General features: G+C 63.0%; 59 protein-coding genes (2 of these 59 cut by a window edge). 24 read left to right on the forward strand and 35 right to left on the reverse strand.

Features of this window, described 5'->3' with window-relative positions; translation table 11 throughout:
- The 3 genes in view from FHS84_RS08330 to FHS84_RS08340 are tightly spaced (at most 21 nt apart) and all read left to right on the forward strand, a layout consistent with a single transcriptional unit that may run on beyond the window.
- A protein-coding gene (locus FHS84_RS08330) for a ribulokinase (protein ID WP_166932916.1) crosses the window boundary here: on the forward strand, window positions 1-260 show its 3' end. 1,408 nt of this gene lie to the left of the window's left edge; only the last 260 of its 1,668 coding nucleotides appear in the window; its start codon lies off the left edge, out of view; its stop codon occupies window positions 258-260.
- Window positions 260-952 carry an L-ribulose-5-phosphate 4-epimerase gene (locus tag FHS84_RS08335; protein WP_166932919.1) on the forward strand — a complete coding sequence of 231 codons (693 nt, stop codon included), beginning with the start codon at window positions 260-262 and terminating at the stop codon, window positions 950-952. The genes FHS84_RS08330 and FHS84_RS08335 overlap by 1 nt, the downstream gene beginning before the upstream one ends.
- Before the next feature lie 21 nt (window positions 953-973).
- Complete coding sequence (locus FHS84_RS08340) at window positions 974-2,737, forward strand: sodium:solute symporter (protein ID WP_166932921.1); 1,764 nt, start codon at window positions 974-976, stop codon at window positions 2,735-2,737.
- Window positions 2,738-2,804: 67 nt separating this feature from the next.
- On the opposite strand, the gene FHS84_RS08345 is transcribed toward FHS84_RS08340, so the two are convergent.
- The 3 genes from FHS84_RS08345 to FHS84_RS08355 are packed head-to-tail and all read right to left on the reverse strand — an operon-like array spanning window position 2,805 to window position 5,255.
- Window positions 2,805-4,100, reverse strand: a complete 1,296-nt coding sequence (locus tag FHS84_RS08345; RefSeq protein ID WP_208393768.1) for an ATP-binding protein — start codon at window positions 4,098-4,100, stop codon at window positions 2,805-2,807.
- Window positions 4,101-4,149: 49 nt separating this feature from the next.
- Window positions 4,150-4,848, reverse strand: coding sequence for a response regulator (locus FHS84_RS08350; protein ID WP_166932925.1), 699 nt, complete (start codon window positions 4,846-4,848; stop codon window positions 4,150-4,152).
- A complete protein-coding gene (locus FHS84_RS08355) occupies window positions 4,845-5,255 on the reverse strand; it encodes a MarR family winged helix-turn-helix transcriptional regulator (protein ID WP_208393769.1) in 411 nt (136 codons plus the stop codon). Before FHS84_RS08355 ends, FHS84_RS08350 begins: the two co-directional genes overlap by 4 nt.
- 143 nt (window positions 5,256-5,398) lie before the next feature.
- Here FHS84_RS08355 and FHS84_RS08360 point away from each other — a divergent pair, with 143 nt between their 5' ends.
- Window positions 5,399-6,295: a branched-chain amino acid aminotransferase gene (locus FHS84_RS08360; protein ID WP_166932929.1), complete on the forward strand. Its 897-nt coding sequence runs from the start codon at window positions 5,399-5,401 to the stop codon at window positions 6,293-6,295.
- A 64-nt stretch (window positions 6,296-6,359) separates the two neighbouring features.
- On the opposite strand, the gene FHS84_RS08365 is transcribed toward FHS84_RS08360, so the two are convergent.
- The 9 genes from FHS84_RS08365 to cutA form a co-directional block, all read right to left on the reverse strand.
- The gene (locus FHS84_RS08365; protein ID WP_166932931.1) at window positions 6,360-6,965 is read right to left on the reverse strand and encodes a CDP-alcohol phosphatidyltransferase family protein; all 606 of its coding nucleotides are present in this window, start codon (window positions 6,963-6,965) and stop codon (window positions 6,360-6,362) included.
- 48 nt (window positions 6,966-7,013) lie between these two features.
- Window positions 7,014-8,888 carry an excinuclease ABC subunit UvrC gene (gene uvrC / locus FHS84_RS08370; RefSeq protein ID WP_166932933.1) on the reverse strand — a complete coding sequence of 625 codons (1,875 nt, stop codon included), beginning with the start codon at window positions 8,886-8,888 and terminating at the stop codon, window positions 7,014-7,016.
- Between the two features lie 34 nt (window positions 8,889-8,922).
- Window positions 8,923-10,299 (reverse strand): sensor histidine kinase, encoded by a 1,377-nt coding sequence (locus FHS84_RS08375; protein WP_166932935.1) that lies wholly within the window; start codon window positions 10,297-10,299, stop codon window positions 8,923-8,925.
- A 143-nt stretch (window positions 10,300-10,442) separates the two neighbouring features.
- Window positions 10,443-10,847 (reverse strand): dihydroneopterin aldolase, encoded by a 405-nt coding sequence (gene folB / locus FHS84_RS08380; RefSeq protein ID WP_166932937.1) that lies wholly within the window; start codon window positions 10,845-10,847, stop codon window positions 10,443-10,445.
- Window positions 10,848-10,904: 57 nt separating this feature from the next.
- Window positions 10,905-11,660 carry an SDR family oxidoreductase gene (locus FHS84_RS08385; protein WP_166932939.1) on the reverse strand — a complete coding sequence of 252 codons (756 nt, stop codon included), beginning with the start codon at window positions 11,658-11,660 and terminating at the stop codon, window positions 10,905-10,907.
- A 9-nt stretch (window positions 11,661-11,669) separates the two neighbouring features.
- On the reverse strand, window positions 11,670-12,506 hold the full coding sequence (locus tag FHS84_RS08390; protein ID WP_166932942.1) for an SDH family Clp fold serine proteinase: 837 nt from the start codon (window positions 12,504-12,506) through the stop codon (window positions 11,670-11,672).
- 299 nt (window positions 12,507-12,805) lie between these two features.
- A complete protein-coding gene (gene trpS, locus FHS84_RS08395; RefSeq protein ID WP_166932944.1) occupies window positions 12,806-13,825 on the reverse strand; it encodes a tryptophan--tRNA ligase in 1,020 nt (339 codons plus the stop codon).
- Between the two features lie 78 nt (window positions 13,826-13,903).
- Window positions 13,904-16,657 carry a [protein-PII] uridylyltransferase gene (locus FHS84_RS08400; protein WP_208393770.1) on the reverse strand — a complete coding sequence of 918 codons (2,754 nt, stop codon included), beginning with the start codon at window positions 16,655-16,657 and terminating at the stop codon, window positions 13,904-13,906.
- 118 nt (window positions 16,658-16,775) lie between these two features.
- Window positions 16,776-17,102, reverse strand: a complete 327-nt coding sequence (cutA, locus tag FHS84_RS08405; protein WP_166932947.1) for a divalent-cation tolerance protein CutA — start codon at window positions 17,100-17,102, stop codon at window positions 16,776-16,778.
- A gap of 40 nt (window positions 17,103-17,142) precedes the next feature.
- On the opposite strand from cutA, the gene FHS84_RS08410 reads away from it, so the two are divergent.
- Window positions 17,143-17,511: a VOC family protein gene (locus FHS84_RS08410; protein ID WP_166932949.1), complete on the forward strand. Its 369-nt coding sequence runs from the start codon at window positions 17,143-17,145 to the stop codon at window positions 17,509-17,511.
- 9 nt (window positions 17,512-17,520) lie between these two features.
- Here the strand turns inward: FHS84_RS08410 and FHS84_RS08415 are convergent, their stop codons facing one another.
- The 5 genes from FHS84_RS08415 to FHS84_RS08435 all read right to left on the reverse strand — a co-directional run bounded on the left by FHS84_RS08415 (window position 17,521) and on the right by FHS84_RS08435 (window position 21,916).
- Window positions 17,521-17,883 (reverse strand): response regulator, encoded by a 363-nt coding sequence (locus FHS84_RS08415; RefSeq protein ID WP_166932951.1) that lies wholly within the window; start codon window positions 17,881-17,883, stop codon window positions 17,521-17,523.
- A gap of 157 nt (window positions 17,884-18,040) precedes the next feature.
- Window positions 18,041-19,720 carry a carboxylesterase/lipase family protein gene (locus FHS84_RS08420; protein WP_166932953.1) on the reverse strand — a complete coding sequence of 560 codons (1,680 nt, stop codon included), beginning with the start codon at window positions 19,718-19,720 and terminating at the stop codon, window positions 18,041-18,043.
- 216 nt (window positions 19,721-19,936) lie between these two features.
- Window positions 19,937-20,140, reverse strand: a complete 204-nt coding sequence (locus tag FHS84_RS08425) for a cold-shock protein (protein WP_166932955.1) — start codon at window positions 20,138-20,140, stop codon at window positions 19,937-19,939.
- A 333-nt stretch (window positions 20,141-20,473) separates the two neighbouring features.
- Window positions 20,474-21,379: a tetratricopeptide repeat protein gene (locus FHS84_RS08430; RefSeq protein ID WP_166932957.1), complete on the reverse strand. Its 906-nt coding sequence runs from the start codon at window positions 21,377-21,379 to the stop codon at window positions 20,474-20,476.
- A gap of 6 nt (window positions 21,380-21,385) precedes the next feature.
- Window positions 21,386-21,916 carry a superoxide dismutase family protein gene (locus FHS84_RS08435; protein WP_166932959.1) on the reverse strand — a complete coding sequence of 177 codons (531 nt, stop codon included), beginning with the start codon at window positions 21,914-21,916 and terminating at the stop codon, window positions 21,386-21,388.
- A gap of 200 nt (window positions 21,917-22,116) precedes the next feature.
- Here FHS84_RS08435 and FHS84_RS08440 point away from each other — a divergent pair, with 200 nt between their 5' ends.
- From FHS84_RS08440 to FHS84_RS08450, 3 genes are all read left to right on the forward strand, one after another.
- On the forward strand, window positions 22,117-22,500 hold the full coding sequence (locus FHS84_RS08440; protein ID WP_166932961.1) for a Rap1a family protein: 384 nt from the start codon (window positions 22,117-22,119) through the stop codon (window positions 22,498-22,500).
- A gap of 139 nt (window positions 22,501-22,639) precedes the next feature.
- Entirely contained in the window at window positions 22,640-23,260 is a 621-nt protein-coding gene (locus FHS84_RS08445; RefSeq protein ID WP_166932963.1) for a thymidine kinase, read from the forward strand.
- Between the two features lie 120 nt (window positions 23,261-23,380).
- Entirely contained in the window at window positions 23,381-23,641 is a 261-nt protein-coding gene (locus FHS84_RS08450) for a hypothetical protein (RefSeq protein ID WP_166932965.1), read from the forward strand.
- Window positions 23,642-23,667: 26 nt separating this feature from the next.
- Here the strand turns inward: FHS84_RS08450 and FHS84_RS08455 are convergent, their stop codons facing one another.
- From FHS84_RS08455 to FHS84_RS08480, 6 genes are all read right to left on the reverse strand, one after another.
- The gene (locus FHS84_RS08455; RefSeq protein WP_166932967.1) at window positions 23,668-24,843 is read right to left on the reverse strand and encodes a hypothetical protein; all 1,176 of its coding nucleotides are present in this window, start codon (window positions 24,841-24,843) and stop codon (window positions 23,668-23,670) included.
- A 108-nt stretch (window positions 24,844-24,951) separates the two neighbouring features.
- Entirely contained in the window at window positions 24,952-25,485 is a 534-nt protein-coding gene (locus FHS84_RS08460; protein ID WP_166932969.1) for a PAS domain-containing protein, read from the reverse strand.
- Window positions 25,486-25,656: 171 nt separating this feature from the next.
- Window positions 25,657-26,496, reverse strand: coding sequence for a MipA/OmpV family protein (locus tag FHS84_RS08465; protein ID WP_166932971.1), 840 nt, complete (start codon window positions 26,494-26,496; stop codon window positions 25,657-25,659).
- Between the two features lie 69 nt (window positions 26,497-26,565).
- A complete protein-coding gene (locus FHS84_RS08470; RefSeq protein ID WP_166932825.1) occupies window positions 26,566-26,835 on the reverse strand; it encodes a DUF1168 domain-containing protein in 270 nt (89 codons plus the stop codon).
- Window positions 26,836-26,908: 73 nt separating this feature from the next.
- Window positions 26,909-27,112, reverse strand: coding sequence for a cold-shock protein (locus FHS84_RS08475; protein WP_166932973.1), 204 nt, complete (start codon window positions 27,110-27,112; stop codon window positions 26,909-26,911).
- Between the two features lie 490 nt (window positions 27,113-27,602).
- Complete coding sequence (locus FHS84_RS08480; RefSeq protein ID WP_166932975.1) at window positions 27,603-28,052, reverse strand: DUF695 domain-containing protein; 450 nt, start codon at window positions 28,050-28,052, stop codon at window positions 27,603-27,605.
- Between the two features lie 384 nt (window positions 28,053-28,436).
- Between FHS84_RS08480 and FHS84_RS08485 the strand changes: the two genes are divergently transcribed.
- A complete protein-coding gene (locus FHS84_RS08485) occupies window positions 28,437-28,997 on the forward strand; it encodes a hypothetical protein (RefSeq protein WP_166932977.1) in 561 nt (186 codons plus the stop codon).
- Between the two features lie 105 nt (window positions 28,998-29,102).
- Window positions 29,103-29,993, forward strand: coding sequence for a Kiwa anti-phage protein KwaB-like domain-containing protein (locus tag FHS84_RS08490; RefSeq protein WP_166932979.1), 891 nt, complete (start codon window positions 29,103-29,105; stop codon window positions 29,991-29,993).
- Between the two features lie 161 nt (window positions 29,994-30,154).
- Here FHS84_RS08490 and FHS84_RS08495 read toward each other — a convergent pair whose 3' ends face one another.
- From FHS84_RS08495 to FHS84_RS08505, 3 genes are all read right to left on the reverse strand, one after another.
- Window positions 30,155-30,370: a hypothetical protein gene (locus FHS84_RS08495; RefSeq protein WP_166932981.1), complete on the reverse strand. Its 216-nt coding sequence runs from the start codon at window positions 30,368-30,370 to the stop codon at window positions 30,155-30,157.
- 119 nt (window positions 30,371-30,489) lie between these two features.
- Window positions 30,490-32,790: an excinuclease ABC subunit UvrB gene (gene uvrB / locus FHS84_RS08500; RefSeq protein ID WP_279589296.1), complete on the reverse strand. Its 2,301-nt coding sequence runs from the start codon at window positions 32,788-32,790 to the stop codon at window positions 30,490-30,492.
- A 126-nt stretch (window positions 32,791-32,916) separates the two neighbouring features.
- Window positions 32,917-33,288 carry a hypothetical protein gene (locus tag FHS84_RS08505; RefSeq protein ID WP_166932985.1) on the reverse strand — a complete coding sequence of 124 codons (372 nt, stop codon included), beginning with the start codon at window positions 33,286-33,288 and terminating at the stop codon, window positions 32,917-32,919.
- Between the two features lie 307 nt (window positions 33,289-33,595).
- Between FHS84_RS08505 and FHS84_RS08510 the strand changes: the two genes are divergently transcribed.
- Entirely contained in the window at window positions 33,596-33,991 is a 396-nt protein-coding gene (locus FHS84_RS08510) for a BlaI/MecI/CopY family transcriptional regulator (protein WP_208393771.1), read from the forward strand.
- Window positions 33,988-35,547: a M56 family metallopeptidase gene (locus FHS84_RS08515; protein ID WP_166932986.1), complete on the forward strand. Its 1,560-nt coding sequence runs from the start codon at window positions 33,988-33,990 to the stop codon at window positions 35,545-35,547. Before FHS84_RS08510 ends, FHS84_RS08515 begins: the two co-directional genes overlap by 4 nt.
- Before the next feature lie 76 nt (window positions 35,548-35,623).
- Here the strand turns inward: FHS84_RS08515 and FHS84_RS08520 are convergent, their stop codons facing one another.
- Window positions 35,624-36,298 carry a lipid-binding SYLF domain-containing protein gene (locus tag FHS84_RS08520; RefSeq protein ID WP_166932988.1) on the reverse strand — a complete coding sequence of 225 codons (675 nt, stop codon included), beginning with the start codon at window positions 36,296-36,298 and terminating at the stop codon, window positions 35,624-35,626.
- Window positions 36,299-36,433: 135 nt separating this feature from the next.
- On the opposite strand from FHS84_RS08520, the gene FHS84_RS08525 reads away from it, so the two are divergent.
- The gene (locus tag FHS84_RS08525) at window positions 36,434-37,453 is read left to right on the forward strand and encodes an endonuclease/exonuclease/phosphatase family protein (protein WP_208393772.1); all 1,020 of its coding nucleotides are present in this window, start codon (window positions 36,434-36,436) and stop codon (window positions 37,451-37,453) included.
- A 3-nt stretch (window positions 37,454-37,456) separates the two neighbouring features.
- Here the strand turns inward: FHS84_RS08525 and FHS84_RS08530 are convergent, their stop codons facing one another.
- On the reverse strand, window positions 37,457-38,176 hold the full coding sequence (locus FHS84_RS08530) for a glutathione S-transferase family protein (RefSeq protein WP_166932990.1): 720 nt from the start codon (window positions 38,174-38,176) through the stop codon (window positions 37,457-37,459).
- Window positions 38,177-38,204: 28 nt separating this feature from the next.
- Window positions 38,205-39,302, reverse strand: coding sequence for an NHL domain-containing protein (locus tag FHS84_RS08535; protein WP_166932992.1), 1,098 nt, complete (start codon window positions 39,300-39,302; stop codon window positions 38,205-38,207).
- 100 nt (window positions 39,303-39,402) lie between these two features.
- Here FHS84_RS08535 and FHS84_RS08540 point away from each other — a divergent pair, with 100 nt between their 5' ends.
- The 3 genes from FHS84_RS08540 to FHS84_RS08550 all read left to right on the forward strand — a co-directional run bounded on the left by FHS84_RS08540 (window position 39,403) and on the right by FHS84_RS08550 (window position 41,879).
- Complete coding sequence (locus FHS84_RS08540; RefSeq protein ID WP_166932994.1) at window positions 39,403-40,116, forward strand: helix-turn-helix transcriptional regulator; 714 nt, start codon at window positions 39,403-39,405, stop codon at window positions 40,114-40,116.
- An 87-nt stretch (window positions 40,117-40,203) separates the two neighbouring features.
- Complete coding sequence (locus FHS84_RS08545; RefSeq protein ID WP_208393773.1) at window positions 40,204-40,596, forward strand: rhodanese-like domain-containing protein; 393 nt, start codon at window positions 40,204-40,206, stop codon at window positions 40,594-40,596.
- A 173-nt stretch (window positions 40,597-40,769) separates the two neighbouring features.
- Window positions 40,770-41,879, forward strand: coding sequence for a hypothetical protein (locus FHS84_RS08550; protein WP_166932996.1), 1,110 nt, complete (start codon window positions 40,770-40,772; stop codon window positions 41,877-41,879).
- 12 nt (window positions 41,880-41,891) lie between these two features.
- On the opposite strand, the gene FHS84_RS08555 is transcribed toward FHS84_RS08550, so the two are convergent.
- The gene (locus FHS84_RS08555) at window positions 41,892-42,086 is read right to left on the reverse strand and encodes a hypothetical protein (protein WP_166932998.1); all 195 of its coding nucleotides are present in this window, start codon (window positions 42,084-42,086) and stop codon (window positions 41,892-41,894) included.
- A gap of 174 nt (window positions 42,087-42,260) precedes the next feature.
- On the opposite strand from FHS84_RS08555, the gene FHS84_RS08560 reads away from it, so the two are divergent.
- Window positions 42,261-42,602, forward strand: coding sequence for a DUF4870 family protein (locus FHS84_RS08560; protein ID WP_166933000.1), 342 nt, complete (start codon window positions 42,261-42,263; stop codon window positions 42,600-42,602).
- Here FHS84_RS08560 and FHS84_RS08565 read toward each other — a convergent pair.
- Both FHS84_RS08565 and FHS84_RS08570 read right to left on the reverse strand, forming a co-directional pair.
- Entirely contained in the window at window positions 42,596-43,183 is a 588-nt protein-coding gene (locus tag FHS84_RS08565; protein WP_166933002.1) for a hypothetical protein, read from the reverse strand. The genes FHS84_RS08560 and FHS84_RS08565 overlap by 7 nt on opposite strands.
- 149 nt (window positions 43,184-43,332) lie before the next feature.
- Window positions 43,333-44,115: a DUF1499 domain-containing protein gene (locus FHS84_RS08570; protein WP_166933004.1), complete on the reverse strand. Its 783-nt coding sequence runs from the start codon at window positions 44,113-44,115 to the stop codon at window positions 43,333-43,335.
- A 545-nt stretch (window positions 44,116-44,660) separates the two neighbouring features.
- On the opposite strand from FHS84_RS08570, the gene FHS84_RS08575 reads away from it, so the two are divergent.
- A complete protein-coding gene (locus FHS84_RS08575; protein WP_166933006.1) occupies window positions 44,661-45,080 on the forward strand; it encodes a MerR family transcriptional regulator in 420 nt (139 codons plus the stop codon).
- Between the two features lie 132 nt (window positions 45,081-45,212).
- The gene (locus FHS84_RS08580) at window positions 45,213-46,199 is read left to right on the forward strand and encodes a DUF4424 family protein (RefSeq protein ID WP_166933008.1); all 987 of its coding nucleotides are present in this window, start codon (window positions 45,213-45,215) and stop codon (window positions 46,197-46,199) included.
- A 3-nt stretch (window positions 46,200-46,202) separates the two neighbouring features.
- On the opposite strand, the gene FHS84_RS08585 is transcribed toward FHS84_RS08580, so the two are convergent.
- Window positions 46,203-46,439, reverse strand: a complete 237-nt coding sequence (locus FHS84_RS08585) for a hypothetical protein (RefSeq protein WP_166933010.1) — start codon at window positions 46,437-46,439, stop codon at window positions 46,203-46,205.
- Between the two features lie 29 nt (window positions 46,440-46,468).
- Window positions 46,469-46,795 carry a hypothetical protein gene (locus tag FHS84_RS08590; protein WP_166933012.1) on the reverse strand — a complete coding sequence of 109 codons (327 nt, stop codon included), beginning with the start codon at window positions 46,793-46,795 and terminating at the stop codon, window positions 46,469-46,471.
- Between the two features lie 477 nt (window positions 46,796-47,272).
- Here FHS84_RS08590 and FHS84_RS08595 point away from each other — a divergent pair, with 477 nt between their 5' ends.
- The 3 genes from FHS84_RS08595 (at window position 47,273) to FHS84_RS08605 (ending at window position 49,294) form a co-directional block, all read left to right on the forward strand.
- On the forward strand, window positions 47,273-47,950 hold the full coding sequence (locus FHS84_RS08595) for a PEP-CTERM sorting domain-containing protein (RefSeq protein ID WP_166933014.1): 678 nt from the start codon (window positions 47,273-47,275) through the stop codon (window positions 47,948-47,950).
- Between the two features lie 287 nt (window positions 47,951-48,237).
- Entirely contained in the window at window positions 48,238-48,594 is a 357-nt protein-coding gene (locus FHS84_RS08600; protein ID WP_166933016.1) for a helix-turn-helix domain-containing protein, read from the forward strand.
- The gene (locus FHS84_RS08605; RefSeq protein WP_166933018.1) at window positions 48,587-49,294 is read left to right on the forward strand and encodes a DUF6456 domain-containing protein; all 708 of its coding nucleotides are present in this window, start codon (window positions 48,587-48,589) and stop codon (window positions 49,292-49,294) included. The genes FHS84_RS08600 and FHS84_RS08605 overlap by 8 nt, the downstream gene beginning before the upstream one ends.
- 620 nt (window positions 49,295-49,914) lie before the next feature.
- Here FHS84_RS08605 and FHS84_RS08610 read toward each other — a convergent pair.
- Window positions 49,915-51,522: a sensor histidine kinase gene (locus tag FHS84_RS08610; RefSeq protein WP_166933020.1), complete on the reverse strand. Its 1,608-nt coding sequence runs from the start codon at window positions 51,520-51,522 to the stop codon at window positions 49,915-49,917.
- A gap of 274 nt (window positions 51,523-51,796) precedes the next feature.
- On the opposite strand from FHS84_RS08610, the gene FHS84_RS08615 reads away from it, so the two are divergent.
- Together FHS84_RS08615 and FHS84_RS08620 are read left to right on the forward strand one after the other, a co-directional pair.
- Window positions 51,797-53,473: a sensor histidine kinase gene (locus tag FHS84_RS08615; protein WP_166933022.1), complete on the forward strand. Its 1,677-nt coding sequence runs from the start codon at window positions 51,797-51,799 to the stop codon at window positions 53,471-53,473.
- Window positions 53,474-53,539: 66 nt separating this feature from the next.
- A protein-coding gene (locus tag FHS84_RS08620; protein ID WP_166933024.1) for a DUF1491 family protein crosses the window boundary here: on the forward strand, window positions 53,540-53,837 show its 5' portion. Its footprint extends 35 nt past the window's final position; only the first 298 of its 333 coding nucleotides appear in the window; the start codon lies at window positions 53,540-53,542; the stop codon falls past the right edge of the window.

Consider the following 53,837-nt stretch of genomic DNA (forward strand, 5'->3'; position numbering starts at 1 on the left):
CCCAGACTCCGGCCCTCGGCTCCGCCGTCGCCGCCGCGGTGGTGGCCGGTGTGTACAAGGACTTTGCCGGCGCCCAGGCCGCCATGACCGGGCTCAAGGACAAGGTGTATCAGCCCGATCCGGCTGCGCATGCGATTTATTCCGAGCTTTATGCCGTCTACCGGACACTGCATGACGCATTTGGCACCGCGGCCTGGCAGGGTAATCTCGCCGACGTCATGAAGCGGCTGATCGACATCCGCGAGCGGACGAGGGCCTGATGCTCGAGGCATTGAAAGAGGAAGTCTGCAAGGCCAATCTCGACCTTGTAACGGAAGGTCTCGTCATCCAGACCTTCGGCAATGTCAGTGGCATCGACCGCGCCAGCGGGCTGGTGGTGATCAAGCCGTCGGGCGTACCGTACGACGGCATGAAGCCGGAACACATGGTCGTGGTGGAACTGGAAACCGGCAAGGTGGTGGAGAGCAATTTGCGTCCCTCGTCGGACACCGCCACCCATCTGGTGCTCTACCGGGCTTTCAAGGACGTGGGCGGCATCGTCCACACCCACAGCCTCTATGCCACCGCCTGGGCCCAGGCCAAGCGTGCGATTCCGGCGATGGGCACCACCCATGCCGATTACTGGCACGGCGAGGTCCCTTGCACCCGGCTGATGACCAACGACGAAATCACGTCCGAATACGAAGCCAATACCGGCGAAGTGATTGTTGAGACCTTCGACGGGATCGATCCGCTGCACAAACCGGCGGTGGTGGTGGCCAGTCACGGCCCGTTCGCGTGGGGTAAGGACGCGCACGATGCCGTGCATAACGCGGTGATCCTGGAATACCTGGCGCATCTGGCCAGCGAAACCTTGAAGATCAATCCGGCCACCGGTTCGATGCAGGGTGTGCTGCTCGACAAGCATTTCCTGCGCAAGCACGGGCCCAAGGCCTATTACGGGCAAAAATAAAACAAGGGGGAGTAAACGTTCATGAGTGCCCAGGTATCAGTATTCAACGCGCTGGACTGGTGGATCGTTGCCGCCTTTGTCTTCGCCATGGCGATCGTGGTCGTCATGTCGATGATGAAGAAGAACGAGTCCGGCAAGGACTACTTCCTGTCCGGCCGCGATTCGAACTGGCTGCAGATCGGTACATCGATCTTCTCGTCCAATATCGGGTCCGAGCATCTCGTCGGTCTCGCCGGCGCCGGTTTTGCCACCGGCATGGCGATGGCCCATTGGGAAATGCACGGCTGGCTCATCCTGATCCTGGGCTGGGTATTCGTACCCCTCTATGACCGGATGAAGGTCTTCACCATGCCGGAGTTCCTCGAACTGCGCTTCAGCCGCGGTTCGCGCAACCTCCTCAGCCTGTTGACGATGGCCTCGCTGGTTCTGACCAAGATCGCCGCCACCATCTATGCCGGCGACGTGGTTGTCCGCACGCTGCTCGGCATCGACAGCGTGAACATCTTCGGTTTCCAGGTCGACGTGTTCTGGGCGATCGCCCTCGGTCTCGCCTTCACCACCGGCCTTTACACGGTGCTCGGCGGCCTGCGCGTGATCATGTACACCGCCGTGCTGCAGACCCCGGTCCTGATTTTCGGTTCGGTGGCCATTCTGTTCATCGGTCTGCAGGAACTCGGCCACGGCAATCTGATCGCCGGCTGGCACCAGATGGTGGTCTCGGCGGGCGACAACATTCACCTCATCCGCGCCCACAACGATCCGGAATGGTCGTGGATGGCAGTGCTGCCGGGCTCGGCGATCATCGGTTTCTGGTACTGGTGTACCGACCAATACATCGTTCAGCGCGTTCTGGCCGGCCGCAATCAGCAGGAATCGCGCCGCGGCACGATTCTCGCCGGCTTCCTGAAGCTCACGCCGGTGTTCATCTTCCTGGTTCCCGGCATGATCGCCTTCGCGCTGGTCAACACCCATGCTCCGAACTTCCACACCCCGAACGGCGATGCCGCCTATACCTCGCTGGTGGCGCAGATCCTGCCGCACGGCGTGCGCGGCTTCGTGGCGTGCGGCATGATCGTGGCGCTGATGGCCTCGCTGGCCTCGAAGTTCAACGCCTCGGCAACGCTGTTCACGATGGACTTCTATCGTGAGTGGCGTCCCAACGCGTCGGGCCGTGAGGAAGTGGCCACGGGCCGTATCGCCACCGGCGTGATCGTGATCCTCGGCATCCTGTGGGTGCTGGTGATCAAGATGCTGTCGTCGAACCTGTACGAATACCTGCAGAACGTGCAGAGCTATCTGTCGCCGGCCATCGTGGTGCTGTTCATCGCCGGTGTGTTCTGGAAGCGCGCCACCGCTCCGGCGGCCTTCTGGTCGTTCCTGGTGGGCATCATTGGCGGCTTCGCCCGCCTGGCGGCCGACATCATCATGAAGGGCCACAAGGCCGATGTGGCGGCCTGGAAGCAGCAGCTGTTCCACAACCAGATCACCCAGGATCAGTACAACGCCCTGATCGCGCCGCTGAAGGCGCAGTACGGCCTGATCTTCGACATCTGGCACATCAACTGGCTGTTCTGGTGTCAGACCCTGCTGGTCACGTCCGCGATTTTGATGGTCGTCATCAGCCTTCTGACCAAGGCGCCGGATGCGGGCAAACTCAAGTATTCCTGGTACGGCGCATCGGCGGAGGAAAAGGCCGTCACCCGCGCCAGCTGGAACGCTTGGGACGTGGTGCTCAGCCTGATCGTCGTTGCGATCATCATCTCGTTCTACGTCACGTTCTTCTGATCGGAACGACCGTTACCGTATCGAACACCCCGGCCCGCAAGGCCGGGGTGTTTCGTTTCGGGGGATACTAGAGCGGCAGGCGGATGCTGGCCCGAAGGCCGCCTTGCGGACTGTCGGACAGGATCAGGTCGCCGCCGTGGGCGCGGGCGATGTCGCGCGCGATGGAAAGGCCGAGGCCGACGCCGCCGACTTGCAGATTGCGGCCTTCGTCGAGGCGGCGGAACGGGCGGAACGCCTCTTCGCGCAGTTCGGGCGCAATGCCGGGGCCGTCGTCGTCGACGTGGATTTGCGCAAAACGTGCTTCGAGGTCCAGCGAGACCGTGGCGCACGTGCCGTGCTTGAGCGCGTTGTCGATCAGGTTGGTGACGCAGCGGCGCAAGCCGTTCTTCTTCACCGACAGAAGGACACCTTCCGGCACCTGCAACGCCAGTTCGCCTTGCCGCGCCCGCCGGGCGGCTTCCGCGGCATCGCGCACCAGGGCGCCGAGATCGGTGAGCTCGCTCTTTTCGCCGCCTTCGCCACGGGCAAAGGCGAGATAGTCGTTGAGCATGCTTTCCATCTCGGCGATGTCGGACGACAGGGCGTCCACGTCGGGCGAGGGCGCCATCATCGCAAGTTGCAGGCGAATGCGCGTCAGCGGCGTTTTGAGGTCGTGGCTGACGCCCGCTAGCATCTCGGTACGCTGCTGGACGTGACGGTTGATGCGCTCGCGCATGGTGAGGAACGCCTGGGCGGCGCGGCGCACTTCGGTCGCGCCATACGGCTTGAAATCGGGCACGTCGCGGCCTTTGCCGAAGGCGTCGGCGGCGCGCGCCAGCCGTTCGATCGGACGTACCTGATTGCGCAGGAACAGGATCGCCACCGTGAGCAGGATCAGCGAGGAGATCAGCATCAAAACGATGAAAAGGTCCGGGCTCGAGACCGTGATGCGGTCGCGCGGTACCACCGCCCTGAGCACGCCGTCGTGGACCTCGACGCTGATGAGGAATTTCTGGCGGCCGTCGAGGGTGGCGGTCGTGAAGTGGCGTTTTTCGCCGATCTGCTGGGCGATGACTTCGTCGAGCGCCTTGTCGATGGTGCGGCTGTGCCGGCGCGCCGGCGGCGGAATATGGACGCCGGGCTCGAACCGCAGTTCGTAGCGCAAGTGCCGCGCCGCCAGGGCCCGCATCTGTTCGCGCAAGGGACTCGCGTAGGTGTCCTCTTGGGCGATCAGAAGGGCGATGTCGGAAGCGGCGGCGCGCGCCATGCGCCGCGTGGTGGTGTCGAGATCGCGTTCGAAGAACACGTAGGACACGATCGCCTGCAGGATCACCATCGGCGCTACGATGATGATAAGCGAGCGCGGGAAGAGGCCTCGCGGCATCACCCGTTTCATCAGGCGGCCGGGTCTCAGTTGCGACCAGGAAAATGGCTTATCCGACGCGATCGGGTACGAGGACATAACCCACGCCTCTCACGGTCTGAAGGTACAGCGGCAGCTTGGGGTCTTCTTCGATCTTCTTCCTGAGCCGCGTCACCTGCACGTCGATCGAACGCTCCAACGCGACGCCGAGACGGGAACAGAGATCGGAGCGGCTGAAGCTGCGTCCGGCATTGGCGGCGAACAGTTGCAGCAGGGCGTTTTCGGAACTGGTCAGCTTGACCGGCTTGCCCTTCCTGCGGAGCTGTTTGCGTTCGGGATCGTAGACGCAGTCGCCCATATGGACTTCGCCGGTGGCGGTTCGGGCGGGCGGCGCGGCGCGGCGGAGCAGCGAGCCGATGCGGAGCAAGAGTTCGCGCGGTTCGAACGGCTTGGTCAGATAGTCGTCGGCACCTTTTTCGAGGCCGGTAATGCGATCCTCGGCTTCGCTCTTGGCGGTCAGCATCAGGATCGGAATGTCCGAGGAGGAGCGCACGCTGGCGGCCAGTTCGAAGCCGGATTCGCCCGGCATCATCACGTCGAGCACCAGAAGATCGAACGCCATCGACTTCATCAGGCTGCGGGCGTCGGCGGCATTGGCGGCGGCGCTGACGCGGAATCCGTTGGTCGAAAGATACTTCTGCAGCAACGCGCGCAAACGCTCGTCGTCGTCGACGACCAGAAGGTGGGGATCTTGAACAGTGCCATTCATGGATTTTTCCTCCATCGCACGGGATCGCCGGCGATGCCGATCAAAACTTTGCGATAACCGCCTACGGCGTCCTGCCCCGCGGCGCGGAACGCGGCGGCAAGGATCGGGCGCTGCGCATTCCAGACCGCCTCGGCAAGCGCCATCCCCGCCGGCGTGAGCTGCAAGGAGCGGGTACGACGATCCTGCATACCTGTCTTGCGTTCCACGAAACCGCCATTCAACAGGTCGCTCATCACCCGATTGAGGCTCTGTTTGGTGATCTTGAGGAAGCCGAGCAATTCGGCGACGGAAAGACCTGGATTGCGCGCAATGAAATGCAAAGCCCTGGCGTGGGCGCGTCCTAAACCTGCTGCCGCAAGGACGCTGGCGCTTTTGCCGGCGACATCGCGCGCGGCGATGAACAGCAAATCGAGTCCTTGCTTTAGCGCCTCATCGCTAAGGTATAATGCGCGAGTATCGGGAGGGGCGCCGCCCCTCGTTACGTCAGACATGCTGACATAAATAGGCCCCGCTTGGCGTCAAGGCAAGGCCGAAGGAAAGGAAACAATAAATGGCCGATGTGATCCCCTTTGACATGCGCGACGGTTCGCTGTGGTTCGACGGCAAGCTGATTCCGTGGAAGGACGCCAAGGTCCACGTGCTGACGCACGGCCTGCACTACGCGTCCTGCGTATTCGAAGGCGAGCGGATGTATTCGGGCCGCATCTACAAGCTCAAGGAGCATACCGAGCGCCTGTTCGAGAGCGCCCGCATCCTCGGCATCAAGATTCCCTACGCCATCGACGAGATCAACAAGGCCTGCATGGAAGCCTGCGAAGTACAAGGCTACACCGATGCGTATGTCCGCCCCGTGGTGTGGCGCGGCTCGGAAATGATGGCCGTCTCGGCGCAGAAGACCAAGACCCACGTCGCGGTCGCCACTTGGTCGTGGCCGTCCTATTTCGATCCCGAGACCAAGATGAAGGGCATCCGCCTCGACATCTCGCAGTGGAAGCGTCCGGCGCCGGATACCGCGCCGACCGCCGCCAAGGCTGCCGGTCTCTACATGATCTGCACCATGTCGAAGCACGCCGCCGAGGACAAAGGCTATACCGACGCGTTGATGCTGGACTATCGCGGCTACGTCGCCGAGGCGACCGGCGCCAATATCGTCTTCGTGCAGGACGGCGTTCTGCACACGCCGAAGCCGGACTGCTTCCTCGATGGCATCACCCGGCGCTCGGTCGAGGCATTGGCGCGCATCCGCCAGCTCAAGGTCGTCGAACGCCATATCAAGCCGGAAGAAATGGCCGGTTTCTCCGAAGCGTTCCTGTGCGGTACGGCAGCCGAAGTCACCCCGGTGGCCGAGATCGGCCCCTACACGTTCAAGCCGGGCGAAATCTCGCGCATGCTGCTGACCGATTATCTCGCCGACGTTCAGCGCGAGAAGTCGGTGGTGGAACTCTAGGTTCGTTTTCGGGCGGCATTATCGAAGGCGCTCTTCCTGTCGGGGGGGGCGCCTTTTCTTATCCTCAGGCGGCGGTTTGGCGCCGGCGGGTATGGGCGAGGCCGGCTCTGAGATAAACGTAGCCGGTTGCCACCGTCAGGCCTGCCGCGATCCACAACGCGGCGTATGCGAACGCCAGCGCGCCATAGATCATCCGGTCGGCGATGGGGCCCAGGATCATGGCGCCGATGGCGATCATCTGCACCACGGTCTTGATCTTGGCGAAGAACGTCACCGGCACGCTGACATCGGCACCAGCCAGAAATTCTCTCAGGCCCGACACCAGGAATTCGCGGCTCAGGATCACCAACGCGGGGACCAGCTTCAGAAGACCCTTGAGCCCTTCTTCGTCGCTAAGGTTGAACTGATGGGTGTTGCCTTCGGCCACCAGCATCATCAGCGCCACCCCGACCAGGATCTTGTCGGCGATCGGGTCCAGCATGCGGCCGAAGTCGCTACCGGCATTCAGCTTGCGGGCGGCGAAACCGTCGAGAGCGTCGGAAATGCCGGCAATGCAGAACACGGCGAAGGCGACGAGGCGGGCGGTATCACCGGGCATCACGAAGGCCACCGCAAACACGGGAACCAGGATGATGCGCAGGAGCGTCAGGATATTGGGCAGCCGTAACATGACGCGCAGCTTAGACCATTTTCGGAGCCGATGGGACAAGCCCCTGCGTCAGCCGGCGCCCCCGCCGGGGTGGAAGAAATCGTAGATTTTCTTGGCCAACGTCGCCGAAACCCCGGAAACGCTCTCGATGTCGGCCAAACTGGCCGCCGAAATCGCCTTGGCCGAGCCAAAATGCTGCAGTAGCGCCCGCTTGCGGCCGGCGCCGACACCGGCAATTTCGTCCAGCGGGTTGGCTCCGATCGCCTTGGAGCGCTTTTTCCGGTGGGTGCCGATGGCAAAGCGGTGAGCTTCATCGCGCAGACGTTGCAGGTAATAGAGGACCGGGCTCTTCTGATCGAGCCGGAAGGGCGGCCGGCCCGGCAGGTGGAAATGCTCGTAGCCGGCGTCGCGCTCGGCGCCTTTGGAGATTGCCGCCAAAGTGACCCCCTCGACCCCGAGATCGGCAAAGACCTGGCAGGCGATGGCCAGCTGGCCCGGTCCGCCGTCGATCAGGGCAAGGTCGGGGCGCCTGGATTTGGCGTCCTCGTCCTCCTTCACCAGGCGGGCGAAGCGGCGCGTCAGCACCTCGCGCATCATGGCGTAGTCGTCGCCGGGCGTGAGATCCTGGGTTTTGATGTTGTATTTGCGGTATTCGCCTTTTTCGAAGCCTTCGGGTCCGGCCACGATCATGCCGCCGACCGCGTTGGTGCCCGAGATGTGCGAGTTGTCGTAGACCTCGATGCGCCGCACGGTTTCGAGCCCGAACAGGTCGGCGACGCCTTCCAGAAGCTCCCGCTGCGCCGAATTTTCCGCCATGCGCCGGGCCAGCTGCTCGCGGGCGTTGGTGCGGGCCATCACAACGAGGTCGTGCTTCTCGCCGCGCTCGGGTGTGGTGATCTGCACCTTGCGTTCGCTGCGCATGGACAGCGCCTCGGCCAGAAGCGTGCGATTGGGAATATCGTCCGAGAGCAGAATGAGCGCCGGGGCCGGCCGCTCGTCGTAGAACTGGCCGATGAAGGTTTCGAGGATTTCGCCGGGCGAAAGATCGGCGGTCTGACGCGGGAAGTAGGGTTTGTTGCCCCAGTTCTGACCGGCGCGGAAGAAGAAGACCTGGATGCAGACGTCGCCGCCCTCGCAATGGATGGCGAACAGATCGGCTTCCGCAAACGTCGACGGATTGACCCCTTGCGTCTGCTGGACATGGCTCATGGCGCGGATGCGGTCGCGCAGGCGCGCCGCGCGCTCGAAGTCGAGGGTCTCGGCGGCGCCTTCCATTTCCTTGGCCAGCTTTTCCTGAACGGCGCGGCTCTTGCCTTCGAGAAAGCGCATCGCTTCGCCGAGCAGTTCGCCATAGGCCGCCGCATCGATGCGCTCGACGCACGGCGCGCTGCAGCGCTTGATCTGGAACAACAGGCAAGGACGCGAGCGTGTCTCGAACACCGAATCCGAGCAGGAGCGCAGCAGGAAGGCCCGCTGCAGGGTGTTCAGGGTGCGGTTGACGGCGCCGGCACTGGCGAACGGGCCGAAATAGAGCCCCTTGGTGGTGTGGGCGCCGCGATGCTTCAAGAGCTGTGCAAAGGCGTGGTCCTGGCGCAGCAGGATGAAGGGGAACGATTTGTCGTCGCGGTAGGAAACGTTGTAGCGCGGCTTGAGCCGCTTGATGAGATTGGACTCGAGAAGAAGCGCCTCGGTCTCTGACGCCGTGGTGACGAACAGCATCTCGCAGGTTTCCGAGATCATCCGCGCGATGCGCTCGGTGTGCCCGCCCGATTTGGCGTAGTTCGAGACCCGCTTCTTGAGCGACTTGGCTTTGCCGACATAGAGGACCGTGCCGTCCGCGCCCAGCATGCGGTAGACGCCGGGAGCATCGGGCAGCGTTTTCAGATAGGCCTCGATACGGGCCACACCCTTCAGGGGCGCGTCGGGAGTCGGCGTGTCGCTCATTGCCGCCAGATATAAGCTGCCGGCGGCGCCGGTGTCACGCCGCTGCTGCGGCGGATCGGGAGACGGTTCGCACGGGCGGGAAGGTGATGGTGACGCTCGTGCCCCGGCCGGGCGCAGTCTCGATGGCGAGTGCCGCTTCGTGCAATTCGGCCAGGCGTTTGCAAATCGGAAGGCCGAGGCCGGCTCCGGCGGTGTTGTTGGTGAGTGCGTTGGCAATCCGGCCGAACGGTTCCAAGGCTATGGCGACCTGTTCGCGGTCCATGCCGATGCCGGTGTCGCTCACCTTGAGAACGATGCTGCCATCGCGGACTGCCGCCGTCACACTGACCTCGCCGCCCGACGGCGTGAACTTGATGGCGTTGTCGATCAGGTTGAGCAGCATTTGCCGGAGCTTGGCGGTGTCGGCCTTCAAGAGTGGCAGATCGCTGGCGATATAGGCCTGCAGTTCGAGCCCAGCCCGGCCGGCCGTCGCAGCCTTGAGGTCGATCAACGACCGGATGACCTCGCCGGCATCGATTTCGGTTTCCTTCAGTGACAGGGTTCCGGATTCACCTTGGCTGAGCAGCAGCAGTTCTTCCGTGAGAGTCAGCAGATCGCGGCCGCTGGTGAGGACATGCTCGGCGTATTCCTTGTAGCGGGTGTGGCCGAGCTTGCCGAAGATTTCGCCGTGCATGGCTTCCGAGAAGCCGAGTATGGCGTTCAGCGGCGTACGGAGTTCGTGGCTCAGTTGCGCCAGCGTCGACCATTTGTCGGTGCGGGCGGCATCGCGTTCGCCGTGCGCCTTGTCGAGCGAGGTCTTGAGAAGCTGGTTGTCGACGCTGAGTTCGGCCGTCGCCGCGATGAATCGGTTGGTGCGCCAGGCCGTCAGCGAGATGGCGGCATAGTAGATCACCATCATCGCACCGGCACCGGCGATATCGACATCGCGATGAAGGATCGAAACCGTGGTCAGGGGAATGGCGAAGCTCAGGCTGTAGCAAAGATAGGACGGGAAATAGACGGAGATCGTCGACACCGCACCGGCGACCATGCCGGCGGCGGTGACGGCCAGCACGATGTAGTCCATGGCGTCGCCCCAGACCGGCAAGCCGAGGCAGATCGCGCCCCATAACATCCCCGAAGCGAGCGCTCCGAGCGTGAACCGCCGGGCGGCGCACGGCGAGCATCGTGTTTCCGGCGATGTGCGATGGAAGCGCCATAGCAGCATGAGGCGCGCGGCACAGACGGCGCCGACCGCCGCCAGCCACCATGCGAGAACCCAATGCGGATAGAAGTCGGAGAGGAGCCACGCCACCACGCAGGAAATCACGAAGTTGGTGAGAATGGCCGCCGAGGTCCGGTAGAGCAGTTCCAGCTTTTCCGCCAGGATGCGCTCCGATCGCGTCTTTCCGTTCGCAGACGGACCGTGCATCGCGAGGCTCCAGCGGGTTTCGTTTTCAGGCTAGGCGTGCGCTTTTAAGACGAGGTGAACGTGCACCCCGGCGAAGCTGCCGGAACTTAACCATGCCGGATTGGAAACAGAGGCGCCAAAAGGCTTTACGCGAATGTACGTAATTACCGCAATCGCCGCTTGCGCTCGATCTCGACGCCGGCGCTTTCGGCGTTCTTGAGCGCTTCCAGCTTCTCCACCCGCACGCGCACCGTGCGCACGCGCGCATCCTCGAAGCAGATTTCGGCGACGCGTTCGGCCAGCGTTTCGGCCAGGGCGACGTGACCGCCGGCAACAAGCTTGCGCACCTTGCGGGTGATGTCGGCGTAATCGACAACCGACTCGAGACGGTCTTCCGTCACCGGTGCATCCTCCACCGCCATGTCGACGTTGAGGCGCACCTTCTGCGTCTTGCCGTGCTCATGGCTGTAGATGCCGATCTCGACATCGAGTTCGAGATTGCGAATGAACACATGCCGGATGCCGGCTTCGACATCGGCGATCCTGAGCGGATCGGTGGGAGAGGTCATGACTCTAGTTCCTCGCGCGACTTGACCGAAAACCGGCGGCCACTTTTCCGGTCGCGCTCACTCCTTCACCGCGACATCCGCCGTTTGCCAGACAAGGTGCTGGCCGCCGTCCACGGCGATCATCTGGCCGGTGACCGCGTTTGCGCCCAACAGATAGCGCACCGCATCGCAGACGTCCTGAGGCTCGGCGCCGCGGCCGAGGACGGTTGCTTCGCGCTGGCGGGCGAAATCGGTCTGGGACTGACGGGCGTTGATGATGGTCGGGCCGGGACCTACCGCATTGACGCGCACGCGCGGGGCGAGCGCCTGGGCCAGCGTGGTGGTCAGCCATTTCAGGCCGGCCTTGGAAAGGCTGTAGGAGAGGAACTGCGGCGTCGGCTTGAAGACGCGCTGGTCGATGATGTTAACGATGGCGCCTTCGCGGTCGCGGGGAATCTGCTTGGCGAACGCTTGCGACAGCACGAAGGGCGCGCGCAGATTGGTCTCGAGATGGTGGTCCCAGCTTTCACGCGTGACGCTGTACCAGGAATCGTCTTCGAACACCGAGGCCGAGTTGATGAGCCCGGTCAGCGGGCCCAGTTCGGCAACGGCGCGCGCGACCAGCGTTGCGGTTTCGCCTTCGCGCGAAAGATCGGCTTTCAGCAGCGCCACCTTCACGCCCGCGGTCATGGCATCGGCGCAGGTGGCGCGCGCTTCCTTTTCCGAGCTGTTGTAGTGCAGCGCGACGTCGAAGCCGTGGCGCGCCAGATCGAGCACGATGGTGCGGCCCAGCCGTTTGGCGCCGCCGGTGACAAGAATGGTTCCCGCAGTCATGGGACTAGATTAGGCCGTCCCGAGGGCCGCTTCCAGATGGGGTTCGGGCTCGCGGCGGTGGATGAACTTGATCTGGGATTCCAGTTCGCGAAGCTGCCGGAGCTGCGCCCGCCTGGTGCCGATGAAGCGGTAAAGGGCGGCCGGAACGCCCCGCGAGACGTTGATCCCCAGCTCCTTGGCGGCGGCGAAACGGATCAGCTCGGCGTGATAGGAGCGCCCGTTGGTCAGCCGCCGGGCAAGGGAGATCCGCGCCTTGGCCTTTTTGTGGTTGGGATGGATCAGGCTATCGATCGTCTGGGCTTCGTCTTTCAGCGCCCGTTCGGCGACTTTGGCGGCAAGGCGCAGGGTCTCGCTGGCGCGCGGACCGGCTTTGCGGGCCAGTTCCACCAAATCGCGGGCCGGCGTGCCTTCGATGTGAATGTCGATCGGCGTCAGGTTGGCGTCGTTGCCGAGGTGGATTTCCTCGCAGGCGAGCGCCACTTCGGTGCCGGCGGATTCGGCGTAGAACGGTACGAACGCGGCGGTGTTGCGCCGTCCGATCAAGGCTGCAGCGATGCGGTTGGCGGCGGTGGCGCTGCCGCCATGGGTGTGCAGGATGACGTCGACCGGATCGTCGGGATTGAGCTGCGCCAGCACGGTGAGAAGGTCGGTCGCGTCCTCGGCATCGAGGCCTTCATCGCCTTCATGAATCAGGGCCAGCACGGTCCGCCCTGGGCGCGGCCAGAGGGCTTGCAGTTCGCGCTGGGTATGGATCCAGTCGTTTTCGATGGAATTTCGGCGGGCGCTGGCTGCCGCCAGAAATCGTACCGCACCGTCACTGTAGAAACGCACGTCTCTCGTGGCCATGGTCATCCCTTGCAACATGGCGCGTACCGTCGATGGCAAGACAGGGAAAGAGAAGACCTAAGGTAATGTAAGCGAATGCTGAAAGCCCCAATTCCCAACGACACCAGTTTCCGGAACTCCGTCTCAGTATCAACCAAACGGGTTCCTTGTCTGGAATTCAGAATTGCAACGTTTCCAACCCGGTGCAATCTCGATGATCGCAACTAATAAGTAGTCGCAGTACTCGAATGGGTATTTGCACGTAAGTCTTGTCGGGCGCGACGGAAGCCGTCCCAACAATGTCACAAGACGTGCGTGGTTTAGTGGCTGAAGCCGACGATCTTCTTGGCTTCCGCGATGACCGGAGCGGCGATTGCCGCGGCCTTCTCTGCGCCGTCCTTCAGGATGCGGTCGAGTTCGACCGGATCGGTCAGGAGTTCGCGCATCCGCGTGGCGATCGGTGCGATCTTGGCGACCGCCAGATCCGCGAGCTCGTTCTTGAAGCCCGAGAACTGCTGGCCGGCAAAGCGGGCGACGACCTCCGCCTTTGACGTGTCGGAAAGAGCCGCAAAGATGTTGATCAGGTTGTCCGCTTCGGGGCGGCCTTCGAGACCTTTCTCGTCCTCCGGCAGCGGATTGGGATCGGTGCGGGCCTTGCGGATCTTCTGCGCCACCGCGTCGGCATCGTCGGTGAGATTGATGCGGCTCATGTCGCTGTCGTCCGACTTCGACATTTTCTTGGAACCGTCGCGCAGGCTCATGACGCGGGTGCCCGCACCCATGATCACCGGTTCGGTGAGCGGGAAGAAGTCCGGCACGTTGAAGTCGTTGTTGAACTTCTGGGCGACGTCGCGAGTCAGTTCGAGGTGCTGCTTCTGGTCTTCGCCGACCGGCACATGGGTCGCCTTGTAGACCAGGATGTCGGCCGCCATCAGCATCGGATAGGTGTAGAGCCCGACCGAGGCGCGTTCCTTGTGCTTGCCGGCCTTTTCCTTGAACTGGGTCATGCGGTCGGCCCAGCCGAGGCGGGCGACGCAATTGAAGATCCACGCCAGTTCCGCGTGTGCCGGCACCGCCGACTGCGCGAACAGGACGGACCGCGAGGGATCGACGCCGGCCGCGATATACGCTGCCGCGACTTCGCGCACCGCGGTGCGCAGCTCCTCGGGTTTGCCATAGCCCACGGCGGTGATGGCGTGCATGTCGACGACGCAATAGATGCACGGCATCTTGTCCTGCAGCTTCACCCAGTTCTTCAGCGCGCCCAGATAGTTGCCGAGGTGCAGCGTGTTGGTCGGCTGCATGCCGGAAAAGACGAGGGGCTGGTGGGTGCTGGACATGGTAAAAATTCCCGATTTCTTAGGCGCGGTTATGGCGCGAACGGGCCTGCGTTACAAGGCGCGCTGCGACACAGGCCTTTACTCGTTCAGCTTGCCTTCCACCGCGCGTAGCAGGATTTCCTCGATCGCCTTCAGCCGGTCCGGATGGATGATTTTGTGGCCGTAGCCGTCGCGCACATAGAACACGTCGACCACGCGCTCGCCATAGGTGGCGATCATCGCCGAGGAGATGCTGAGGCCGCTTTCGAACAAGGCCGTCGAGACGTCATAAAGGAAGCCGACGCGGTCGCGGCCGCGGACTTCCACCACGGTCGCCGCGTTGGACGCCTCGTTGTCGAAATTCACCCGGCTCGGCACGTTGAAGGCGCTGGCTCTGGTTTTCGCCGGGCGCTTGGCGAACAGGGCGCGCGGTACGGTTTCGCCGCGTACGATCTTCAGGATGGTCTGCTTCAGGCGTTCGACCCGCGTGGCATCGCCGAACGGTCCGCCGTCGGCGTCCTGCACCGAGAAAATATCGAGCGCGAAGCCGTCCGAGGTCGTGAACACCTTGGCGTCGACGATGGAGCCGCCTGCGGCCGCCATGGCACCGGTGACCTGCGCGAACAGGCCGGGATGGTCGGGCGTATAGACGGTGATCTCGGTCACCGCGCGGAAGGCATTCGAGACGGCATCGAGCGCCAAGAGTTCGCCCTTGGCGTCGGCTTCGGTCATCATCCGCGCATGGCGGACATGGGCCTCGGTGTCGATCGTCAGCCAATAGGTATCGTAATGACGGCTGATCTGGCGCTCGCGCTCTTCCTGCGGCATGTCGCCGAGTTGCTGCTCCAGCGCCGCTTTGGCGTCTTCGACGCGGGCCGAATGCGAGCGCGTCTGGTCGCCGCCCGAGATCAACGATTCCGCTTCATAGAAAAGCTCGCGCAGGAGTTGGCCCTTCCAGCCGTTCCACACGCCCGGCCCGACGGCGCGGATGTCGGCGACCGTCAGTACCAAGAGCATGCGCAGGTATTCCGGCGACTGCACCATCTCGACGAAATCGCGCACCGTCTTGGGATCGGCGATGTCGCGGCGCTGGGCGGTGTCGCTCATGACGAGATGATGCTCGACCAGCCAGCACACCGTGGCGGTGTCGTCTTCGGAGAGCCCCCATCTGAGGCAGCAATGACGGGCGATCTCGGCGCCGATCTTGGAATGATCGCCGGGCAGGCCCTTGGCGATGTCGTGCAGCAGCAAGGCGCAATAGAGCACCTGGCGCTTGGCGATGCGCTTCATGATGTCGTGGGCGATCGGATGATCGTCCTGCATGCCGCCGTGCTCGATCTTGGCGACGTTGCCGACGGCGCGGATGAGATGCTCGTCGACCGTATAGTGGTGATACATGTTGAATTGCATCAGCGCCACGATGCGTCCGAACTCCGGCACGAAGCGTCCGAGCACGCCGGATTCGTTCATCCGCTTCAGCGCTTTTTCCGGATCGTTCTTGGACGACAGGCATTCGAGAAACAGCTTGTTGGCCTCGGGATCGGCGCGCAGCTTGTCGTCGATGAGGTCGAGCGACCGGGTAATGGTCCGAAGCGCATCGGGATGGACCGGAATGCCCTTGGTGTCGGCCATGTGATAGATGCGCAGGAGATTGACCGGGTCCTTCTTGAAGATGTCGGGACGCGCATTGATGCGGCCGGATTCGACGAAGAAATCGTCGTCATTGGTCCTCAGCCGCATAAATCCCGGCATGATGCGCGCAAGCGAGTGGCGGGTCTTCTTGCGGTTCTGGACTTCGAGCGCCTTGCAGAAGATGCGCGTCAGTCCGCCGACATCCTTGGCGACCAGGAAGTAGGCGCGCATGAAGTTCTCGACCGCCTCGCGCGGGTTCTCGCTCGTATAGCCCATCGCGCTGGCGACGCCCGGCTGGGCATCGAACGACAGCCGTTCTTCGGCGCGGCCCATCAGATAGTGCAGCCGCACGCGCACGTCCCACAGGAAGGCTTCCGCCTTGCGGAAGGTCTCGAATTCGTCCTTGGTGAAGACGTTGTATTTGACGAGTTCGGCGGCGTCGTAGACGTGGTAGAGGTACTTGCCGATCCAGAACAGCGTCTGCAGATCGCGAAGCCCGCCTTTGCCTTCCTTGATGTTGGGTTCGACCAGGAAGCGGCTTTCGCCTTGCAGACGGTGGCGCTCCTCGCGTTCGGCGAGCTTGGCTTCGACGAATTCCTGACCCGAGCCGGTGGCGACTTCACTCCAGAATACCTTGCGCAACTGGTCGTAGAGCCCGAGATCGCCCCACAGATAGCGCGCCTCGAGAATGGCGGTGCAGATGGTGACGTCTTGCTTGGCCAGCCGCACGCACTCCGGCAGCGAGCGCGTGGCGTGGCCGACCTTCAGCCCGAGATCCCACAGCATGTAGAGAATGAATTCGATGACGCGCTCGTCCCACTCGGTCGGTTTGTTGGGGCGGATGAAGAGCAGATCGACATCGGAGCCGGGCGCCAGTTCGCCGCGGCCGTAACCGCCGGTGGCCACCACGGTGAGATGCTCGGATGCATTCTTCTTCGACCGGGGAAAGAACGCCTTGACGGCGAAGTCATACAGCACCTGGATGACGGCATCCTGGATCGCCGAAAGCTGCCGTGCCGCTTCCTGTCCGTGCAGCCGGCCGGTAACGACCTGGTCCTTGACCCGTGCGCGGGCGTTCTGGAATGCGCCTTTGATGACCAGCAGGGCCTCTTTGCGCAGCTCGTCTTTGGCGGCGATGCGCTGACCGAGCGCGAACAGGTCCTGGCGCAGTACCTCGCCGTCGAGCGGCACGATACGCGGCGTTTTCTTGGCTGCACTCACCGGCGGGTAATCCTTCGATCCGAAGGCCATCAAAAAGCGGGTTGCGCCCAAAGGCAAGGCGCTAAAGCGCTTCACCGAAAGGTGGATTCCGGCCTCGGGCAGGAACGTGCGGGAATGCCTACGGGCCGCCTAAAGTTTGGGCACGAACCCAGGCGAGATAATCCGGAGAGCCGCTTTCGATGGGCAAAACCAGAAAGCAGGGCACTTCATAGGGGTGGAGCTGCCGGGCCGCGGCGATGACCTGCTCCGCCAGGGCACGGCGGGTCTTGAACAAGGCCGCGATTTCCGTCGCCGTCTCGCGCTTGCCTTGCCAGGCGTAAACGGATGTGATCGGCGCCGACAGGTTGGCGCACGCCGCCAGTTTGGCGTCGACGAGATGCTCCGCAACCGTCAGGGCCGAAGCCTGATCGGGAAAGGTCGAATAGACGAAGACGTAATCGCTCATCCCGTGCACTATAGCGGTCTCGTTCGATGGAGAGAATGGCATGGCAAAGATCACCGGCCTGGGCGGAATATTCTTCAAGTCGCCCGATCCGAAAACGCTGGCGGCTTGGTATCGCGATGTTCTCGGTCTGGAGCTGGCCGAACACGGCGTCGCGATGCTGTCCTACGACGCGCCGGGACATCCGCCGTTTGTGGTGTGGACTCCGTTTGCCGCCGACACCAACTATTTCGCGCCGTCCAGCCGCGAACTGATGGTCAATTTCGCCGTCGACGATCTCGACGGCTTCGTTGCGATGCTGACGGAAAAAAGCATCGCGGTGCTCGGCCGCGAGGATTACGACTACGGCCGCTTCGCCTGGATCATGGATCCGGACGGCACCAAGATCGAGTTGTGGGAACCGAAGGAGTAGGCCCGCGCCTCAGGCGAGAACCTTATCGACCACCCGGCGCAATTGGTCGGCGGAGAACGGTTTCACGATCCAGCCCGTGGCGCCGGCTTTTTTGGCCTGCTGCATCACGCCGGGACTCGACTCCGTCGTGATGAACACGATCGGCACGCCGTTGTGATCGGCGCGCTGGCGGATGTTTTGGATGAAAGCGAGGCCGTCCATTTCCGGCATGTTGAGATCGGTCAGTATCAGATCGAATTTCGACCGTCCGGCAAGGGCGAGTCCTTGCACGCCGTTGGCGGCTTCTCTGACGACGTGACCTAGTCCCGTCAATGCCAGCCTGATCGCGTCCCGCACACTCGCAGAATCATCCAGCACAAGAATCGACGCCATCGCACGCCCCTTCGAAATTCGTCGGCGGGAAAATTCGCATATGGGGAGAGCGGCGCAACCGGCGGCCTGATACGACCTTTACGACAAGTTAGGAGAAACTATAACGATCCCGGAAACGAAACGGCGCGGAATTGCTCCCGCGCCGCTCGCCGAATTCTCAAGCCAGTAGAATTTTCCGCACCGCGCCTTCGGGATCGTCGATCATGCCGCAGTGGTTGTCGAACACCATGGTCTGGCAGCGGACCGGATCGCTCGGCGTCCAGGCCAGACCCGGCTGGCTGGGATTGCCGGTGCGGGCGAAATTGGCCCATGCCGTCGCCATTTTCTTGGCCAGTGCCTGCGCTTCCGGCGTATTGCCGGTCCCCTGTTCGCAGCGCTTGGTGTTGTCGAAGCAGAAGGCCAGTTCGGCCGTGTGCCAAGCCCCCATGAAGCCGTCGAGCATCGGCGACTGCCACGAGAACCAGTAGGTGTAGACCGGCGCGCCGCCTTGGTCGTGCTTCAGTTTGGCCATGCGCTGCACATTGTTGCGGATGGCTAGGCCGGCGACGCCATAGGACAGCGTGCGGATCTGCTTTTCGGGATGGGCTTTCTTCATGGCGGCGATGAGGGCATCGGCTTTGGCGGCGCCATAGCCTTGCGTGAGCTGCTCGCGCCATTGCGCTTCGGTCGGATTGTTGCGGTAGATGCCGGCTTCTTCGCTGACCGAGCCGATCAGCATCGGCACCCGCTTGGAAACCTCGGGCGCCACATCCTGGAAGGAGCGCACGTTGATGATCTTGCCGTCCAGTGTCGGGCTCCAGCCCACGCGCGGCGTGGTGGGCATCGGTCCCGGCACGAAAAATCCGCGCCACGGCGGATTCATCTTGGCGGCCACGGCATTGCCGGTGGCGAACAGCTTCGCCCATTCCACTTTCTGCAACGCCGCGATGTCGCCGACGCCGAGTTCCTTGAAGATCTGGCGGGCGTATTCCTTGGATTGTTCCGCGGTGGGAATGAGACCGCCGCCGCCCGATTGCACCGAGGCGCGATGGATGAGCCCCGCCGCCGACGGCATGCCGAGCAAGGTGGTCACCTTGGAGCCGCCGCCCGACTGGCCGTAGATCATGACGCGATCGGGATCGCCGCCAAAATTGGCGATATTCTCGTGTACCCAGCGCAACGCCGCGACGAGATCCGTCATGCCGACATTGGCCGAGCCTTCGTAAGCGGCGCCGCCGAGTTCGGAGACATCGAGGAAGCCGAGCGCATTGAGGCGGTGGTTGACCGAAACCTGGACGACGTCGTGGTGGCGCGCCATCTGGGCGCCTTCATGGCTGGGAAGTTCGTACGACGATCCGAACGAGAATCCGCCGCCATGGAAATAGACCATCACGGCGCGCTTGCCGGTGAGGCTCGGTGTCCAGATGTTGAGCTTGAGCATGTCCTCGCTCATCGGGCCGTCGTCCCAGTCCTGCAGGAACGATTGCTCGATGGATGTGAAGTCGTGCAGGTTTTGCGGGCAATTGTCCCCGTAAATCAGCGCCGGATATTCGTCGTCCCAGGGCTTGGGCGGCTTGGCCGGCAGCCAACGGTTTTCGCCGGCGGTTGTTGCGCCGTAGGGAATTCCTTTGAAGGTGAAAACCCCGCCGTCGACGAAGCCGCGTACCTTGCCGTACTGCGTTTTGGCGATCGCGCTGCGTGGCGTCGTACAGTTCCCCGGCGCCTGATGCGCGGCGGTCTTGATGCTGCCGACGGCGCCCGCTTCGTGCGGCAGGGCAATGCCGGCGCCCGCGACGGCCGAAAGCAACATCGCACTCCGGCGATTGATGCCATTCTCTTCTTTTGTGTTCCTGGTCATGGACAATCCCTCCTGGTTCTTGTCTGACAATAGGTCAGACCTTTATCAAAAGGTTGTCCAGCGCTGCTGCCGGTGCATTTGGTCGGTGGTGCGATTGTGACCGCCGGCGCACAAAAACGAAACGGCGTGGGATTGCTCCCACGCCGCTCGCTTGTTTGATGGTCACACCGCCTATCGCGAAACCGCTAGGGCGATGCTCCCGTCAAGTCCTTCAGCTCAGACGAGCTTGAGGTTGACCGCCTTGGGGCCGCGCTTGTCGGCTTCGACGTCGAAGCTGACCTTCTGGCCTTCATTGAGCCCGCGGAGACCCGCAGCCTGCACGGCGGTCATATGGACGAACACGTCCTTTCCGCCGCCTTCCGGCGCGATGAATCCGAAGCCCTTGGTGGTGTTGAAGAACTTGACTTGACCGATGGTCATGACGGCTTTCTCCTGAAAGCATTGGTAGTGTCTGCCCCGAACACCATGTTCGTTGCAGTCGTCAAAGTCGCGTCAGTGTTTTCAGGAAAAGCGTCGTAGTCGTCACTCCAGGCCAGTCCCCTCGCGGGCTACTACGTCCCGAAAGGAGAGGTTGGGCGCGCTTGAAACTTGTCTCTGTGGCTTGCGCGGCCTCGACGGCGGAATCCTTAGCTGACGCTCCGCATTTAGGCAAGACGGGGGCAAAACCGCCTACTTTAGCGGTATTCTAATCTGTGTCATGCCAGCCTTTACCGGCCCGGTTAGGCCGGAAAAGGCGCCGGGCTCGGTCCGGGATCAGTCCTCGGCGACCACTTGCATCGGCTCGGCCATCTGCTGCTTCAGCTTGCCTTGCCATAACAGGATGCGGTCGCGGTGGGCCTGGAACTCCTTGTCGTCGGCCGGGATCAGCTCGAGATAAGCCTTCATGTGATAGACCGCGTTCTCGTAATCGCCGGTCTGCGCATAGACCATCGCGGCGTTGTAATGGCCGTTGGGCCACAAGGGCTCCAATGCCAGACCGCTTTCGAACTGGTTCAGCGCGTCATCGAAATTTTTGGCGTTGACCGCATCGACGCCGAGCATGCCGTACTGGCGCACCTCGTCGGACAGCGCAGGTTTGTCCTTGGCATCGCGGAAAGCGTTGGCCTTGGCTTTGAACGCGTCCCAGCCGGCGGCGCGTTTGGCGGCTTCGCACGGCTTGGGCCAGGGGGCGCGCTGCGACTTGTATGCGAGCGATATATGCTCGGTGCGGTGCAAGGTCCCGTTCGGGTTGACCTCCGCGACAAGGGTTTCGCCGCTGATCTCGATCGTGTTGCCGCCGTTGGTGAGTTTGTAGTTGCGGTCGATCTTCGGTCGCCGCGCCGCAATTTCGGCCACCGCCACGGGGCCGACTACCGTGCCCTGAAACATCAGGGTCAGATCGTCCTGGCCGAGCACGCTGCGATAGTTCATTTCGGCGGCGCCGCCCCGGTAATAGCCGCGCGGCACCGCCTTGGCGCCGAAATCGTAGATGGTGGTGATGTAATAGCCTTCGCCTTGGCGGCGCAGGAGGAAGCCGGTCACCTGGTTCGGCCGCCCTTTGATGTTGCTCGAGGCATCGTCGATCCAGCGCCCCTCCAGGGTCAGCGGACAAGTATCTTGCGCCAATGCGGACGGGATGAGGGCGAAAGCGGCTGCTGCGGCGAGGAGAATGCGTTTCATGGAACCTCACTTGTGCTTCTTGGGAGCGCGAATGATCGTGCCGCAGGCGAGGCGGGCGCCGGCGCGGCCGTCGGGCTGGCTCAGATAGTCGTCGCTGGCGGCGTGGACGATGATCGAGACGCCGTTACGCCCGAAGATCGAGCGTTTGCCGTCGCCGAGCGAAATCGCGGTGGAATAGAGGCTGGCATGCAGGGTCCCGTCGGCGGCGGCAAACTGCAACGGCAGGTCGCCCGGTTTGGGGCCGCCTTTGGCGAAATAGCCGTGCGCGCGGCCGAGCTCGAAATCGAGTACCGGTCCGGCCGAGGCAAAGCCCGTCTTGGGATCGCACGTTCCACTGTCATGGATCAGGACGGCGTGCGGGCCGGGCTGCAGCCCGGTCACCCGGATCTCGATCAGGACGCCGTGGGGGGCCGCCTTGAAATGGGCCTCGCCGGCGGGACGTCCGTTGATGTCGATTATCCGGGCGGAAGCTGTCGGTCCCGCCGCAGCCGCCATGCTCAACGCCGTCGCTACGCCGATACCGAGGAGTGCGCGCATGACCGCCCCCGATCCGCCATTCCACTTTCCATTGTGGCCCTGCTCGGGCCGGTGCGGACGCGGACAGAAGGTCGCGTCCCGGTCCGTCCGGGCGGATTCGGGGCGCTGACGGATCGCGACGTTGTGGTACACTTGTCGGTGTGCCCGGAAGGCCGTCCGCTGGCAATGAGACGGCTCGTGTTCGAACCAAGGGGGTAACGATGAAGAAGGTGTTGTGGGCTTGCGCTGCCGCCGCCGTCCTGGCCGCTGCGGCGCCCGCCGAGGAATTGCCCAGGCTCTCCGATTTCCTGTCGAGCTGCTATCGTGATAACGGCGCCTGCCAGCAGAAGATCAAGAATTATATCGAGGCGTCCAAAACCCAGCACATTATCTGCCTGCCGGAAGACGTCTCGGTGCGCGAAGCGGCCAGCGCGACGCTGAGCTGGCTGCGCAAGGAAGAGAATTACCCGGCCTCGCTCAAGGAGCAGCCGTTCGACGACGGGCTGTTCGAAGCCTCCACCAAGCTTTATCCCTGCAAGACCGAGGAACCGCCGCCGCCTCCGGTGCCGCCGCCGGCCGATGCGCCGTCGGGGTCGCCGTCCTAGCCGACTCTGTCGCAGGCGGGACAGAACGTCCTAAGTGGTTCTGATCCCCCTGTTTTCCACAGACTGTTGACCTCACGGTTCGGACGAACGCGGTTCGAATCGTGTTTAAGTCCGCTCGCATCAGAGCCGGGACCCGTTCATGACATCGCGTTTGGAAGTCATCGTCGGGCCGATGTTCTCGGGCAAGACCGAGCGGCTGATCGCCAAGCTTCATCGTGCCCAGTACGCCAAGAAGCGGGTGCGCATCCTGAAGCCGGCCCACGACACCCGGACCCAGGGCTACATCGCATCCCGCGCGGTGATGCCCGACGGGACCACCCAGATCACCGACCAGCTCTCCGCCGTGATGGTCCACGACGAGGAAAGCTTCTGGAAGATCGTGAACCTCAACAAGTTCGACGTGCTGGCGATCGACGAGGCGCAGTTCTTCCCGCTCGACACCCCGATGCGGGATTCGCTCGGCTGGTTCGGCCGCGCCATCCGCAGATTGCTGCGCGAGCGCCGCAACACCGATCTTCGCATCATCGTTGCCGGCCTCGATATGGATTTCGCCGAGGAGCCGTTCGGGCCGATCCCTGGTCTTCTGGCTATTGCCGACAATGTCGAGAAGCTGACCGGCGTATGCATGATCTGCGGCTCGGATGCCGGCTACATCTCCTACCGCATGATCTCCGACGACAAACAGCTCGTGGTCGGCGATATCGGCGAGTACCAGGTACGCTGCCGCAGCTGTTACGAGCCGCCGCGCAAGAAACCCTGAGCCCTCGCATTGTCACAAGCTTTGCCATCGGGGTGCCGTCATCCCGCCGGAATCCGCACGTTTTCCCTGTGATTGATCCGGCTGCCCTCAGCGGGCGGCGGCAACACGGGAGACGAGCAGATGCTGAATGCCCAACCGAACACAGTCGCTATTCTGAAAAAGCTTGTGCTGGCGAGCGCCGTGGTGAGCCTGACGACGTTCGCGGCGGGGTGCGCCAGCCGTTACGACGATGACGGCTATAGTTATACGGACAACGGCTATCGCCACCGCGACTATAACGGCAGCACCCGCTGGCACGACCGGCATGACAGCGACAGCAAGCGGGTCCGCGTCTGCGACGAGGACGGTGACGACTGCCACTGGGAATACCGCGAACGCTAAGCCTATTCGAACCGGGGCGCGCGTCTCTATTTGGCGTTGAATCGCAGCGTCGGGCGGGCCCCGTCCCCTGGCGCTTGGCTGGAGGCGAAGCTGAAATTCAACGCCCCCTGGCCGTAGAGCGCGATGCCTTTCGAGGTTCCGTCGATCAGCCGCTGCATGACGGCGGGATTGATCTCGATGACGGTTTTGCCGTTGCGCTGAAGCGCCGGCTGCACATCGAAGAAGAGCTGTCCGTTGAGGACGTCCAATACCGGTCGGCCGGCGAAGAAGCTGTCCCAGGTGACGCTGTCGCGCCGGATATCGGGCGCCGTGTTCTTGATCTCGACGGCGCGCAGATAGCCGAATTCTTCCAGATTGGTGGGAGCCCAGGCGGCGGTGGTGGTGGTCAGTTCCAGCGTGCCCCAGCCGTCGGCTTTCTTGCCGCGGAATGTGGAAAAATCGAATTTGAGAAGGGTGATCTGGCTGCCGCTGATGGCATTGACATGCACGCCCAGAGTGCCTTCGTCGGGATTGAGTTCGGTCCAATCCTTCAGGTTCGCCCAGGGATAGGCGGAATCGATGATGGCGTCCTCGGCGACCGTGAGCGTGTTGTCGAAATGCGCCGGCAGGGCGGGGCGGTAAGGCAGCGGATTGCCGAGATCGTTGGGCGTCTCGACCACGCTGGCTTTCACATACGCGATCTCGGCGGTGTAGAGAGCGCGGCCCATGTCGGTCATGCCGAGGGTGATGAAAACGTCGTCGCCCGGCTTCACGTCGAGCCCGGTATTGGTCCAGGCGATGGTGTGCCAATCGGTGTCGCCGATATCGAACTCGCGCAGGTTGGCGTGAAAATCGGTGGTGCGGTTGGTGTTGATCTGGAAGTGCACCCGCCGTGGCGCGTCCGACAATCGCAGTTTCATTTCCATCCGCAAGGCGTGCCCCGGCCGGGTGAGGGCCGCCATGTCGATGTCCTTGGTGACGGCGCGCTTGATCAGGGCCCAATAGATGTTGCGCCGGTCTTTGCGCGCATCCACGGTCATGAAGCCGTGACGGTTCTTCTGGGTGAAGCTGACGGTCGCCTCGCCCGAGCCGGTGAGCGTGCCCCAGCCGGTCTTGAACGACGGATCGACGGCAAGCGTTTTACCCTGAAAATCCTCGACGAACGCGGCCCCGGCGGAATGGCAAACGAGCACCGCCGCCAGGGCGGCGAATAGAAGCTTCATGGCTGTTCCCTCTCCCAGCGATCGTGCCGGCGATTTTTGTTAACGCAACCGTAAGCGAGCCGCGGCCTGACGGCAATGCGGGGAGAGGAAACCGAGTTCCGGATGCCTTCAGCTTGCGACAAGCATGAGATCGTCTTCGCTGATCAGTCTCGCCGGTCCGTGGCCGGCGTACATTTCGATATCGACGTCGGCGACTTCCGGGATGGATATGCCGCAGATGGCGTTCAGTTGGCCGTCGTCGTCGGCCATCGGAATCAAGAGCCGTTCGATGAAGATGGACTTTTTTTCCGGCCAGGCGTAACGCGCGCGCATGAACGAGGGATTATGCGTTTCCACCACACGATCGTAGGTTCGGCGCAATGCCATGCCCAACTCGGGATCGGGAAATTCGCTCAGCCGCACGCCCTTGAACTCGTAACCGAACAAAACCGCCATCCGCTTTCCTGAGAAGCTGCAATAGTAATCGTTGCCGTTGTCGATGACGTCGAGCAGATAGATGTAGTCGCAGATCGCCCAGACGCGATGCGGATCGAACGCGCTGTAGCGCGGCAGATCGCTGTCTCCGGCCAGTTCCATGGCGTAGTGCGCCAAGCCGGCAATCTCCGGACGGATATTGCGTGCGAACAGATTTCCGAAGTTCATCGCGGAACTCCTGCATCCGACACTTCGCACCCCATACAATTATCGCAGGGAGCACCTACCCCGTACAACATTTTGGCGAAGCGGCGTTGGACGGCTGTTTCGAAAGTCGTTCGAATTCTATCGAACCGCCGCGGGATTGCTGACTTTTCGCGCGTGGAGTTTCGTAACAGGCTAAAGTACGTAGCCCGCCACGATGCCGGCGAAGTACTGATTGGGGTCGCTGGTCACCGGGCTGTCGGCGGCCGGGCCCATCATACGGGCGTAATATCCGCGAATGCCGACGCTGAAATGGCGCGACAGGAACTGGTCGACGGAGAGAGCGACGCCGGCCCGGTTGAAACCGTCGCCGGGGGTGAAGACCGGCAGACCGCTGGCCGCGGAATCGGCGGGCGATACCCCGAAATACTTGCGCATGTAAGGCCGCGAAACCCACGAAAGATCGCCCGTCAGCGAGACGATGAAGCCGGGGTTCACGTATTCGATCGGCCGGCGGATCGTGGCGCGGGTGACGATGGTCCAGCCGCCTTTCTCGCCGTAGACCGCATTGTCGGCGGCAACCGTGACGGTCTCGCCCGAGCGCGGATCTTCTGCGACATGCTCCCATTCGATGAAGCCGCCGGCGGTCTCGGTATCGTCGAGGTGTTTGAAATAACGCACCGGCGAATTGACGTTGCCGCGCCCGCGCCGGAAACCGATCAGCGGTCCGGCATGCCATTGTTCGCTGTCGATCAGATTGAAGCGCAGCGATCCGCCTTCGAAACGGGCGTAGTAGTTTTTGTAGTTCAGCCGGCCCTCGATGTAGGGCAGCAGAACGTACGAACTCGAGCCTTCGTATTCCGGCAGGAGACTGAGCCCGAGCGAGCCGTAGCCGGCCCAGTTGGATTGGCCTTCCGCCGGGACCTCGGAGGCCACCGCGGTATTGCCGGTATTTGCCGTGTTGTTGTTTTGCGCCCACGCCGGCCCCGCCAAGACGGTTGCCGCCACGGCCACCGCCGCCCGCCACACTCGCATCGATGATTCCTCTGTCACATCAGAGGGAACAACGAGGGGCAGCACGGCCGGTTCCGCGCCGACGGTGCGTTAGCGCGCGCGGGGCTTGCTGGCTTTACGGGTCTTGGGTGCCGGTGCCGGAGCGTTGGCGGCGGCGATGCGATCGGCTTCTTCCTTGGCCAGGCGCAGGGCGCGCAACTTGGCGGTCTTGGCCGCATCGGCGGCCTGCTGGCGCTCGATTTCCTTGCGCACTTCCGTATCGCGGCGCTCGGAAGCAGCGAAATGATCCATGGCGTTGCGGCGTGCCGTTTCGCGTTTGGCGGCGGACGGCGCAACGGTCTTGGTATTGTCGTCGGACATAATCAGCCTTTCAGGCCCCCTTACAGGATACAAAAACGCTGGCGGCAGAGAATCCTCCGCCGCCAGCGATGTTTCAGACCGCCTTAAGATTGGCAGCCTTGGCGCCGCGCGCATCCGGCTGGATGTCGAACGACACTTTCTGGCCTTCCGCGAGGCTACGCATGCCGGCCGCTTCGACAGCGGTCATGTGGACGAATACGTCCTTGCCGCCGCCTTCCGGAGCGATAAAACCGAAGCCTTTGGCGGTATTGAAGAATTTCACAGTTCCGATGACCATTTGTTTTCCCTTTGACATCGAAGTTCCGCACCGCGCGACAGGCGCGGCCGGGCGTGGAAAACGAGAGCATCAGCTTTGTAGAGAAGGGTTCGTTCGGTCGTCGCGCGCAGTGGCGGTCGGTATCCGTTGGAGCGCTTCGCCTGACGACGACGTAACAACCACGTGCGACAGACTGTATAGGATGTCGAGCCAATAGACAAATCCCGCCGCGAACCGCCTTTTCTCCCGCTTACAGCGGCCGCAGGAGGCCGTCCGGGCGCGCTTTCGGCAACATAATTGTTATGCGGGTTTTGGAAGCAGGAGGGGGTGTTCCCCCCGCGGGCAAATGGGAAAAGCCGAATTCAATTCCCGAAAAACGGACCTAACCTCTTGTTCGCGTGCACCAATCGCCTTGCAAAACCGGACGTGGCACGGCGACCGGCGCAGGTCTGCTACCGCTTCCAAGCGGCCGCGTGCGCCTCCACCAGATATGGGGCGCTGCGGGGCGCTTTCAAGCCCGTTTGGCGCGCGCTTCGATGGCGGCCAGTTCGTTGGGGCCGGGGCGGAGGAATTTGCGATAGACGGTCCAGTCCGCATCGCGCCCCGAGGCGGTGTGATAGTAATAGCCATAGCTGCGAAGCTGCTCGAAGGCGCGCTCGAAGCGGTGGCGCAGAATCGTGAACACCGACGCGTAGCAGACGAACACGCGCGCCATCGCCGTGGTCGAGCGCCCGACATAAACGGCCTCGTAGCGCGCGGCCAGGAGTTCGACGTGCGCCTCGATGGCGTCGAGCAGATCGGCTTCCTCTTCGGGGCTGAGATCGCAAGGTTCTTCCGGATCGCGACCGACGCGCAGGTACACAATCATCGGCCGCTCGGCCTGCGGCGCTTCGACATCGAGATCGACCGCATTGACGGCGGCCTCGCCGTCCACCTCACAGAAGTAACCGACCCAGCCCATGCCGCCCCCGCTTGCGAGGGAGCATAGCGGATTCGGGGGTGACGGCGAATGGGTGCTTACTCTCTCTCTTTCTCGGTATGGCTGGCCTCGCGCTGATTACGTGGCTGGCGGCCTCCGCTGGTGCGTCGATTGCGGTAGAGCCGTTTTCCGGATTGCCGCGTACATGATGTCGGTACTCGTGCAATTCTCCACTTCGCAGACACGGTGCATTCAAATTCCACTGATTACGTGACCTACTCTGTACGTATCTAGAGGCTGTGGGCCCAGGTAAGTTGCCGAATATGCAATTCTTTCAATTGGGTGGTCCGGCACTAAACGCAATACCTTGCAACATAGAGCAATGTTCGCTATTTGTTCTTGTTAGGTCGAACTCCAGGTGACGAGATGAAAGGACTTTATCGCTTCGCGTTCCTCGTTTCTTCGTTCGGTCCGCTGTTTCTCATTTTGGAGGTCAAGACTCTGCTAGATGCGAGTTCACCTCTTATTGCGAGATGGGGTATGGCATTGGCCTTTGTTGCAAGCCTTCTATTTACCCGTCTCATTCTCGCGGGCATTACCCGTTCTGCCCCGCAGACACACGATGTGGTGGAGCTTAAGGCGAAAGATACTGACATATTCCCGTATCTGATGACTTACATACCATCCTTAATTTTTCGCGATCTGTACAAGCCAGAGGTGGGCGTTCCTCTTGCCCTGCTCTACCTAACAGTATTCGTCTTGTATTTTCGCATAGATAGCCCCTACGTGAATCCATACTTGGCTCTACTAGGATTCCGAGTCCATGAGGGGCGAATGAAGGAGAGCCGCTCCCAGTTTATTTTGATTTCACACGGTCGCGCTCTGGATGGAGTCGAAACATTGCAGCTACACGAGGTCGCGGGTGGGCAGACTACTGTTTACTACTACGAGTATACTAACCGCGTGGAATCAGAGCCGGCGAGGTAATTGTCGCCAATGCCGCCTAAAATAATTAGCGCCAAAAGTGCAATTGAATCTCTGCACTCTAGCTTGGAATCGGGAAGTCTTTCGCAAGCGTCATCGACTGTCTTCATGCTTTCGAAGGCAGGCAAAGAGCCTCATGAAAAATGGAAACGAGTTCGCTGGGCTAGGGATCTTGAGCGCGATTATCGAAAACTATTGGCAGGTAGTTTGCTCGAGACAACTCGAACAGAAATGGTGCGTCCGTATTCGTTTGAAGGAATGGTTGAAGGTGGGTTAGGGTACTGGTCGCTCGACAAATTGCAGGCTGAAAAACCCTGGCCGTACTATCCTCCCGAATTGGACTGGCGGCATGTATTTGATGGGTCCGAACCACATTTTTCAAAAATCGAACTGCTGGTTTCGGTAGTTAAGTTTGCTACCGGAAGGGAATTGATCTGTTACCGTCGACAGTCGTCAAATGCGTTAGCAAAGCGGCCAAGTCGTCTGACGGCCGTTCTGGACCCAACGGAACACATTTTCAGAAAGCCTTCTGGCTCAATCTTTCAATTGGACTATAGAACAGATTTCTTCCTCTGGGACGGACATATATTCATTCTGCGGCAGAGTGTTTTTGAATCGCTAACGCACATTATTGAAGCTACTGAAGCTAAAGCCACGGCGGCACTGGGTAACATCGCGAGCAGCGCATCGGTGTCTATCGATAGGTTCGATGAATTTCGAAAAGCTGTATTGGCCCGTGGTAGATCGCGAAAGAGATTGGCGAGCGCGGAGCAGAACGGAATCCTTTCTGAAATAAACGCAGATCAAATTGAGGCTTGCATAGCTGAAGTAGGGCTTTCTATTAGGCGGCATCGAGAGGGAGAAAAGCTCGTGTTGTCTCCCAATTTGGAGTCCGGATCCGAACTTGATGATTTGGTAAAGGTATTAGTTGACTACTTTACGAGGGGGCTTTCTTCTAAAGCTATATACGCCACAGATGTAAAACACCGATTGCGTTGAAGTGCATGCGTTCTCTGTCACATCACCGCAATTGCGAGTGATCCTGAGTGCGCGAGTATGGAGCGGAATTGAATCCCCTAGACCTATCACTAGCTTGATTTCGCCCAGATATTCATCGTTTTTAGCGTTTCTCACTGCAACGGCGCTCTGCGATGTACCCATCAGAACTGCCGCGAAGGCGGCTGCGCAACACGCATCTTCTTTGACTTGGTCGTGGACAAGCCTGATGACGGCAGTTTGCGTTTGGCTTTGATCTTCTTTGCGGCGCGCGCGAATTCTTCGCCGAGGGCGTTGTAGACGGCACGGACTTTGATGTCTCTGAGCTTCTCGCGCTTCCAGTCGTCGACCAACAGCGTCGATTTTGGTTTGAGACGCATCGCAAGTCCCCCCTTCGTCTCGGCGCTGACGCGCCGATCGCGGGCCTACGCTGTCGCTACCCGCTCCCCCGTGAACGACGGGGGCAGAAAACGGAGCGGCAATGTACACCAAAAAGGCCTTACTTGCTCCTGCTGCCAAACGTCTTCGGCACGTTCGGCCGCGACTGGCGTTTGAGGCGTGAGCGCGAGCCTTTGGTGCCGGGTTTGTCCGGTTTCTTCGGCGCCGTCTCCCGCACGCCGTCGCGGACGGCGTTGAGAAATGCCTGATCGACGGCGTCTTCCACCGCGCTCTGGCGCGCGAAGGGATCGTCGGCGACCGCCAGTTCCACCGTGGTCAGGCGCTTGATTTCGTCGCGCAGCCGCGCGGCTTCTTCGAATTCGAGATCGGCGGCGGCTTCCTTCATCTTCTTTTCGAGATCGGCGATGTGGGCCTTGATGTTGTGGCCGATGAATTCCTTGCCGTCCTCAGCGAAGCCCAGTTCGCCCTGACCGACCACCACGTGATCGCGCTCGTACATCGAGCCCATGATGTCGGCGATGTTCTTCTTGATCGATTGCGGCGTGATGTTGTGGGCGGCGTTGTAGGCCTTTTGCTTCTCGCGGCGGCGCGTGGTCTCGGCCATCGCCCGTTCCATCGAGCCGGTGATGTGGTCGGCATAGAGAATGACGTTCGCATCGACGTTGCGCGCGGCGCGGCCGATGGTCTGGATCAGCGAGGTTTCGCTGCGCAGGAACCCTTCCTTATCGGCGTCGAGGATCGCCACCAGCGCGCATTCGGGAATGTCGAGGCCTTCGCGCAAGAGGTTGATGCCGATCAAGACGTCGAAGGCGCCGAGCCTGAGATCGCGGATGATCTCGATGCGCTCGATGGTATCGACGTCCGAATGCATGTAGCGCACCCGGATGCCTTGCTCGTGCATATACTCCGTCAGGTCTTCCGCCATTTTCTTGGTCAGGGTCGTGACCAAGGCGCGATAGCCGCGCTTGGCGATCAGGCGGCATTCGGCGATCAGGTCGTCGACCTGGCTTTCGACCGGGCGGATTTCCACCGGCGGATCGATCAGGCCGGTGGGGCGGATGACCTGCTCGGTGAAGACGCCGCCGGTGCGTTCCATTTCCCAATCGCCGGGCGTCGCCGAGACGTAGACGGTTTGCGGCCGCATCGCGTCCCATTCCTCGAACTTCAGCGGCCGGTTGTCGATGCAACTCGGCAGGCGGAAGCCGTATTCGGAAAGCGTCGATTTGCGCCGGTAGTCGCCTTTATACATGGCGCCGATCTGCGGCACCGTCACGTGGCTTTCGTCGGCGAACACCAGCGCGTCGTCGGGCAGGTATTCGAACAGGGTCGGCGGCGGCTCGCCGGGTTTGCGGCCCGTCAGCCAGCGCGAATAGTTCTCGATGCCGGCGCACGAGCCGGTCGCTTCGATCATCTCCATGTCGAAATTGGTGCGCTGCTCCAGCCGCTGCGCTTCCAGCAGCTTGCCTTCCTTGCGGAACTGCTCCAGCCGCACGATCAGCTCCGCCTTGATGCCTTTGATCGCCTGGGCCAGCGTCGGACGCGGCGTCACATAGTGCGAATTGGCGTAGACTTTGATCGAGTCGAGCGTGCCGGCGCTGCGCCCGGTCAACGGATCGAATTCGGAAATCTGATCGACTTCGTCGCCGAACAGTTCGACGCGCCAGGCGCGGTCTTCGTAGTGCGCCGGGAAGATGTCGATGACATCGCCGCGCACGCGGAAGGCGCCGCGGACGAAATTGTCGTCATTGCGCCGGTATTGCAGGGCGGAAAGTTCGCGCATCAGGTCGGTGCGGTCGATGCGGCCGCCTTTCTTCAGCGTCAGCGCCGTGCCCGAATAAGTCTCCACTGCGCCGATGCCGTAGATGCACGACACGCTGGCGACGATGATGACGTCGTCGCGTTCGAGGATCGCACGCGTCGCCGAGTGGCGCATGCGGTCGATCTCTTCGTTGATCGAGGAATCCTTCTCGATATAGGTGTCGGTGCGCGGAATGTAGGCTTCCGGCTGGTAGTAGTCGTAATAGGAGACGAAGTACTCGACCGCGTTGTGCGGGAAGAAGCCTTTCATCTCGGCGTAAAGCTGCGCCGCCAGCGTCTTGTTGGGCGCCAGGATCAAGGCCGGCCGCTGCACCGTCTCGATCACCTTGGCCATGGTGAAGGTCTTGCCCGAGCCGGTAACGCCCAAAAGGACCTGATCGCGCTCGTTGGCATTGGCGCCGCGCACGAGATCGGCGATCGCGGTCGGCTGGTCGCCCGCCGGTTCGTATTCCGACACCAGGACGAAGCGCTTGCCGCCTTCGGATTTCTCCGGCCGCGAGGGGCGATGCGGGACGAATCCCGCAATCTCCGCCCCGGTCATCTCGCCGAAGCCGCGCAATTCCCCCGGCCCGCGGGGCACCATGCCGTTGTTATGCATGGGGAGGAATATAGGGGCTCGTTCCCGCTTTGTGCAGTCCCCAGATGCAGGGCAGGGTTGCCGGCGGTCACACGCGAGGTGCACCGCGTCCGGCGCACCTCGCGGGGAAGGCTATTTCTTGCAGAACGCCTTGGGATAGGCGGCGACGCCGTTCGGCTTCACCGTCACATGGATCGGCGCGGTGGCGCCTTTCAGCGGCGAGAACTGCAGCACGGCATCGCCGGCCTTGTCGGCGCAGGCGTTGATTTTCGCGGTGAATCCGGCCGGAACTTCGCCGCTCTGAACCGTGCGCACGAAGCTGGCGGTGCCGATCGCGACGGCGCAGGTCTTGTCGGCCACATTGGCGGCGGCCGGTCCGGCGCACTCGTTCTTGAGCGTCAGCCACAGGCCGGGCGGATCGCTGACGGCCGGGGCGTCGGCAGCGAAGGCGGGCGCGATCAGAACGGCGGCGGCAAACGCAACGGGTCTGGCAAGCGATGTCATGGGTCTCTCCCGTGTTGAAGGTTGAGGAATACGAACCAGACAGGGGCGCGGGTTTAGGGGCGGGGTAAGGCCAAGTCAAGCAGTCGCGCGGGCTATTACTTGCAGTGTTTTCGATACGTCTGTCGTGTGCAGTCGAGTTGGCGCGATATTGCAATAAATCCGAATAATCGCACCCGATGTATACAACCTCGTCTTGGCGTCCAGGTTGTCCCGCCGCCTTACGCCGATTTCACAAGGGCGTGAATTGACGGCCGCGCCGGATGGTGCCAAAAATTTAGCACCAAAAATTTGGCACCCGGAGAGCAGTGTGACGGCCAGACCCGACAAGACTGACGGTTTTTCGCGACGCGAACGCGAGATCATGGATGCGCTCTACAAGCTCGGCAAAGCGACGGCGCAGCAGATTGCCGATGCGCTTCCCGATCCGCCGTCGAACACGGCGGTGCGCACGCTGCTCACCATTCTCGAGAAGAAAGGCCATGTCCGCCACAGCCTCGACGGCGTGCGCTACGTCTACGAGCCCAAGGTGGCGCGCGAGAAGATGGCGCAAAAGGCGGTCAAATCGGTGCTCGCCACCTTCTTCGACAATTCGGTCGAAGGCGTGGTGGCGGCGCTGCTCAATCAGGACGATCTGAAACTGTCGCAAGGCGAACTCGACCGCCTGGCGGTGCTGATCGAAAAGGCCAAGGAGGAGGGACGATGAGCATTCTCAACGCGCTTCTGTTTGCGCTCGTCGCGTTTGCCGGATCGTTCGTCGTGCTCGGTGCCGCCTGGGTGGCGGGCCGCGGCCGAGCCGCCGCCGTGCGCCATCTGATCTGGACCGGCGCGTTTGCGGTGCTGCTGGCCTTGCCGCTGGCGGCGCTGCTGCTGCCGTCGCAGATGACCTTCCTGTTGCCCGCCGCGCCGGTAGCGGCCGACGGTCCGGTGGTCGCGACGGCGCCGGCCGCGACGGGCATCGATGCCGCCGATGTGGTGCTGGCCCTCGTCGCGCTGTGGTTTGCCGGCGTGCTGTTCCATCTCGGCCGTCTCGTCGTCGGCGGCATCGGTCTCATCCGTCTTCACCGCCGCTCCGTCGCGCATATTCCGCACGGCATTGGCGAAGCGCCGTTCCGCGGCCTGTCGTGGCAGCTGCGCCTCCGCACTTCGCCGTCGTCGGAAGCGGGGCCGCTCACCTGGGGCGTGTTGCGGCCGGTGGTGCTGCTGCCCAAAGCCTCGGTGACGTGGCCGCGCGAACGCCTGACCAGCGTTCTGTTGCACGAAGCCGCGCATGTCCGCCGCAAGGATTGCCTTTGCCGTCTGATCGCGATGGCCGCCTCGGCGCTCTACTGGCCCAATCCCTTGGTGTGGCTCGCCGCCCGCGCCATGCGCGCCGATGCCGAACGCGCCGCCGACGATGCCGTGCTGACGGCCGGAGTCAAACCCACCCGCTATGCCGAACATCTGGTCGGCCTGGCGCGCGAATTTTCCGGCGTCTCGTTTGCCATGAGCCTGTCGATGGCCGAACGCCGGATGCTGAACACCCGCGTCGAAGCCATTCTCGATCCCGCCCAACCCCGCTCCGGAGTGACCAAAATGGATGTGTTGAAACTCGGCGTCGCCGCTGTGGCCCTGACCGCCGGTCTGGCCCTGGTGCGTCCTTCGCTCGCCGAAGAGCCGGCCCCTGCACAAAAGCCTGCCGCCGCCGCGCCGCATCAAACGCCGCCGACCCACAAGACCATCAAACACACCGGACACATCGTCCATCGCGGCGTGGTGGTTGCCGATGTCGACGATGTGCAGGATCCGCCGGACCCGCCCGAGCCGCCGGATGTGAATGTTCCGCCAGAGCCTCCGGCTCCGCCCGCGCCGCATATGTCGGCCGTACCCCCGGTTCCGCCAGTCCCGCCGGTGCACGCTCTTAGCGCCGCCCAACGCGCCGCGGGCCAGGCCCAGGCTCATGCCGAAGCGCGCCGCGCCATCGCCGAAGCCCGCCGTGCGCTCGCCGAGGTCGACATCCATCAAACCGTGCAGCAGGCGATGAAACAGGCCGAACAGTCGATGCGCGAAGCCAAGATCGGCGAAGCCGAAGCCAGGAAGGCGCTCGCCCGCATGGACATCGACCGTGTCGTCGGCGAAGCGATGAGAAAAGCCGAGATCGCCATGCAGAAGGCCGAAGCGGCGCAAGCCCGCGCCGAACGCAAGCGGCTCATCATCGAACACCGCGTCACCAAAGACGGCGACACCGTCATCGAAGATTCGTCGCGAACCGACGAAGAGTAAGACTGCGATAGAGAAATTGGCGGCCCCGCATTCCCTGCGAGGCCGCTTTTCTTTTGTCCGCCGTCGAAGCTTCCGCTCACGGCGCGCCGGCGCGGCGCGTCGCCGCCAGTTCGGTTCTCAGTTCCGCCGTTTCCGGACGCTCGCCGAGGTCGGACAGGATGTGGCCGACATGGGTGCGCTTGCCGTAGAAATCGTCGTTCCAGTCAGTCTTGGGATCGACGATCGAGCCTTCCAGCGTCAAGCCGCCATATGCGCCTTGGGTTGCCGACCAAATGATGATGTCGCCCGACAAATTGGGCGCGGTGGCGCCTTGCGCATTGGCACCGACTGTGACGACGGTGAGACCGGCACCGGCGCCGACCTTGAACTTGTTGCGTTCGATGCCTTCGAGTGCCCGCTGGCTCATGATGAACATCACCACTTCCGCCTTTTCGAGCCCGATCTGCAGGCCGAACGACCCCGAGGCGAGGGTGTAGAAGGCCGGATTGCTCCAGCGCTCGCCTTCACGGCGCAACAGCACGCCGTTGCCGCCTTCGGCGCCGAACATGAAACCGCCTTTGACCAGGCCAGGCACGATCAGAACGGCGCGGGCGCGGTGCAGAAGATCGGCGGACGGACCGAAACTCTGGTCCTCACGCATATGGCGCACGGTGGCGGCGGCGTTGGCGATAAGCGCGGTCTGATCGCTCGCCAGAGCCGCCCCGAACGAAAGGGCGAGAGCGAGGGTCGCAGCAGCGGCGAAACGTTTCATGGAATCTCCCGGATTTCTGTCGCGGGCAAAACGTACAGTCCCGAGACTCAGTTCCGGACGTCGTCGGGAACCGCGGTTCCCTGAGGCGTGGAATCGTCCGATAATCGGGTTGCAAATTCGTCACGGGGACTGGCTATGGTGCAATATTCCTCCATGCGGTTCTGGCCCGAAAAGGGCGTGCGCGACCGCAGCATCGAACGGCTTTTGGCTTTGCGGGCCGGATTGGCCAAGGATGTCACGCCGTCGTCGAAAGCGACGTCGTTTCATCTGGCGACCTGGAACATCCGCGACTTCGGCGGCCACAAACTCAATCCATGTCCGCGCTCCGATGAGGCGCTCGTTTATATCGCCGAGATCGTGTCGGCATTCGATCTGGTGGCGATCCAGGAGGTCAACGACGATCTTGCCGCGTTCGAAAAGCTGATGCGCCTTTTGGGTCCGCATTGGGACTACATGGTCACCGACACCAGCGGCAATCAGGAACGGCTCGCCTTCGTGTTCGACCGGCGCAAGATTTCGTTCCGCCACATCGCCGGCGAGATCGTTCTGCCCGAGGTCAAAGGCAAGCCGGTGGCGCAGTTCAACCGCACGCCCTATTGCGTGTCGTTCCAGGCGGGCTGGTTCAAGTTCAATCTCTGCACGGTGCACATCTATTACGGCTCGGCCACCGACACCGCCAAGCGCATCGCCGAGATCGACGCCATCGCCCAGTTCTTCGCCAAGCGCCAGAAGCAGACCGGCGAGACCTATATCCTGCTCGGCGACTTCAACATCCTCAATCCCGACGATGCCACCATGAAACCGCTGCTCGGCGGGGGCTTCGAGATTCCGAAGGAACTGCGCAATCCGACCGCGCTGGCCACGGTCAATTATTACGACCAGATCGCGCTGAAGCCCGCCAAGCGGCAGGTGGAAATCGCCAAGGCCGGCGTGTTCGACTGGCAGAATTATGTCTTCCGCGCGCCGGAGGATTACGAGGCCTACAAGCCGTCGATCACCGGCAAGAACGATCTCGCGACCTACCAGAAATGGCGCACCTGGCAGATATCGGATCACAAGCCGCTGTGGGCCGAAATCCGCATGGACTTCACCGACGACTACCTCAAGAGCCTGAAATCGGACGCGGCGCCGCTCGCCGATTTCAAGCCGAAATGAGGCTCACGCGGCGCGGCGGGCGGCGTACGACGGATAGTAGTCCGCCATCAGCCGGTCGCGGTAGCGCATCAGGTTGCACTGGTCCTCGGTGAAGTCGCGCAGGACCGAGACAAACGCCGGCGCGGTGGCCGCAGCGATCATGGCGAAGGCGGTGGCGTCGATGGCCGAGGGCGCCGGTCCCATCAGATAGGCTTTGTTGCCGAGCAGCGTCGCCAGCGCCTTCACGCTGCGGCAGCCGAGGTCGGCCACCTCTGCCGGCGAATGGCGGCCGAGGCCTTGGCCGTAGAGGGTCGCCGCCACCTGCGTCCGCGCGGCGGTGCGCGCCTGTTCGCGCGCTTCCGAGGGCAGGGTGTCGAAGAAGTGCGCCGGACCGGCATCAAAGTTCTCGTCGATCATCCAGCGCTGGTAGACGACGGCCCAGTAGAGATGGTCCTCGAGCATGCGCTCGATCGCCCAGCTGCGCGCCCGCATGTCGGGGGTAAGGCCGCGGTCGAGATCGATGCCGTAACCCTTCTCGATATGGTCGCGGATGAAGGTGGAATCGCCAAGGCAGTTCTCGGCCTCGACGATGTAGGGAATCTTGCCCTTCGGGCCGTTTTCACGACTGCCGCGTTCGAGGCGATAGGGAATCTCGGCCATCTTGAGCTGCACTTCCGTCTTCATCACGAAAGGACTCGCCTGCGGCAGGCCGAATGCGGGAAACGAACCATAGAGTGTGATCATCGGGGCAGCTCCATTTCAGGCTCACATCCTACTGCCACCCTGCTGACAGCCTGCTGTCAGCAGTGCGATAGACGATGTTGTTGCGGTAGTCGTTGAACACGACATTTCCGCCGCCAATGACGCGGACGCCGTGAATTTCGATGTCGGCGTCGCGCGCCGGCGTGCCGTCGGGCACCGGCAGACCGGGGCGGCCGCTGCCGGCAACAATCTGGCGCTCTCCCTTGCGGACGACGATCAGCCGGCGTGCCGCGGTGTCGGCGACGAAGACGTCACCATCCCCATTCACGTCGACGCCGTGCGGAACCTTGGCGCCGATGGTGCCCTTGGGATGCGGCGTGCCGCTCAAGCCGCGCACCACCGTCTCGATGCGGCCGTCCGCGACTCGGCGGATCGCAAAATTGAGGCTGTCGCAGAGATAAAGGGTTCCGTGCGGATCGAGTCCGATGCCGTAGACGTCATTGAGCAGCGCCGCGCGCGCGTCGCCGCCGTCGCCGCCATAGCCGGGTTTGCCGGTTCCCGCGATACGGCGAATGCGGCCGTCCGGCGTGACGGCGCAGATAATGTCGTGACCGTAGTCGTTGAAATAAACCGTTCCCGCCGCATCGACCGCCACGCCGGCAGGATGATTGAGGCGAACGGCGGTCGCTGCGCCGTCGAAGGTGCGCGGATCTTCGCCGCCGCCGCCTGCTACGGTCGTAATGGTTCCGTCAACGGCAACGCGCCGGATGCGGTCGTTGCCGGAATCGGCGATGTAGAGATTTCCCAAGCGATCCGCGGCGACGCCTTCCGGCCGGTTGAGCGCAGCGTGCGTCGCCGCGCCGCCGTCACCCGAAAATCCGGTGGTGCCGTTTCCGGCCACGGTGGAGATGATGGCGCTCCCGGCGTCCACCCGCCGGATGGCGCTGCGTTTCAGTTCGGCGATCAGGACATTGCCGTCGCCGTCCACCGCCAATCCCGCCGGTCCGTCGAGCGCCGCTGCGGCGGCCGGGCCGCCATCGCCGCGAGGACCAGCCGCGCCCGTTCCGGCCAGCCGGTAAAGGCGCAGATCGGCGGTCGCGGCAGCGGCGCCTGGGGCTACGACAAGCCCGCTCAACAATCCGCTCGCTTGGCGGCGTGTCAGTATCATGGTGTTCCCCTCCGAACCGGGTTCCATCCTATTGACGCCCTGCTGACAGCATGCTGTCAGTAGCGTGGCAGTAGGGTGGCAGCATAACCAAGGGGCGCCGATGCGAAGGGCCGACCGCCTGTTCCGGATCATCCAGGTCTTGCGCCGGCGGCGCCGTCCGGTGACCGCGAACGAGATTGCCGAAGAACTCGAAGCCAGCCCGCGCACGATCTATCGCGACATCGCGCAACTGATGGCCGATCGCGTGCCTATCCGCGGCGAAGCCGGCATCGGCTATGTGCTCGACGGCGGTTTCGACATGCCGCCGCTGATGCTGACCGCCGACGAGATCGAAGCAGTGATGCTCGGCGCGCAATGGGTAATGGGGCGCGGCGATCCGGCGCTCAAGCGCGCGGCCTCCGATCTCGTCGCCAAGATCGGCGCGGTGATCCCGGAGCATCTACGCCCCGTTCTGATGGAACCGGCCGGTGCAGCTCCGCCGGCGCTGTCCGATATCCGCGAAGACGTGATCGACATGGCGCGCGTGCGCACCGCGATCCGCGCTCAGGGCAAGATCCGGCTCGTCTACCGCGACGAGAAAGGCGCCGAGACCGCCCGCGTCATCTGGCCGATCGCCGTCAGCTATTGGGAACGCGTGCGCCTGATCGTCGCCTGGTGCGAACTGCGCCGCGGCTTTCGCCATTTCCGCACCGACCGCATCGCGTCCTACGAATTCCTCGAAACCCGCTATGCGCCGCCGCGCGCGCGCCTCAAGGCGCAGTGGCATAAGGAATTGTTGGCACAGCAAACAAGGCGTCCCGACGCGCCGACATAATAAGTAGACCTGCTTAGCGACCGGACGCCCTATTGACCCGGCGATGCGCTCTTCTCACCGTGGCGGGGAAGTGCAGTGGGGAAGTCCATGTCGTTCAATTTCGGGGCCGCGTTGGCGGTCTTCCTGGCAGGCGCCACGCCGGGAACCGATGGTTCCGCGACGCCGCAAGCCGTCGAGCAGATGGCGCCGGTGATCGCGCCGGTGGCGCTCAAGGCGCTGCTGGCGTCGTCGGCCAAGATCGTGCTGGTCGATGTCCGCGAGCCTGACGAGTACGCCGCCGGTCATATCGACGGCGCGCGGCTGATGCCGCTTGGCACCGTCGAGACCGCCTATCGCGATCTGCCCAAAGACGTGAAGCTGGTGGTCTATTGCCGGTCGGGCAAACGCAGCGCCAAGGCGGTGTCGTTCCTCGCCGCGCACGGCTACACCAATGCCGTCAGTCTCGATGGCGGTTTTCTCGCCTGGACCGCCGCGAAATAAATCTCGCGAAGATTCACCATCTTTCGGCGCGTCGTGACGCCGCCGCTGCGAATTGGTGCAGCTAACCCTCTCGCGTTTCGTCGGCATGCCCAATAATCGTGCACGAACGATGTTTGTGCGAAATCGCGATTTGTGATCTCCTGTCATCATGGGTTGGCTCGGGGGAGCGTATCGTGGTGACGATCGATGTGCGGCATGACGGCTTGGGCCGTTTCGAGCGCGTGCGTGCGCCGACGCAAATTCTGGCAGAGCAACGGGCGGCGGCGCTGAAGGCGCGCTGGGATGACGATTTCAAACGCCGTCCCGCTATCCGCGAAGCCGATGCCAAACAGTATGCCGAGGATTGCACGCGCGATGCCGAACGCGCCGTCGCGGCCTTGACCTCGATCCTGATCGAGGCGCTGCGCGTTGCGCCCGCCACCGACTGGTCGCCGCTTTACGATCACACGCCCTACGGCGAAGCCGCCCCGGTCGCACCGCTGCCGCCGCAGCAGGAGCGCGAGCCGCAACCGAGCGATTTTCCGCGCGCGCCGCTGACGCTGATGACGCTGGTCAATCCGCGCGCCCTGCGCCGGCGCCGCGAGACCGCCGATGCCAAATTCGACACCGCCCATAACGGCTGGCTGTATTTGAAGCGCTGGCGCGACAGCGAACATGCCAAGGCACAAGCCGCGCACTGCGAGGCGATGGAGCAATGGCGCGCGCGCGAGGCCGCGTTCCTCGATCGCCAGGCCAAAGCCAATGCCCGGTTCGAAGCCTTGCAGCAAGGCTACCGCGCCGGCGAGCCCGATGCGGTGACGGGCCATTGCGATCTCAATCTGTTGTCGCTGGAGCGGCCGCAGGGTTTCCCGGTGTACTGGACCATGTCCTATGCCGACGGCGTGGTTGCGCTCGATTACGACCTGCCCAACATGGATGTGGTGCCGCTGGTGAAGGCGGTGAAATACGTTCCCTCGCGCGGCGGGTTCGATGCCGTGGTGCTGCCCGATGCCGAGCGCGAACGGATCTACGGCGAAGCGGTGTTCCAGACCGCGCTGGCGGTGCTGCACACGCTGTTTGCCGGCGATGCCGCCGATGTCGTCCGCGCCGTCGCGTTCAACGGCTGGACCAACTACGTCGACAGCGCGGCGCTGCGGCCGGGACGGGCCTGCATCCTGTCGGTCACGGTCGACAAGGCGCTGTTCACGGGCATCGATCTTGCCGGCGTCGATCCGCAAGCCTGCTTCCGCGCCCTCAACGGCACCATGAGTGCGAAGCTCGCGGCTCTGGTGGCGCGTTGCTAGTGCGGAAATAAACTAGCCGGCGTGCTGGCAGCGCTCGGGACGTTCGTAGACCAGGGTCGGACCGTCCCACACTTCGATGCGCTTGGAACCGGCGGTCTTCATGGCATGGGCCAGGACTTTGGCCTGCATGTCGTTGGCGCACTCGGTGGCGATCTTGGCTTTCACGCTGCCGTCTTCGGCGAGATAGCGGATATCGTAATTCGGCATGGGTCCATCCTAGTGGCTCCCCCCTCCTGATATGGGCCGCCAAAGCGTCAGAACAAGGACGAAGTCATTCGATTTCCATGACATTTTCGAAGGGAAGGTCACGGGATATGACGGCATGTTGAAAAATCGCCCGAACATTCCCATCTCTTACACAACGGTAAGGAGGGAACACCCGTGAACGACACCTGCCAGCCTGCTGCACGCGAACAAGACTCGCTGCGTACCATGGCGATCGTAGGACATATCTGTTTGTTGCTCGGTTTTGCGACCGGCGTGGCGGCGATCGGCGCCGTCATCATCGCCTATATCCAGCGCAATGAAGCGCGCGGAACCATGTGGGAGTCGCATTACGAAGCGATCATCTCCACCTTCTGGGTGGCAGTGGTCGGTCTCGTGGTCGGCGTGCCGCTGTGCTTCATCCTGATCGGTATCCCGATCCTGGCGGTGCTGGCGATCTGGTACCTCTACCGCTCGATCCGCGGTCTGGTCCACGCCCTGGACGTCAAACTCTACTGATCGAGATCGTCGCCGAGATTGTGCCGCATCTGAGCCATCGGATGCGGCGCCGGCGCCGCCTTGGGGCGGGCGAAGAAGAAGCCGAGAATGCCCAGCATCACCGCCAGCGCAAACGTGTAGGGCACGATGCTGTAGACGACATCGCGGGCAATGGCGGCGTTATGGAAGCTCATGCCCATGCCGGCGCCCCACAACTGGCAGCTGCCGAGCGCATCGGTCGATACCGCACAGCCGTCATAACGCGAGACCAGGACCGCCACGATCGGCAGCATCGGGGTCAGGATCGGCAGCGCCAGCAGCGACAGGGTCCCCAGCAAGGGACGGCAGGCCCGGAAGGCCAACAGCGTCGCCGCCAGCGCCAGTCCCATCAGCAGGAGCGGACTGGTCGAAATCGCCCAGGCAAGCCCCAGCGCATCGCGGAAACCGGCGCCCAGCGCCATGCCGTGACAGCGGCCCGGACCGGGCGTGCAGCCGGCAAACAGTGCCGTCAGCCGCACCGTCCAGACCAGAATGGACGGCCCAAGCAGCACCGCGACGACGAGCGCCCACGGCCGCAAACTGGCACGACGGTTTTCTTCCATGCGGTCAGTTTAGGCGCGTTGCCGCGGATGCGTAGTGAAATCCTCAACGAATGCTTAACGACGATGTCGCGGCAGCGCCTTCAGAAGCCGGTAGCGGCAGCGTCATCGGCGGACCCCGGTTTTCCGTCCGAACGCGCGACCCGATAAAGTCAACCGCCTTCGCGCTTGAGGAAATCGCGCACCAACACGGCGTTGCGGCCGGCGTCGGAGTTGCCGGTGCGGCTCTTGGAGCGGATGTCGATCCGCACCCCGATTTTGCCGGCCGGCTTCACCCGGATGACGATGTCGGACACGGTGCCGAACCACGGGGTTTCCGAGGTCGCTTCGATCCGCCCGCTTTTGACGTCGAAGGCGGCGACCTTCCAGCCCAGCCCGTTGACCGCATTGAGCGCGCGCCAGAAGAACTTGCCGACGAATTCGTGCTGCGGCGTGGTCCCGGCCAGCCGTTCGAGCGGCTTGATGTCCTGCCAGGCGTTCTTCTGCGCCAGCGCCGTGGTCATTTTCTCGCCCTGGTAGGTGACCACCACCGGACCGTCATAGGTCGGCGGATTGGGGGCGCCTTTGCGCAGCGAGAGCAGGGCGACGAACTGCGGCGCATCGCCGATATCGGTGGAGACGTCGTGGATCGGCGGCAGGGTATAGACGCGCCAGACGTGGCTCGCGGGAATGCCCACCAGAAAGGCCGATCCGATCAGGCCGATGGTGCCGATGCGCCAGCCGAGACTGTTGTTGAGGGCCAGCGCCCGCCAGATCCACGCGGCGCCCGAGATCAGTCCGACGATGCCGATCGCCACGCCGGGCACCAGCACCTTGAGGGCGTCATCGAGGCTCAGGACGTGCAGCCGTGCACCGGCACAGGCGGCCAGTGCAATCAGCCCACCGACAAGGAAGGCAATGAAGGTCAGTTTGGCGAGCAGCGGCTGCGTGCGCATGAATCAGCCTTCCCGCCAATGGGCGGGCTGACGGTCCGGATTCGAACCAACGCGACCACGAAAATTCCTGCGTCCGGCGTCCACCACGGGGCCATTTTCTCCGAAAGAACAGCAAGTATAGCCCGTTTGCCGGGTTGTTGACCGGCTTCCGGGCCGCGCGCGGCAGCGGCCGTTCGTCCCATTTCCGGTAGAGCAGGCTGTTGCGCCAACGCCGCGCTGCCCCCGGCTTCACGCGGGACGAGAGACGGAAATCCGCCCCAACCTGAATGAGTTTAGGGGTCATTCTAAAGGGCGTAAGTACCGGTAAGATATAATAGATTGCTTCTAAACTGCGACAAATACCATAGTCCTGTAGTTGGGATATAAGCAAAAAAGCCCTTTTTTATTCGAAAAAAAATACACACTACGCCGTATGGAATCACCTTGACGCTAGCGATGGGGCATCCGTACAATTCCCTATCTGATGAAATGTCAGGGCGTCGGAATCAGAGAGCCGCAAGGCCGAACGCAGCCGGCCCCGCCAAAGTGGAGCGATGGGAACCACAATGAACAGGACCTTTACGATACGACAGCTCACCAAGGAGTTTTCGGTTACAGCGCGTACTTTGCGATTCTACGAGGATGAAGGATTGATCGGGCCCGAGCGGCGCGGTCAGACCCGCATCTATTCGGTGAAGGATCGCGCGAGAATTATTCTCATTCTGCGTGGCCGCCGACTGGGATTCTCGCTCGCCGAGATCCGGGAATATCTCGAGATGTACAGCCCGGAAGACAATGCGCGCCAGCTCGAGCATGCCCGCAAGAAGTTCGAAGAGCGCATCACCCTTTTCGAGAAGCAGAAGGTCGATATCGATGTGGCGATCAGCGAATTGAAGCGCTCGATCGTCGAAGTCGATGAGCATCTGGCTGACGCCGCGGCTGGGACCGCGCCGTCGGAAGCTGCTGAGGCCGTGGCTGCCGCCTGATTTCGCTGATCTAGCGTTCTGAACCGGGCTGGCGCTGTTCGCCGGCCCGTTTTTTTTATGGCCGTAGCGGCGGCGGCCTTTTTCCCGCCCCGCGAGCGTGGATACACTCCCTCCGCTCGGGGGAGGACATCCATGCGGATTGCGGGTTGGGTTGCGGCGCTTGCCGTGATGGGGGCGGCGAACGCCGATGACAGTTCCGCCATGCTCAAGGCGGGCTCCATCGTTTTCACCAAGAACACGCCGGTGCGGATGGCGGCCGAAGACCTGTACGTCAGCCCGACGGCGGTGCGCATCCGCTTCGAATTCGAGAATCCGACCGGGCGCGATGTCGAAACCCTGGTCGCCTTCCCGCTGCCCGACATTTCCACCTGGGACTTCGCCGAAAGTCCGATCGGGACCATCACCGACGATGCCAAGAACTTCATCGGCTTCAAGGCCGTGGTCGACGGCAAGCCGGTGGCGGTGACGGTCGAGCAGCGCGCCTTCCTCAAGACCAAGGACGTCACGGCCCAGCTTCTGGCGGCCGGGGCGGTCCTCAATCCGGTCGCCGACGGCGGCTATGAAAAGCTCGCCAAGCTGCCGAAGGAAAAGAAGAAGGCGTTGATTGCGGCCGGGCTCGCCGAAGGCGACGGCGCCGACGAATTTTATCCGCAGTGGACGGTGAAGACGAAGTTCTATTGGACCCAGAAATTCCCGGCCAAGAAGAAGGTGGTGATCGAGCATTCCTACCAGCCGGTGACGGGCCAGTCGTTCTTCACCACCGCCTACCACAAGCGCGGCGACAAGGCCTTGTTCGGCAACCTCGATTACTGCATCGACGATCGCACCTGGGCGACGCTGGCGGCACGCACCGGCGGCAGCGGCGAGCCGTCGGACGGCACCCGCCTGATGACCACCTACGAGACGAGCTACATCCTGTCGACCGCCGGCAACTGGCAGGGTCCGATCGGCAAGTTCCATCTGACGCTCGACAAGCTGAAGTCCGACAACGTTCTGTCGCTGTGCTGGGACGGCGATCTCAAGAAGACCGGCGCCACGACGTTCGAGTTCAGCAGGGACAATTTCGCGCCCAAGCGCGACATCGTCATGGCCGTGTTCGAGAACGCGGGACCGCAATAGCCGTTAATCGGCGATCCGCGCGCGCCAGGATGCGATCAGCGAGCGGCTGCAGGAAAGCCGGTCGCGGCGTTCGGTCGTGATCGTGGTCCAAACCTCGGCAACTCCGGTCGGCAGCGCGGCGCGACGCGCTTTTTCCACCGCCAGGGCGCGGCAGGGATCGAATTCGTCGTAAGCGACGTAGAGGCCGACGAAGAAGCCGCCGAACACCAGGAGCAGGAACACGAGGACGGTGCGGATCATGTTCCCTCACATACGTTGGCGGACGCCGGTCAGTAAGGATGGCCGCCGGGCTGGTTGTCGGGGATCGGGCCGGATGCCGGATTGCTCATCGAATGGGTGCGGTTGGTGCGGCAGTTGTAGAAACCGCTGGCCCAGCCGGAGCGATAGTGCTTGTCGGTCTTGTAGAGGTTCTCGTCGCGCACCTGGTCGGCCCTGTAATTGGTGTCCTGGATGGTGGCCGAGGCGCAGCCGTCGGAATACCCCGCCTTGAAGCCGGGCGTGTTCTTGGCGGCGCGGTCGCGCGCCGAGGGCATGAGAATGCCGCAGCCGGCGAGGCTGACGGCGACGGCAACGACGATAAGGCTGCGAAGGTTCATGACGGGGAGTCTATCAGGGCGCCGGAGTTAGCAAAAGTTACAGATGGAAGCATGGGCGGGCGCCGGGAGCGCGTCCCTCCGGGCCCTGTAAAGCGGGGTTACAGCGGAAAAGCCCTTGTTCCGCCGGAAACGGTCGTTCTTAGCAATTGTTGTCGTGTTCTTTGACAATGGCGGACCGACGACGACGTGATCGTCAGTACACGTCGTATCGTCGAAAACGGCCCTGTGGCGCGGCTTTCCCGAGCGTACCGTCGGTTACATCGCAGCGTTTTCCACCGCGACGCGTCTTGCCGCCGGCAACCGCCGCACGCGCCGGCGCGCCCACACCGCGTTCCCGCTGCGCGGTCTATCAAATGATCGAAAACGGCATCGCAATAGGGCGGTTTATAGCCGTTTACGTGCATGGCACGACCGTTGCTACCGTTGGATTCAGGTACGCAAGCGCCCAATCACGGGCAGAACCAGCGGGAGTTCGAAATGGCATTTCAGGTCAGGCTGTGGGCAGCAGCAGCGATGCTGGCGGCAATCGGGGCGGCCGAAGCGGCGCCGACCTGCTCCACCACCACCGACATCGGGCCGTCGGGTGTGGTTTCGTGGTCGAGTCTGTCGTCGGGCGAGTGCATTCGCTCGGCCGACAAGATCTACGGCAACTTCGTCGCCGGCAATCTACCCGCCGACACCGTGCTCATCTTCAACACCAATGTGGTCGGCTCGATCGTGCATCAGCAGTTGTCGTTCGACGGCACCTACGTGTCCGGCACGACCTACAACTGGGGTTACGAAGTCGCGGTGAACTTCTCGGTGGCGCCGCCGAAGACCGTCATCACCTCGGTCGATTCCGATTTCACCCAGACCGTTTCCGACGGCCCGTCGACGCTCGACAAGAACTTCGATCCGGCCGGCAGCAACCCCATCCACGAAGTCAAGATCGGACCGGTGGTGCAGCCGGGCAGCGTGTTGTCGGCCGACTTCGGCGCCGGCATCACCGATCTCGTGGTCTCGGAATCGCTGATCGACAACGGCACGATTTCGTCGGTGACCAACACCATCACCGAGTTCTCGCCCGGCAACAACATTCCGGAGCCGCTGACCTTGGCTCTGATGGGCACGGGTCTTCTCGGCGTGCGTTTGATCCGCCGCCGCCGCAAGGCCTGACGGCAGCACCGGTGAGGGGGAAAGCGGCGGCCGCGAGGCCGCCGTTTTCGTCTCGAAACTAAGACGATAGTCATACAACTTGTAATATGTTTCGGCGTGTCCTTACGCGCCCCGTATTTCCTCTATCCCACACCTTGCAATAATATTTTTCGCACACTAACACGCGGCGCCGGCTCGGATTTTTCGCGCCGCTTACCATTATAAGTTGTTTATCTATCCCCCTTCGCTGAAAATGTAGGATAATGTTCCTCGTTACGGCCGCGTCGCGGCCGGGTGCGAGGAAGGGGATGACCATGTGCAAAGGCGTACCGGCGGGTGCTTTGCCGGACGGGTCGGAAGCGGGCCAGCAAGTGCTGCTGGTGCAAATCGCAGTCTCCCAGGTGACGGGGGTGGCGCTGGCGGCGCTGGTGCAGCCCGACCGCGGCGGGGTGCGGGAGGCGTTCGCCCGCCAGATGGCGATGTATCTCTGCCGTCTGCTCTACACGATGTCGCTGCGGGATATCGCGCTGGCGTTCGGGCGCGACCGCTCGACCGCGATGCACGCGATCCGCCGGGTCGAAGACGCGCGCGAGGATCCCGAGATCGATCGCCGCCTCGCCTGGATCGAAACCGTGCTCCAACGCATGGAGGCCTGCCATGACTGACCGCACGGCATCGATGCGCCGGCTGCTCGTCCGGCTGGCGAAAGGGGCGCAGTTGCACCGCGCCGGCGGCGCCTTCCTTCTGTCGGGGCGGCGCGGTCCCAAGGCTGCCATTCCGGCCGAACTGGTGGAGCTTCTCGTCACCGAACGCCTTGTTGCCGAAACCGCGGACGGCATCGCGATCACCGCCGACGGCGAACACTGGCTGGCGGGCGATGCCTCGCTGGCGCTGGAGGCGCGCCTCGTCACCGACGAAGGCGGGCGCGAGCACTATGTGGTGGTGAACACGGCGGAGTCGCCGCTGTCGTTACTCAGGCGGCACGGCGTGATCAGCGCGACGGCCTACGACGCCGGTGAAAAGCTGCGCCGCGATTACACCATCGGCCAGCTCACACCGCGCATGGGCGTCGATTATTCGGCGCCGGTCGGCAGTCATGCCTTCCGGCCCGATCTCACTGAAACCGTGGTGGCGGCCCGCCAGCGCTTCAATCACGCCCTGCGGGCGGCGGGGCCGGGGCTTTCCGACGTCCTGTTCGATGTCTGCTGCTATTTGATGCGCCTTGAGGAATGCGAGCAAAACCACAACTGGCCGCGCGGCAGCGCGCGCGTCGTGCTCGGTCTCGCGCTCGAACGGCTGGCGGAGCATTACGGCATGACGGCGCCGTCGCAGGCGCGCACGCGAAGCTGGCGTCGGGAGGATTAAGCGGTCCCCGCTCTCTCTCCGGGGGAGAAGAAAGAGCGGGGACGTAGGCTAGAACGACGGACGCGCGCGCGAGAGGCTTGGGGGGGTGCTCGCTTTCAGCGCCGTCTTGGCTCGCTCCAGACGCTCGCGAGCCGCCTGGCGGTAGTCGGATGCGAGCGACAGACCGGCGACGCATTGCGCGTGCTCTGCACAGGGGGGGACCTTGAGCAACTGCGCTGCGAATTCGACGATCTTGGGAGGAGCCACGCTTGGAGCGTCCGGTCGGCCGTACCCGATATCCGGCTCCTGCGGGATAAAGACCGCTACCACGGTTATCCAAAATGCAGCGCGGAGGATCATCGGAACAAAACCATCGCCAGACGCACGAGCGAGTATGGGTGCGGGGTTTTGCCACCGGCATAAGCGAATTCGTAAACTTCGATGCAGTTCGGTTAATTTCGCGGCTTCCCTGCGGCAGGAAAAACAAGGGTTTGCCGGAATGCTGCTGTCTCGATTCAAGAAAGAGGCAAATGTGCCGAGAGATTTAGACGGCGTTGATTCGAATTTGAGACAAACGCTTTGGAGCGCGCGCACGCACGCAGCCGCACGGGACGGCGGTCGGGCACGATGTCTTGTGGGAGCTATTTCGCCGGCAGAACGACGCTGGCGGTGAGGCCTTGGCCGGGCGCGCTGGTCAGGGTCAGCGTGCCGCGGTGCATCTCGCAGAGCGCCTTTACCAGCGTCAGGCCGAGACCGGCGCCGGCGGGATGATCGGTGGTGCTGCGCCCGCCCTGTTCGAACGGCTCGAGAATGCGGGTGAGATCCTGCTCGGCCACGCCCGGACCGCTGTCGGTCACGCTGATGCGGATGGCGTCGCCGTCGCGCGCCGCTTTGAGGCGGACGGTGCCGCCGTCCGGCGTGAAGTTCACGGCGTTCTCGACGAGATTGCCGAGCATGGTGTTGTAGGCGCTCTCGTCGACCTCGACGACGAGGCCGTTCTCGCTGTCGTCGATCTCGATCGCGATGGATTTGGCGGCGGCGGCGCCGTCGAAGCGGTCTTTCAACGTCCACAGCGACAACGCGGCGTCGAGCGGCTGACGGCTCATCTCGTAGCGCCCGGCCGAGATCTTGGTGAGGTCCATGATCTGGTTGAGCATGCGCAGGAGATTGTTGCCGCCGGTGTGGATCAGTCCGGCGTATTCGCGGATCTGATCGGGGCTGGCGCTGTCGGCGAGCGTGCCGAGAAGGTCGGAGAAGCCGATGATGGCGTTGAGCGGCGTCTTAAGCTCGTGGCTCATCGTCCTCAGCAGCGTTTTCTTGGTGCTGTCGGCGGACGCCGCGGTCTGGTCGAGCTTGTTGGCGAGATCGGCGAGATAGTTCGCTTGCGCGTCCGAGCGGGCTTTCGACGCCGCCAGAGCCTTGCGGGTGTCGGCAAGCGTGCGCGCCTGTTCGGCCAGCGCCTTCTCGACGCGATGGTGTTCGGTGACGTCGGTGAACACCACGATGCGTCCGCCGTCGGCGGCGGCGCGGTCGCGCATAACGTAGGCGGTGCCGTCGGACAGGACCATGGTCATGGCGCCGGCCGGCACGCGATGCAGTTCGTGGCGCTTCTCGATCCAGGCGGCGCGGTCGGGTGCGGCGACGGTGGTGTTGGCGATCCGCTCGACGAGATCGTTGAAGCCGAAGCCCTTGATCGCATCGGGCGAGGTGACGCCGTTGAGAGCGGCGTATTCGTCGTTGCACAGCGTCAGCCGGTCGTAGCGGTCGTAGAAGGCGAAGGCGTCGGCCGACAATGCAATGGCGGCGCGCAGGTGTTCGAGGTTGTGGCGCGCTAGGGTGACGTCGCTCCACAGAATGATCCAGCCGCCGTTCGGGGTCTTGCGCGTCTTGACTTCGATGATGCGGCCGTCGCTCAGCGGCAGATCGCGCGGGGCGTAATCGCCGTGGAACAGGCTGGCGCGGCGCGACGCGATGAGTTCGTCGATGTCCTGGCGGGCCGGACCGTCGGCGATCTCGCCGGCTTCGAGGCGGATGATGTCTTCATAACGCCGTCCCACCAGCGCTTCGCGGAACGGCAGCGAGCGGAACATGTAGCCGAAATGGTCGTTGGCGAAGATCAGCCGCTCTTCCGCATCGAACACGGTAATGGCCACGCGCAGGCAATGCAGCGCTTCCATCACCGAGGGTGCAACGACATCGTCGAGACTGACCGGTGTGTTCCGGTCGGCTCGGGTCAGCGCGGCGTTCATCCAAAAAAATCCGCCATACGGTCTTCTACGCATGACTGTGAGGCCGTGCGCTTGCCGATTCCTTTCTCAATTGGCGGAAATGACCCGAATCGCGGCACCATCGTTAACAGATGGTAAAAGGATAGATTCACAAACCTTGTGAATTAACGAACGATTCCGCGTGGCGTTTAGGTCTTGTTAAACAGATGGGGGCGACCATACCTCACGCGCGTATCTGCTTCGTGGCTCGGGGTGAATGCAAACTCACAGGAAAAAAGCCTCCCGTGACACCGTCTTGCGGCGCCAGTTCATGGCGGTGCAGGCGGTAAAAGCGGTTCTTGGTGCGGCTTTGAGCGGTGCTTACATCGCTCTGGTCGGGCGCCCCGGCGCGCTCGAAATGGTTGCCATGGCCGGGCTGGTCGCGCCGCTGATTCTCACCCTTCTGGCCGCCGTGAAAGCGCCGCTGGCGCTGCTCGAGCAGGCTTCGCTGTTTTTGTTCGCCGCGTTGATCGGCTATCTCGCCGCGCTCACCGGTGGCGTGCATTCCCCGCTTTTGGTGTGGTTCGCGCTGGTTCCCGCCGAAGCTGCACTGGCCGGTGGCCGTCCGGCCGTGTTGCGCGCCGCAGGCGCCGCCGTCGTCGCGCTGATCGCCGTTGCCGCGTTGGGAGCGCTGTCGCTGCTGCCCGAATCGCGTCTGGCGTTGCCCGCCTGGCCGCTCTACGCCGCCAGCGTGCTGATCGCCGTGGTGCAGGCCGCCTTCGTCGCCGCCGCGTCGCAGGACCGTCAGCGCGCCTCCGATGCCGCCGCCGCCGAAGGCGCCGCGATGTACCGCTTCCTCGCCGACAACGCGATGGACCTCATCACCCGCCATTCCGCTGACGGCCGTATCATTTATGCCAGCCCGTCCGCCCTGCCGCTGCTCGGGGTGGCGCCGGAGAGCCTCGCCGGACTGGCACCGTCGGCGCTGTGCCATCCCGACGATCTCAAAGCGATGCAGACCGCGTTCATGGACGCCGCCTATTTCGGCCGTCCGGCCACCGCCGAGGTGCGGCTGAAAAAAGCCGGCGGCGCCCATGTCTGGGCCGAAATCCGCTGCCGTCCGGTGCCCCATGCCGATGGCACCGGCTCCGATATCGTGGCGGTGACACGCGATATTTCCGAGCGCAAGGCCTACGAGCGCCAGTTGATCGAAGCGCGCGATCTGTCCGAAGAAGCCAACCGCGCCAAGTCGCGCTTCCTCGCCAACATGAGCCACGAGCTGAGGACGCCGCTCAATGCCATCATCGGCTTCTCGGAAGTGATGATGCAGGAGATGTTCGGCCGTCTCGGCTCGCCCAAATACGTCGAATACTCGGGTCTGGTTCACGAGAGCGGCAATCACCTCCTCGAACTCATCAACGGCATTCTCGATATGTCGAAGATCGAGGCGGGCAAGTTCGAACTGTCGGAAGAGGTGTTCGATCTCTCCGCCGTGGCCGAAGCGTCGGTGCGCTTCGTCAAGCTGGCGGCGGAACGCTCCGGCGTCGCGCTCAAGACCGCGGTCTCGCCGCAAGCGGCCACCATCTTCGCCGACAAGCGGGCGATGAAGCAGATCCTGGTCAATCTGTTGTCCAACGGCGTCAAGTTCACGCCCAAGGGCGGCGACGTCACGATCTATGCCGGGCTCGATTCCAAGGGGATCGAGATCGCGGTGGTCGACACCGGCGTTGGCATTCCGGAAAAGGACCTCGTCCGTCTCGGCCAGCCGTTCGAGCAGGTCGAAGGCGAGCATGTGCGCAAGAAGGAAGGCACCGGCCTCGGCCTGTCGCTGGTGAAGGCGCTGGCGGCAATGCACGGCGGCGAGGCGGTGATCGAATCCACGCTTGGCGTCGGCACCACGGTGCGCGTGCGCCTGCCTTACGCCGCGGTGGGCGAGGACGGCGAACGCATGCAGCCGCGCGACGGCAAGATCGTGCCGTTCCGGGCGGCGTAAACGGAGGGAATCGCCGGTCGATCCCTCCCGCTATTCGCTATCCGCTCTTTCTGCTAAACCCCGCCCATGCAGCCGCGCCTCAAACCGGGATTCTTTGTCCGCGCCGTGATCCGCCGCGCCGAAGTGGCGGGGGCGCAAGGCTATGTGGTGAAGAAGGGCTCCGAAGACGCCGGTGCCGTGCTGCTCAAGATTTCGCGCCTCGACGGCACCTGCACGGTGCTGAATCAGGTCACTGTCGGCGACGGCGAGCGCGCCTGGGCCCGTCCGCTGGGCGAAACCTGCGATGACGCCAGGGCGTCGGCGTGGTTCGAAAAGCAGATGAAGTTCGATCCCGATCTCTGGATCGTCGAGATCGAAGACCGCG

Source organism: Rhizomicrobium electricum (genome assembly GCF_011762045.1).
Taxonomy (GTDB): domain Bacteria; phylum Pseudomonadota; class Alphaproteobacteria; order Micropepsales; family Micropepsaceae; genus Rhizomicrobium; species Rhizomicrobium electricum.

What these genes read in the sequence shown, in the direction of transcription:
- FHS84_RS08335 (WP_166932919.1), top strand. Translation starts at nt 260, where the DNA reads ATGCTCGAGGCATTGAAAGAGGAAGTCTGCAAGGCCAATCTCGACCTT.
- FHS84_RS08340 (WP_166932921.1), top strand. Translation starts at nt 974, where the DNA reads ATGAGTGCCCAGGTATCAGTATTCAACGCGCTGGACTGGTGGATCGTT.
- FHS84_RS08345 (WP_208393768.1), bottom strand. Translation starts at nt 4,100, where the DNA reads ATGCCGCGAGGCCTCTTCCCGCGCTCGCTTATCATCATCGTAGCGCCG.
- FHS84_RS08350 (WP_166932925.1), bottom strand. Translation starts at nt 4,848, where the DNA reads ATGAATGGCACTGTTCAAGATCCCCACCTTCTGGTCGTCGACGACGAC.
- FHS84_RS08360 (WP_166932929.1), top strand. Translation starts at nt 5,399, where the DNA reads ATGGCCGATGTGATCCCCTTTGACATGCGCGACGGTTCGCTGTGGTTC.
- FHS84_RS08365 (WP_166932931.1), bottom strand. Translation starts at nt 6,965, where the DNA reads ATGTTACGGCTGCCCAATATCCTGACGCTCCTGCGCATCATCCTGGTT.
- uvrC (WP_166932933.1), bottom strand. Translation starts at nt 8,888, where the DNA reads ATGAGCGACACGCCGACTCCCGACGCGCCCCTGAAGGGTGTGGCCCGT.
- FHS84_RS08375 (WP_166932935.1), bottom strand. Translation starts at nt 10,299, where the DNA reads ATGCACGGTCCGTCTGCGAACGGAAAGACGCGATCGGAGCGCATCCTG.
- folB (WP_166932937.1), bottom strand. Translation starts at nt 10,847, where the DNA reads ATGACCTCTCCCACCGATCCGCTCAGGATCGCCGATGTCGAAGCCGGC.
- FHS84_RS08385 (WP_166932939.1), bottom strand. Translation starts at nt 11,660, where the DNA reads ATGACTGCGGGAACCATTCTTGTCACCGGCGGCGCCAAACGGCTGGGC.
- FHS84_RS08390 (WP_166932942.1), bottom strand. Translation starts at nt 12,506, where the DNA reads ATGGCCACGAGAGACGTGCGTTTCTACAGTGACGGTGCGGTACGATTT.
- trpS (WP_166932944.1), bottom strand. Translation starts at nt 13,825, where the DNA reads ATGTCCAGCACCCACCAGCCCCTCGTCTTTTCCGGCATGCAGCCGACC.
- cutA (WP_166932947.1), bottom strand. Translation starts at nt 17,102, where the DNA reads ATGAGCGATTACGTCTTCGTCTATTCGACCTTTCCCGATCAGGCTTCG.
- FHS84_RS08410 (WP_166932949.1), top strand. Translation starts at nt 17,143, where the DNA reads ATGGCAAAGATCACCGGCCTGGGCGGAATATTCTTCAAGTCGCCCGAT.
- FHS84_RS08415 (WP_166932951.1), bottom strand. Translation starts at nt 17,883, where the DNA reads ATGGCGTCGATTCTTGTGCTGGATGATTCTGCGAGTGTGCGGGACGCG.
- FHS84_RS08420 (WP_166932953.1), bottom strand. Translation starts at nt 19,720, where the DNA reads ATGACCAGGAACACAAAAGAAGAGAATGGCATCAATCGCCGGAGTGCG.
- FHS84_RS08425 (WP_166932955.1), bottom strand. Translation starts at nt 20,140, where the DNA reads ATGACCATCGGTCAAGTCAAGTTCTTCAACACCACCAAGGGCTTCGGA.
- FHS84_RS08430 (WP_166932957.1), bottom strand. Translation starts at nt 21,379, where the DNA reads ATGAAACGCATTCTCCTCGCCGCAGCAGCCGCTTTCGCCCTCATCCCG.
- FHS84_RS08435 (WP_166932959.1), bottom strand. Translation starts at nt 21,916, where the DNA reads ATGCGCGCACTCCTCGGTATCGGCGTAGCGACGGCGTTGAGCATGGCG.
- FHS84_RS08440 (WP_166932961.1), top strand. Translation starts at nt 22,117, where the DNA reads ATGAAGAAGGTGTTGTGGGCTTGCGCTGCCGCCGCCGTCCTGGCCGCT.
- FHS84_RS08445 (WP_166932963.1), top strand. Translation starts at nt 22,640, where the DNA reads ATGACATCGCGTTTGGAAGTCATCGTCGGGCCGATGTTCTCGGGCAAG.
- FHS84_RS08450 (WP_166932965.1), top strand. Translation starts at nt 23,381, where the DNA reads ATGCTGAATGCCCAACCGAACACAGTCGCTATTCTGAAAAAGCTTGTG.
- FHS84_RS08455 (WP_166932967.1), bottom strand. Translation starts at nt 24,843, where the DNA reads ATGAAGCTTCTATTCGCCGCCCTGGCGGCGGTGCTCGTTTGCCATTCC.
- FHS84_RS08460 (WP_166932969.1), bottom strand. Translation starts at nt 25,485, where the DNA reads ATGAACTTCGGAAATCTGTTCGCACGCAATATCCGTCCGGAGATTGCC.
- FHS84_RS08465 (WP_166932971.1), bottom strand. Translation starts at nt 26,496, where the DNA reads ATGCGAGTGTGGCGGGCGGCGGTGGCCGTGGCGGCAACCGTCTTGGCG.
- FHS84_RS08470 (WP_166932825.1), bottom strand. Translation starts at nt 26,835, where the DNA reads ATGTCCGACGACAATACCAAGACCGTTGCGCCGTCCGCCGCCAAACGC.
- FHS84_RS08475 (WP_166932973.1), bottom strand. Translation starts at nt 27,112, where the DNA reads ATGGTCATCGGAACTGTGAAATTCTTCAATACCGCCAAAGGCTTCGGT.
- FHS84_RS08480 (WP_166932975.1), bottom strand. Translation starts at nt 28,052, where the DNA reads ATGGGCTGGGTCGGTTACTTCTGTGAGGTGGACGGCGAGGCCGCCGTC.
- FHS84_RS08485 (WP_166932977.1), top strand. Translation starts at nt 28,437, where the DNA reads ATGAAAGGACTTTATCGCTTCGCGTTCCTCGTTTCTTCGTTCGGTCCG.
- FHS84_RS08490 (WP_166932979.1), top strand. Translation starts at nt 29,103, where the DNA reads ATGCTTTCGAAGGCAGGCAAAGAGCCTCATGAAAAATGGAAACGAGTT.
- FHS84_RS08495 (WP_166932981.1), bottom strand. Translation starts at nt 30,370, where the DNA reads ATGCGTCTCAAACCAAAATCGACGCTGTTGGTCGACGACTGGAAGCGC.
- uvrB (WP_279589296.1), bottom strand. Translation starts at nt 32,790, where the DNA reads ATGGTGCCCCGCGGGCCGGGGGAATTGCGCGGCTTCGGCGAGATGACC.
- FHS84_RS08505 (WP_166932985.1), bottom strand. Translation starts at nt 33,288, where the DNA reads ATGACATCGCTTGCCAGACCCGTTGCGTTTGCCGCCGCCGTTCTGATC.
- FHS84_RS08515 (WP_166932986.1), top strand. Translation starts at nt 33,988, where the DNA reads ATGAGCATTCTCAACGCGCTTCTGTTTGCGCTCGTCGCGTTTGCCGGA.
- FHS84_RS08520 (WP_166932988.1), bottom strand. Translation starts at nt 36,298, where the DNA reads ATGAAACGTTTCGCCGCTGCTGCGACCCTCGCTCTCGCCCTTTCGTTC.
- FHS84_RS08525 (WP_208393772.1), top strand. Translation starts at nt 36,434, where the DNA reads ATGGTGCAATATTCCTCCATGCGGTTCTGGCCCGAAAAGGGCGTGCGC.
- FHS84_RS08530 (WP_166932990.1), bottom strand. Translation starts at nt 38,176, where the DNA reads ATGATCACACTCTATGGTTCGTTTCCCGCATTCGGCCTGCCGCAGGCG.
- FHS84_RS08535 (WP_166932992.1), bottom strand. Translation starts at nt 39,302, where the DNA reads ATGATACTGACACGCCGCCAAGCGAGCGGATTGTTGAGCGGGCTTGTC.
- FHS84_RS08540 (WP_166932994.1), top strand. Translation starts at nt 39,403, where the DNA reads ATGCGAAGGGCCGACCGCCTGTTCCGGATCATCCAGGTCTTGCGCCGG.
- FHS84_RS08545 (WP_208393773.1), top strand. Translation starts at nt 40,204, where the DNA reads ATGTCGTTCAATTTCGGGGCCGCGTTGGCGGTCTTCCTGGCAGGCGCC.
- FHS84_RS08555 (WP_166932998.1), bottom strand. Translation starts at nt 42,086, where the DNA reads ATGCCGAATTACGATATCCGCTATCTCGCCGAAGACGGCAGCGTGAAA.
- FHS84_RS08565 (WP_166933002.1), bottom strand. Translation starts at nt 43,183, where the DNA reads ATGGAAGAAAACCGTCGTGCCAGTTTGCGGCCGTGGGCGCTCGTCGTC.
- FHS84_RS08570 (WP_166933004.1), bottom strand. Translation starts at nt 44,115, where the DNA reads ATGCGCACGCAGCCGCTGCTCGCCAAACTGACCTTCATTGCCTTCCTT.
- FHS84_RS08575 (WP_166933006.1), top strand. Translation starts at nt 44,661, where the DNA reads ATGAACAGGACCTTTACGATACGACAGCTCACCAAGGAGTTTTCGGTT.
- FHS84_RS08580 (WP_166933008.1), top strand. Translation starts at nt 45,213, where the DNA reads ATGCGGATTGCGGGTTGGGTTGCGGCGCTTGCCGTGATGGGGGCGGCG.
- FHS84_RS08585 (WP_166933010.1), bottom strand. Translation starts at nt 46,439, where the DNA reads ATGATCCGCACCGTCCTCGTGTTCCTGCTCCTGGTGTTCGGCGGCTTC.
- FHS84_RS08590 (WP_166933012.1), bottom strand. Translation starts at nt 46,795, where the DNA reads ATGAACCTTCGCAGCCTTATCGTCGTTGCCGTCGCCGTCAGCCTCGCC.
- FHS84_RS08595 (WP_166933014.1), top strand. Translation starts at nt 47,273, where the DNA reads ATGGCATTTCAGGTCAGGCTGTGGGCAGCAGCAGCGATGCTGGCGGCA.
- FHS84_RS08600 (WP_166933016.1), top strand. Translation starts at nt 48,238, where the DNA reads ATGACCATGTGCAAAGGCGTACCGGCGGGTGCTTTGCCGGACGGGTCG.
- FHS84_RS08605 (WP_166933018.1), top strand. Translation starts at nt 48,587, where the DNA reads ATGACTGACCGCACGGCATCGATGCGCCGGCTGCTCGTCCGGCTGGCG.
- FHS84_RS08610 (WP_166933020.1), bottom strand. Translation starts at nt 51,522, where the DNA reads ATGAACGCCGCGCTGACCCGAGCCGACCGGAACACACCGGTCAGTCTC.